General features: G+C 45.2%; 51 protein-coding genes and 2 pseudogenes (1 of these 53 only partly in view). 37 read left to right on the forward strand and 16 right to left on the reverse strand.

Translation table 11 applies throughout. The annotated features are described in order from the left end of the window. On the reverse strand, positions 1-357 hold the 5' portion of the coding sequence (locus tag Phpb_RS16305; protein WP_065391255.1) for a fumarylacetoacetate hydrolase family protein. Its footprint begins 276 nt before the window's first position; 357 of the gene's 633 nt are visible here — the first part of the coding sequence; it begins with the start codon at positions 355-357; its stop codon lies off the left edge, out of view. Between the two features lie 386 nt (positions 358-743). Between Phpb_RS16305 and hpaR the strand changes: the two genes are divergently transcribed. The 8 genes from hpaR (at position 744) to Phpb_RS16345 (ending at position 10,097) form a co-directional block, all read left to right on the forward strand. Beyond that, a complete protein-coding gene (gene hpaR / locus Phpb_RS16310; protein WP_065391256.1) occupies positions 744-1,202 on the forward strand; it encodes a homoprotocatechuate degradation operon regulator HpaR in 459 nt (152 codons plus the stop codon). A 1,322-nt stretch (positions 1,203-2,524) separates the two neighbouring features. Further along, the gene (locus tag Phpb_RS16315) at positions 2,525-3,106 is read left to right on the forward strand and encodes a hypothetical protein (protein ID WP_065391257.1); all 582 of its coding nucleotides are present in this window, start codon (positions 2,525-2,527) and stop codon (positions 3,104-3,106) included. Positions 3,107-3,207: 101 nt separating this feature from the next. Then, on the forward strand, positions 3,208-3,930 hold the full coding sequence (locus Phpb_RS16320) for a fimbrial biogenesis chaperone (RefSeq protein WP_075489505.1): 723 nt from the start codon (positions 3,208-3,210) through the stop codon (positions 3,928-3,930). Continuing rightward, positions 3,930-4,502 (forward strand): fimbrial protein, encoded by a 573-nt coding sequence (locus Phpb_RS16325; RefSeq protein ID WP_065391258.1) that lies wholly within the window; start codon positions 3,930-3,932, stop codon positions 4,500-4,502. Before Phpb_RS16320 ends, Phpb_RS16325 begins: the two co-directional genes overlap by 1 nt. A gap of 95 nt (positions 4,503-4,597) precedes the next feature. Next, on the forward strand, positions 4,598-5,263 hold the full coding sequence (locus Phpb_RS16330; RefSeq protein ID WP_240492588.1) for a fimbrial biogenesis chaperone: 666 nt from the start codon (positions 4,598-4,600) through the stop codon (positions 5,261-5,263). 30 nt (positions 5,264-5,293) lie between these two features. After that, entirely contained in the window at positions 5,294-6,076 is a 783-nt protein-coding gene (locus tag Phpb_RS16335) for a fimbrial biogenesis chaperone (protein WP_065391259.1), read from the forward strand. Between the two features lie 83 nt (positions 6,077-6,159). Continuing rightward, on the forward strand, positions 6,160-8,802 hold the full coding sequence (locus Phpb_RS16340; RefSeq protein WP_065391260.1) for a fimbria/pilus outer membrane usher protein: 2,643 nt from the start codon (positions 6,160-6,162) through the stop codon (positions 8,800-8,802). A 146-nt stretch (positions 8,803-8,948) separates the two neighbouring features. Beyond that, entirely contained in the window at positions 8,949-10,097 is a 1,149-nt protein-coding gene (locus Phpb_RS16345) for a hypothetical protein (protein ID WP_065391261.1), read from the forward strand. Between the two features lie 244 nt (positions 10,098-10,341). On the opposite strand, the gene Phpb_RS16350 is transcribed toward Phpb_RS16345, so the two are convergent. From Phpb_RS16350 to Phpb_RS16390, 9 genes are all read right to left on the reverse strand, one after another. Next, the gene (locus Phpb_RS16350; RefSeq protein WP_082302613.1) at positions 10,342-11,085 is read right to left on the reverse strand and encodes a 4'-phosphopantetheinyl transferase family protein; all 744 of its coding nucleotides are present in this window, start codon (positions 11,083-11,085) and stop codon (positions 10,342-10,344) included. A gap of 45 nt (positions 11,086-11,130) precedes the next feature. After that, complete coding sequence (locus tag Phpb_RS16355; RefSeq protein WP_065391263.1) at positions 11,131-12,141, reverse strand: fimbrial protein; 1,011 nt, start codon at positions 12,139-12,141, stop codon at positions 11,131-11,133. Positions 12,142-12,402: 261 nt separating this feature from the next. Continuing rightward, on the reverse strand, positions 12,403-13,371 hold the full coding sequence (locus tag Phpb_RS16360) for a fimbrial protein (RefSeq protein ID WP_065391264.1): 969 nt from the start codon (positions 13,369-13,371) through the stop codon (positions 12,403-12,405). Positions 13,372-13,398: 27 nt separating this feature from the next. Then, complete coding sequence (locus tag Phpb_RS16365) at positions 13,399-15,906, reverse strand: fimbria/pilus outer membrane usher protein (RefSeq protein WP_240492589.1); 2,508 nt, start codon at positions 15,904-15,906, stop codon at positions 13,399-13,401. Positions 15,907-15,929: 23 nt separating this feature from the next. Then, positions 15,930-16,598, reverse strand: coding sequence for a fimbrial biogenesis chaperone (locus Phpb_RS16370; RefSeq protein ID WP_065391266.1), 669 nt, complete (start codon positions 16,596-16,598; stop codon positions 15,930-15,932). Positions 16,599-16,654: 56 nt separating this feature from the next. After that, complete coding sequence (locus Phpb_RS16375; RefSeq protein WP_065391267.1) at positions 16,655-17,179, reverse strand: fimbrial protein; 525 nt, start codon at positions 17,177-17,179, stop codon at positions 16,655-16,657. A 1,211-nt stretch (positions 17,180-18,390) separates the two neighbouring features. Next, entirely contained in the window at positions 18,391-19,374 is a 984-nt protein-coding gene (locus tag Phpb_RS16380; protein ID WP_065391268.1) for a glycosyltransferase family 9 protein, read from the reverse strand. 357 nt (positions 19,375-19,731) lie between these two features. Then, positions 19,732-20,469: a hypothetical protein gene (locus tag Phpb_RS16385; protein WP_065391269.1), complete on the reverse strand. Its 738-nt coding sequence runs from the start codon at positions 20,467-20,469 to the stop codon at positions 19,732-19,734. Positions 20,470-20,757: 288 nt separating this feature from the next. Next, positions 20,758-21,654, reverse strand: a complete 897-nt coding sequence (locus Phpb_RS16390; RefSeq protein ID WP_065391270.1) for a LysR family transcriptional regulator — start codon at positions 21,652-21,654, stop codon at positions 20,758-20,760. A 257-nt stretch (positions 21,655-21,911) separates the two neighbouring features. Between Phpb_RS16390 and Phpb_RS16395 the strand changes: the two genes are divergently transcribed. Next, a complete protein-coding gene (locus Phpb_RS16395) occupies positions 21,912-22,949 on the forward strand; it encodes a tail fiber protein (RefSeq protein ID WP_065391271.1) in 1,038 nt (345 codons plus the stop codon). After that, positions 22,950-23,375, forward strand: a complete 426-nt coding sequence (locus tag Phpb_RS16400; protein ID WP_065391272.1) for a tail fiber assembly protein — start codon at positions 22,950-22,952, stop codon at positions 23,373-23,375. 263 nt (positions 23,376-23,638) lie between these two features. On the opposite strand, the gene Phpb_RS16405 is transcribed toward Phpb_RS16400, so the two are convergent. Beyond that, complete coding sequence (locus Phpb_RS16405; protein WP_065391273.1) at positions 23,639-24,175, reverse strand: hypothetical protein; 537 nt, start codon at positions 24,173-24,175, stop codon at positions 23,639-23,641. 948 nt (positions 24,176-25,123) lie between these two features. Here Phpb_RS16405 and Phpb_RS16410 point away from each other — a divergent pair. From Phpb_RS16410 to Phpb_RS25000, 27 genes and pseudogenes are all read left to right on the forward strand, one after another. Then, complete coding sequence (locus Phpb_RS16410) at positions 25,124-26,008, forward strand: ParA family protein (RefSeq protein ID WP_065391274.1); 885 nt, start codon at positions 25,124-25,126, stop codon at positions 26,006-26,008. Then, the gene (dnaB-PI, locus tag Phpb_RS16415) at positions 26,001-27,380 is read left to right on the forward strand and encodes an SPI-7-type island replicative DNA helicase (protein ID WP_065391275.1); all 1,380 of its coding nucleotides are present in this window, start codon (positions 26,001-26,003) and stop codon (positions 27,378-27,380) included. The genes Phpb_RS16410 and dnaB-PI overlap by 8 nt, the downstream gene beginning before the upstream one ends. Next, complete coding sequence (locus Phpb_RS24565) at positions 27,377-28,357, forward strand: ParB family protein (RefSeq protein WP_082302614.1); 981 nt, start codon at positions 27,377-27,379, stop codon at positions 28,355-28,357. The genes dnaB-PI and Phpb_RS24565 overlap by 4 nt, the downstream gene beginning before the upstream one ends. Continuing rightward, positions 28,354-29,115 carry a hypothetical protein gene (locus Phpb_RS24570; protein ID WP_082302615.1) on the forward strand — a complete coding sequence of 254 codons (762 nt, stop codon included), beginning with the start codon at positions 28,354-28,356 and terminating at the stop codon, positions 29,113-29,115. The genes Phpb_RS24565 and Phpb_RS24570 overlap by 4 nt, the downstream gene beginning before the upstream one ends. Next, positions 29,108-29,359, forward strand: coding sequence for a TraR/DksA C4-type zinc finger protein (locus Phpb_RS16425; RefSeq protein ID WP_065391276.1), 252 nt, complete (start codon positions 29,108-29,110; stop codon positions 29,357-29,359). The genes Phpb_RS24570 and Phpb_RS16425 overlap by 8 nt, the downstream gene beginning before the upstream one ends. Positions 29,360-29,422: 63 nt before the next feature. After that, a complete protein-coding gene (locus tag Phpb_RS16430; protein ID WP_065391277.1) occupies positions 29,423-30,013 on the forward strand; it encodes a DUF2857 domain-containing protein in 591 nt (196 codons plus the stop codon). Further along, positions 30,010-30,273 (forward strand): ParE family toxin-like protein, encoded by a 264-nt coding sequence (locus tag Phpb_RS16435; RefSeq protein ID WP_041379952.1) that lies wholly within the window; start codon positions 30,010-30,012, stop codon positions 30,271-30,273. The genes Phpb_RS16430 and Phpb_RS16435 overlap by 4 nt, the downstream gene beginning before the upstream one ends. Beyond that, positions 30,257-31,528, forward strand: coding sequence for an STY4528 family pathogenicity island replication protein (locus Phpb_RS16440; protein ID WP_240492590.1), 1,272 nt, complete (start codon positions 30,257-30,259; stop codon positions 31,526-31,528). Before Phpb_RS16435 ends, Phpb_RS16440 begins: the two co-directional genes overlap by 17 nt. 329 nt (positions 31,529-31,857) lie before the next feature. Further along, positions 31,858-32,577, forward strand: coding sequence for a PFL_4669 family integrating conjugative element protein (locus Phpb_RS16445; RefSeq protein WP_240492591.1), 720 nt, complete (start codon positions 31,858-31,860; stop codon positions 32,575-32,577). A gap of 3 nt (positions 32,578-32,580) precedes the next feature. Further along, entirely contained in the window at positions 32,581-34,611 is a 2,031-nt protein-coding gene (locus tag Phpb_RS16450; protein ID WP_065391280.1) for a DNA topoisomerase III, read from the forward strand. A gap of 658 nt (positions 34,612-35,269) precedes the next feature. After that, positions 35,270-35,728, forward strand: a complete 459-nt coding sequence (locus Phpb_RS16455) for an STY4534 family ICE replication protein (RefSeq protein WP_065391281.1) — start codon at positions 35,270-35,272, stop codon at positions 35,726-35,728. Between the two features lie 73 nt (positions 35,729-35,801). Next, a complete protein-coding gene (ssb, locus tag Phpb_RS16460; RefSeq protein WP_065391282.1) occupies positions 35,802-36,266 on the forward strand; it encodes a single-stranded DNA-binding protein in 465 nt (154 codons plus the stop codon). A gap of 140 nt (positions 36,267-36,406) precedes the next feature. Then, a pseudogene (locus Phpb_RS23960) lies at positions 36,407-36,939 on the forward strand (transposase); the annotation flags it as partial. A gap of 187 nt (positions 36,940-37,126) precedes the next feature. After that, positions 37,127-37,504, forward strand: a complete 378-nt coding sequence (locus tag Phpb_RS16465) for a hypothetical protein (protein WP_065391283.1) — start codon at positions 37,127-37,129, stop codon at positions 37,502-37,504. Between the two features lie 112 nt (positions 37,505-37,616). Next, entirely contained in the window at positions 37,617-39,536 is a 1,920-nt protein-coding gene (locus tag Phpb_RS16470; protein WP_065391284.1) for an ATP-dependent nuclease, read from the forward strand. Further along, positions 39,533-41,185 (forward strand): UvrD-helicase domain-containing protein, encoded by a 1,653-nt coding sequence (locus Phpb_RS16475; RefSeq protein ID WP_065391285.1) that lies wholly within the window; start codon positions 39,533-39,535, stop codon positions 41,183-41,185. The genes Phpb_RS16470 and Phpb_RS16475 overlap by 4 nt, the downstream gene beginning before the upstream one ends. A 579-nt stretch (positions 41,186-41,764) precedes the next feature. Then, positions 41,765-42,814 carry a PFGI-1 class ICE element type IV pilus protein PilL2 gene (pilL2, locus tag Phpb_RS16480; RefSeq protein WP_065391305.1) on the forward strand — a complete coding sequence of 350 codons (1,050 nt, stop codon included), beginning with the start codon at positions 41,765-41,767 and terminating at the stop codon, positions 42,812-42,814. 6 nt (positions 42,815-42,820) lie between these two features. Further along, positions 42,821-43,255 carry a type IV pilus biogenesis protein PilM gene (gene pilM, locus Phpb_RS16485; RefSeq protein WP_065391286.1) on the forward strand — a complete coding sequence of 145 codons (435 nt, stop codon included), beginning with the start codon at positions 42,821-42,823 and terminating at the stop codon, positions 43,253-43,255. 84 nt (positions 43,256-43,339) lie between these two features. Beyond that, positions 43,340-44,974 (forward strand): PilN family type IVB pilus formation outer membrane protein, encoded by a 1,635-nt coding sequence (pilN, locus tag Phpb_RS16490; protein WP_165603311.1) that lies wholly within the window; start codon positions 43,340-43,342, stop codon positions 44,972-44,974. A gap of 23 nt (positions 44,975-44,997) precedes the next feature. Then, positions 44,998-46,314: a type IV pilus inner membrane component PilO gene (locus Phpb_RS16495; protein ID WP_065391288.1), complete on the forward strand. Its 1,317-nt coding sequence runs from the start codon at positions 44,998-45,000 to the stop codon at positions 46,312-46,314. After that, positions 46,301-46,786: a type IV pilus biogenesis protein PilP gene (gene pilP, locus Phpb_RS16500; RefSeq protein ID WP_065391289.1), complete on the forward strand. Its 486-nt coding sequence runs from the start codon at positions 46,301-46,303 to the stop codon at positions 46,784-46,786. The genes Phpb_RS16495 and pilP overlap by 14 nt, the downstream gene beginning before the upstream one ends. A gap of 13 nt (positions 46,787-46,799) precedes the next feature. Then, complete coding sequence (locus tag Phpb_RS16505) at positions 46,800-48,353, forward strand: GspE/PulE family protein (RefSeq protein WP_065391290.1); 1,554 nt, start codon at positions 46,800-46,802, stop codon at positions 48,351-48,353. After that, positions 48,346-49,431, forward strand: a complete 1,086-nt coding sequence (locus Phpb_RS16510; protein WP_065391291.1) for a type II secretion system F family protein — start codon at positions 48,346-48,348, stop codon at positions 49,429-49,431. The genes Phpb_RS16505 and Phpb_RS16510 overlap by 8 nt, the downstream gene beginning before the upstream one ends. A gap of 68 nt (positions 49,432-49,499) precedes the next feature. Beyond that, a complete protein-coding gene (locus tag Phpb_RS16515; RefSeq protein WP_082302617.1) occupies positions 49,500-50,102 on the forward strand; it encodes a type 4 pilus major pilin in 603 nt (200 codons plus the stop codon). After that, a complete protein-coding gene (locus tag Phpb_RS16520; RefSeq protein ID WP_065391292.1) occupies positions 50,103-50,768 on the forward strand; it encodes a prepilin peptidase in 666 nt (221 codons plus the stop codon). 56 nt (positions 50,769-50,824) lie between these two features. Further along, on the forward strand, positions 50,825-52,006 hold the full coding sequence (gene pilV / locus Phpb_RS16525) for a shufflon system plasmid conjugative transfer pilus tip adhesin PilV (RefSeq protein WP_205634792.1): 1,182 nt from the start codon (positions 50,825-50,827) through the stop codon (positions 52,004-52,006). 66 nt (positions 52,007-52,072) lie between these two features. Beyond that, positions 52,073-52,471 carry a hypothetical protein gene (locus tag Phpb_RS25000; RefSeq protein ID WP_240492592.1) on the forward strand — a complete coding sequence of 133 codons (399 nt, stop codon included), beginning with the start codon at positions 52,073-52,075 and terminating at the stop codon, positions 52,469-52,471. Between the two features lie 246 nt (positions 52,472-52,717). On the opposite strand, the gene Phpb_RS16535 is transcribed toward Phpb_RS25000, so the two are convergent. From Phpb_RS16535 to Phpb_RS27575, 5 genes and pseudogenes are all read right to left on the reverse strand, one after another. Next, entirely contained in the window at positions 52,718-52,999 is a 282-nt protein-coding gene (locus Phpb_RS16535) for a helix-turn-helix domain-containing protein (protein ID WP_065391295.1), read from the reverse strand. Next, positions 52,999-53,313, reverse strand: coding sequence for a type II toxin-antitoxin system RelE/ParE family toxin (locus Phpb_RS16540; RefSeq protein ID WP_021326511.1), 315 nt, complete (start codon positions 53,311-53,313; stop codon positions 52,999-53,001). Before Phpb_RS16540 ends, Phpb_RS16535 begins: the two co-directional genes overlap by 1 nt. Positions 53,314-53,510: 197 nt before the next feature. Next, on the reverse strand, positions 53,511-53,705 hold the full coding sequence (locus Phpb_RS25745) for a hypothetical protein (protein ID WP_052740020.1): 195 nt from the start codon (positions 53,703-53,705) through the stop codon (positions 53,511-53,513). A 203-nt stretch (positions 53,706-53,908) separates the two neighbouring features. Beyond that, positions 53,909-54,343, reverse strand: a complete 435-nt coding sequence (locus tag Phpb_RS16545; RefSeq protein WP_065391296.1) for a recombinase family protein — start codon at positions 54,341-54,343, stop codon at positions 53,909-53,911. 284 nt (positions 54,344-54,627) lie between these two features. Further along, a pseudogene (locus tag Phpb_RS27575) lies at positions 54,628-54,801 on the reverse strand (IS1096 element passenger TnpR family protein); the annotation flags it as partial. Positions 54,802-55,162: the final 361 nt, after the last annotated feature.

The following is a 55,162-nucleotide window of genomic DNA, read 5'->3' on the forward strand; positions in this document are numbered from 1 at the left end:
GCCTATGGGGCAAAAACCATCACGACACTTAGCTTTAATTGCCGGACGATAAAAAGCGGTTTCAGGCAGGCTGACTTCATTCGCTAATGCATAACCTGCGATATACTCGGCTGCGTTTTCGATAGCAACTTTGCGGGCGGTTTTACCTATTATTAATGCCAGCGTCGCGCCGCTTTGAACCTCTTCACCTACCGGATGGGGAATCGCTTCACCGGAGGTGATAACGGTATTCCGTGGTTTAATAAACCACACTGGAGTCTTAGGTAAAGTGCTATAAGGTGCTTGCTGAAATGAGTCACGCCAGAAATCTACCTGGCTCTGATGGTTGAGGGCTACGGCGAAGACAGTGCCTTTCATTAACGATTCCTCATGAACTTAAACTGGTGGTTTTAAGACGCATTTATTAATATATTAATAAACCACAAGGCGCACTGTTGCAATATGTTAATGTGTTTGTTAATTTTAATTGTGATCTCAGTAACAATATCTCTACTAAATTTATTTTTTATCGTTATTAATCAATATATTAATATTTTTTTGGATAACGGCATTACTGTTGCATTAACTTTTTATTAACTTTGTTTTTAGGGCTTATTTTTGTTTACTTATTAATATTTTTATGATTTTTTCTTTGTGGTTGATTATGGGACGTGCTAGTCTTTTTATTGTGATTATAGAGCGAGATAATACTTTCAACAGAGAGTAAATCAGTGATTAACTAAAAATAAGAGCCTTCATTACCCATGCATGAATCTCTGACAATTGCATTACTTCAAGCGCGAGAAACCGCGATGGGTTTTTTCCGCCCAATCCTTAAGAGTCATAATTTGACTGAACAGCAGTGGCGTATTATCCGCGTACTGTCTGATAATCGGTCGATTGATTTTTATGATTTATCTTGCCAGACCTGTATTCTTCGCCCAAGTTTGACTGGGATATTGACTCGCATGGAGCGTGATGGCTTGATCTTTCGTCTTAAACCGATGAATGACCAACGAAAACTTTATGTTTCTTTAACCCCGGATGGTCAGAAACTTTATGAAAAGGCGAAAGAGCAGGTAGAACAGGGATATCAGGCTATTGAAAAAGCCTTTTCGCCGGAAAAACTGGTTCAGCTTTCAGCCTTGTTGGAAGAATTAATTGCTGTGGGCAATAACTCACAGATAAATACGGAAAAGGATATTAAGAGCCTATCCCAATAGGCGTAATTGTTGCAGGCAGTTTGAACACGGACAGCGCGGAAAAACCGGAACGTACACGTAGTACGTGAGGATTTTGAGCACTGCCCAGGTTCAAAATGGCAAATAAAATAGTCCTATTGGGATAGGCAGTAAGTAAATAGAGTTTTTATTGAAAAAGATGTGTGAGAGTTTCCCTCAATCGTAATGTGATTTCATTATTCTTGAGGGATAAGGCAATAATTTCCGCTGGTTAAAACCCAAAGGGCGGTTTTACTTATTAATAGAGAACTGTTGTTTCCTTTTTAACTAAACTCTAAATAGCGTAATAAGATAAAATTATGCATTTTGTTTTAGTTCAATGCCGAATAAGGAGATATCCTCCGCAATACAGTCGGATATACCGCTGTATCAATAGTTGGATAGCAATATGTTGTTACATTCTTTTTTCCTGAGTTTTTCGGCATTTCCTAGATTATCGGAATTCTTTAAATCTATAGGCTATATAATTATTTGATTTTTTTTAAATTTAATGAAGTAATAAAGGATGACTTGAAGCACTATTTGGCGGATTAATTTGGATTTTTTAAGAAAATTAATTCTATTTTAGATGAATTCGAGGCTTAAATTATATAGGTATCTAGATACGATTTACGCAGGACACCTCTTCAACACTCAATATATTCAATACAGAACGGTTTTAATACCGCGTAGATTGAACATGATGGTTCAAAACGAACCTGATACCAGATCTTAACCAATTCCCTCAACACTGAAATTAATAAGAAAAATTAATGTAATGCTTTTTCGATTCTGGAGATTCGCATCTTTACGCAATGGTGGGAAAGGGTAAGAGTGAGGAAAAGGATTACTCAAAGTTGCGGCGTAGCTTTCAATGACATCAGTTTCTGATATGGAACAAAAAACCGAACATTTAGAGTTATTTTGTTCGGTTATCGTCAACCGCCGGGGCAGTATACGGAAAATTTCATCACTTAAAAGAGATTTTTTGTATTTTTTTGTAAAAAGTTATGCATTCTTTTGATTACAAAAAGAAATTATTTCTTTTTGTACGAATATTCTCGATGTCGAAATGTTGTTTTTTTGAGCGATTTAATATTCATTTTCTTATGCCAAAGGCAGAAATCCTGAAACAAAATGGCATAAGTCAGAAGTGATTTTATTATGTGAATATTTACATTCATATATTTCATCAAGTTAATAACTGAACAAAATAACTCTAAATGACCAGTAAACGCACCGCCTTGGCGGTCCGATTGTTTAACCTGTCATGGTGTTGTTTTAGGCAAAATGTATTCAGTAGATGTAGATAAGGAATAGATGAAATGAAAAAGCAAATTTTGAAGACTTGTGTGGCAGCGGCATTGTGCTTGGGGGGAATGTCGCAGGCGTTGGCAGTTGATGTTGCCGCTAATGGTCATAATCAGCTGGTGGTGAACTCTACCGTGGCTGCTGCCGCTTGTCAGTTTGAAGCAATACCCGTTGTCGATCTTAATGCTTCAGCAGCAGCCTTTTCTCAAGCAGCGGTGCCGGGCGCACTGGCAGGTGGATTACGAGATGTCACGATTAGAACGAGCGGCTGCCCCCAATTCAACGATGTTGCTAACGGAGCTCAGTTGACTATTACAGGCACACGAGTAGGACCAGGTGACAATTTCTTTAGCCTTACTAGCAATGCTCATGGTAATCCCGCAGTCGTAGACCATGCGGTTAGTTTGACGCTGAATGGTCAACGAGTGCAATCAGGTACAGCAATTGACCTACACGATGTCAATACCCGAGCCGCAGTAACCGATGATAATGTCATCACGCTTAAGGCAGGGCTGGTGAAGCTTGCTGCTGGCGGTACCGCGGTACTACCAGCACAGTCCACAGCAAACTTGGTCGTGGCTATAGCGTATCCATAATCAGCGCCGTTAGGCGTCAGGAACATCGTAACAGTGGAATTGGACAGGGAGGTCCAATTCTTGCTTACACATCACCAACACAGACACATTCAGGTGACTCAGTGAAAAGATTGATGACAGCGATGATAATGACCGGCCTCCTGTTAGGCGGAGCAGTCACCGCCGCGCAGGCTGGGGGGGTGGGTCTTGATACTACCCGCATTATCTACTCGGCTGACCGCCATGTGGCAACCGCCTCAGTGAGCAATAGCAGTAAGGAGGCCGTCTATCTGATGCAGATGACGGTCAGTACCACCCCAGGGGGAAGTACGACCGCGCCGTTTCTGGTGACGCCGCCCCTGTTTCGCCTGGAGCCCGGCACTCAGAATCAGGTCCGTATCATCAAAACCGGCCAGGCGTTGCCCACTGACCGGGAATCTCTGTTTTGGTTTACTGCGAAGGCTATCCCGTTAAGCCACGAAACCGACAATCCTTCCCGTCAGCAAGTCACCGGGGGTATACAGATTGCTATGGCTAGTACAATTAAGCTGATGTATCGCCCGTCAGGGCTGCCGATTGGGCCGGAAAAGGGCTTCGGCGCTTTGCGCTTCAAACCGACAGACACGGAGATAACGGTCACTAACCCGTCACCGTATCACATCACCTTCACCTCCCTGAAAGTGGGCGGACAGGAACTGATGACGAAGCAACAGAAAGAGAACATGGTTTCCCCGTTCTCGGCCCTGTCTTTCCCGCTCAAAGGGGGACATTACCCGGCCAAAGTAAGCTGGACGGTGATTAATGACCTCGGAGGATCATCATCCTATCAAGGGGAGATACCGTAATGTTAAAACCGTGGACTTTTATCAGGCGGACAACCCTGGCCGGTTTGCTCTGTACCGCCCCCCTGCCCGGGGGCGCGAGCCCCAACTCGGCAGAACTGACGCTGGCATTAACACTGGAGCAGCCAACCTGTGAACTTAACGTGCAGACATCCCGTGTCGAGTTTTCATCCATTCCTCTTAACGAAGTGCAACGCAGTGTGGAACATATCAAAGCGGCGGACAACAAGCCTGTTACGCTGGCATTGTCAGGCTGCGCGGGATCAGCCCGATCAGGCCGTACCCCGGCGATTAAAATAGCCGGCCCCACACCGGAAAACCACCCGACGTTATTTCGGGATAAATCTTCCTCTGTGGCGGAAAACGTGGGATTTGGCCTGCGCTATCAATCACCGGGAGGCGGGCTGGGAAGCTACCTGAAAAATGGCGATTATGTGGATTTGGCGTCACCGGGTAGCGCCGCTAAAGACGGTCAAATCACCTTCCAGATGGATATGCGACATGAACCCGGCGCGGCTGTCCCTACCCCCGGTGAACTGACTGCGCACATACAATTTCAATTTGACTATCACTGAGTGTCGCTCAGGTATCAGGAGGCGTTGTGGAAACAGGTCGGGTACGCACAACGCGGTACAGGTTGGCGCCACTACTATTCTGGCTGGGGTTAGGCGTGATCAGCGCAGAACCCTGTCAGGCCGCCGGTATCAGCCTGAATAAAACCCGGGTGATTTTTACCCAGGGCGCGCGGGCGCAGACGCTGACAGTAGTCAATACCACGTCTCAGGCGTGGCTGGTTCAGGTGAGAATCACGGGCGATCAGGCGAAAACCGCCCCGGCGTTTGTGGTGACGCCGCCGCTATTCCGGCTGGAGGCCAACAGTCAGAATAGCCTGCGTATTTTGCCGACGTTTAATCTGTCTCCCTTTCCGGTGGATCGGGAATCGCTCGGGTATGTCCAGATGAACGCTATCCCCGCCGCCCATCAGATGGCGGAGGAGCACACTCGGGATCAGGCGTCGATGAGCGTGGGCATGCGAATTAAGTTTTTCTGGCGACCGCAGGGTTTGCCGATGTTGCCGGAAGAGGCGTATGGACAGCTCCGCTTTCAGTCGCAACCCGATGGCGTTAAGGCGTGCAATCCCACGCCGTATTTCCTGTCACTGGACAGCCTCACGCTGGACGGACAGGCGCTCGATCTGAATCGCTATCCCTCCATGATAGCGCCACGGGATTGTGTGACCTATGCCGGACAGCAGGACAAAAAATCGGTGAGCTGGTCGATGATTAATGATTACGGCGGGGCTTCAAACCGGTTTACCGCCAACGTGGCGCGTTAAATTCGCCCTTGTTTTATCCAGAGGTAGAAAGTGAAGAGAGTCAGTAACGGGCATAAACGGGCGCATTGGGCGGTCATGATGTCCCCCTTTTGTTTCGCTCTATTGCTAGGAAGCCTGTTTAAGGCGCAGGCGGCTGAGAATCAGGGGTTATCGTTCTCCCCGATGCAGTTGTCTTATGTGGCTAAAGACAGTCCGGGCGGTGTGACCCTCAGTATGACCAATCACACGGCGCAGGGCTATCTGGTACAGGGATTTGTTAGCCCGATGGACCCCGATACCGGCCGCTTTGACACCAAAACCGGGCACGTTCCCCCTTTTGTCGTCCTGCCGCCGTTAAAGCGGGTTGAAGCCGGCGGAAAATTTTCGTTCCGTATTCGCCAGCTTGGCGGGCAGTTACCGCCGGATCGGGAATCGGCGTTTGTGGTCTCGCTGCGGGCTATCCCCGGCGTCGCCGTGCCGGAGACCGGAGCCTCTAAACACCAAACCGGCAAAAACTCGCAAGTACAGGTCGCCTTACAGATGAATATTCGGCTGTTTTATCGTCCTCATGGGGTACCGGCTCGGGATAACGCCACGGTGGCTGAACAGGTGAAATTTTCGATTCAGGGAACACAGTTGCGGGTGGAAAATCCCACCCCCTATTTTCTGGCCTTTTCCGCCTTAAAAGTAGGAACACAACAGGCGGATGACCACACACGCCAGGCGCTGGTGCCGCCGAAAGGCATACAGACCTATTCATTTACCGCCGGGGTACAGGGACCGTTGGTCTGGCGTTTTCCCGGTGACAGTCAGGATCGCCACGTCCCGTTATAACCCCGCCGCATCGGCGGACGGTGTACCGGCAGAGTGACTTCAATATCAACAAGCACAGGCTTAATTAGAAGCAGAGATGAGCTATGGCAATAAACACTTTATTTCCGTCTGCACTGCGGGCGGGTAACCAACGCGCGTCCGGTCAACCGGGCGGTTTCCGGCCCCGTCCGGTCTACCTATGTCTGCTGTGTTCACTGACGGCAACGGCCCTGCCCGCCTCGGCGCGGGAATACTTTAATCCCGCATTCCTGATGGGCGCTGACGGTGAACGCAGCCATGTCGATCTCTCGGCGTATGAAAACGCGGGCTATGTCGCCCCCGGGCGCTATCTGGTCGATGTCTACCTGAACCAGAATAAGGTGGACAACCGCGAGATTGAATTCAGGCTGGTTAACGGCCGTCTCCAGCCGGTATTCACCGTCGCACAACTGGAAGAATATGGGGTCAATACCCGCGGATTACCGGCTTTTAAGGGTAAAGCGGACGACAGCCTCATCACGGATCTGGCGAAACAGATCCCGCACGCCAGCGCGACACTGGATTTCGCCCGGTTGCGTCTGGATCTCAGTGTCCCGCAGGTCGCCATGCAGCCTCATTACTCTGGAACGGTTGACCCATCACTCTGGGATTCTGGAATCCCGGCTTTTTTAATGAACTACACTGTCAACGGTTCGGAAGGACGTTATGACCGTCAGGGAAACGGGGAAGGATCACGTTCCCGTAATCTGTTTGCTTCTTTTCGTAACGGGTTGAATCTGGGGCCGTGGCGTCTGCGCAGCACGCAAACTTACAGTTACAATCGTCAGCGCAACGAGGGCGCCTCCGGTTTTTCCACGCCGGCACAGACCCAATGGCAGGTGAGTAATACCTATCTACAACGTGATATTCCCTCACTGCGCAGTGAGTTCACGGCGGGTGAAACCTATACCGGGGGCGACATTTTTGACAGCATCCCGTTTCGGGGCATGAAACTGGCTTCGGAGGAGGCGATGTTACCCGACAGTCAGCGCGGTTTCGCCCCGGAGATAAGTGGTGTGGCGAACTCCAATGCGCAGGTGACGGTATCCCAGAATGGCAATATCGTGTATCAAACCACGGTGGCGCCGGGGCCGTTTCGGTTCACCGACCTCTATACCACCGGGAGTGCCGGCGACCTGACGGTGACCGTCAAAGAGGAAAATGGCCGCACCCGCGTCTCGACAATAGCCTCTTCATCTGTCCCGGTGATGCAGCGTCCCGGGGGCGTTAAATATGAATTGACGGCCGGTCAATATCACGGCGGCAGCCTTACCAATGGCAACCGTTCCCCGGTATTTACGATGGGTACGCTGGTCTATGGTTTGCCCCACAGTATCACCCTGTACGGCGGGGGATTGGTCGCCGGCAACTACCAGTCGAGTGTATTAGGTTCGGGGATTTCGTTGGGCGCGTTCGGCGCACTGTCTGCGGATGTGACGCTGGCGCAGGCACAGTTGCAGAAGATCAAAGGGCAGGAAGAGAGCAAACAATTCGGCCAGTCTTATCGCGTAAAATATTCCAAGAACCTGATCAGTACCGGCACCGGCATTGATCTGGCCGCCTACCGCTATTCCACTGAGCATTACTACAGTTTCAGTGATGTTAACAGCATGGGCTACAGCCTGAATGAATATCAGGCGCCGTGGGCGCTTGACCGGCGTCAGAACACCTGGCAAGTGAACCTGCGTCAGACACTGGGACGCTGGGGCAGTCTTTACGCCTCCGGGACGCGCAACGATTACTGGAATGGCCGTACCGACAACAACCTGAGTCTGGGTTACAACGCGATGCTGATGGGGATCAGCTATAACCTGAGCTATAACATTTCTCGGATAAAGGGCGAGGGCCACTGGCCGGAAAACCGTCAGGTCTCATTCAATATGCAGGTCCCGTTCAGTCTCTTTGGGTCATCGTCGGCGTTACGGGGCGTTTACGCCCGCTATACCGCCTCGCGCGACTCGCAGGGCAACCTCTCTCAGCAGACCGGCATCAGCGGCATGTTATGGGATAACCGCCTGAGTTATAACCTCCAGCAAGGCTGGGGGAACAGCGGCCAGCAAAACAGTCGCGCGTTGTCGCTGGGCTATCAGGGCAGTCAGGGAAGCGCCAATCTTGGCTACAATGACAACGCAGACAGCCAGCATTTGACCTATGGCACTTCCGGCGCCCTGCTGATCCATCCTTACGGAATAACACTGTCACGCTCGCTGGGGGATACTGCGGTATTGGTTCGCGCCCCCGGTGCGAAAGGGGTGACGGTCAGCAACGGCAACGTACAGACCGACTGGCGTGGTTACGCTGTGCTGCCGGGCGGATCGGTCTACCACAAAAACACCATCAATCTGGACCCGTCCACCCTGCCGGAAGGCGTGGATATTGACCAGACCAGCCGCAACGTTTACCCGACCAAAGGGGCGGTAACGCTGGCCAACTATCAGGTTCGGCTGGGCAGCCAGTTGCTGTTGACCCTGACACATAATGGCAAACCCGTGCCCTTTGGCGCCGCCGCAACGCTGGCAGGAAACGCAACTCAGGCCGGCAGCGGCATTGTGGGCGATAACGGCCGGGTTTATCTGAGCGGCATGCCATCCGTCGGTCATGTGAAAGTTAAATGGGGAAACGGGGCAGATCAACAATGCACCACCCGTTATCAGGTGTCGTCCGATACCTTCGGGAAACTGGTGCAGGCCGATGCCGTGTGTCTATAAGCGTGACCCTCATATGGGCAGCCTGATCGGCGCGCCCGGTGAGATATCACCGATATCGCTTTAACATCCGGGGCGCTACCCAAAGCGAGGTTAGCCCCGGCAGTGAAAGAGCGATGTGAACAGATAAGTAATTTGGAGAGAGAAGGATGTTAAACACTGAACGTTTGTGGGGCGGTCATGCAGCAAACCCCGCGCCAACTATCATGGGGCTGGGGGCGTCGCTGCTCTTTTTATTGACCGCGTTACCCCTCCAGGCGGCGGAGACTTATCAGGACTGCAAAACTGAACTGAATAAGGTTAGCAATGTTACCGTCACCGGCTATGCCATGATGCCGAACAACAAAGATAAGCGTGATTATTCACAGGATGAAATAGTGGGATATACCACCAGCGGCCCTCTTGACTGGTCGACAACCTGTAGCGTCCCCGCCGATACGCAGCGGATGGCCTACACCGTGGATTCGGGAACCGGCTCATCGATCTCTTTGTCTCCATCGAATAGTGTCCGGGTAGGAAAGGCTGGCGACTTTATGGTTGATATCGGGCAATCTTCACTCTCTTGCCAGACGCACGGTTCACCCGGAACCTATCAATCAACCAGTCTGGTCAAAGGGAATAACGACGCCAGCATTCCCTGCGTCCCGGATGCCAACGGTCTGGTTGATATCAGTGTCCGCTCGGTGACCGGGGCGATTTACCCGGACAGTGACGGCAATTTCAATGCGAAACCGGGCGGCAGTTATTTGTCCGTGGGCGCGATCGGCTGGACTCCGGCGGCAATATCCGGTTCTAACGGCATGCTGAAACCGCTGTGGACCACCGTCATCCTCTCATCCGTTAAAAAACCGTCCACCTGTGCCGTTGTCCTTACCCCGTCATCGGTGGATTGGGGAACAGTGAAAAGAGCGGGTAAACAGGCGGGAGATCCACTAGAGTCAGCGAGGCAGATAGGGATAAGCAGCACTTGTTCCGGCGATGAAGATGTCTTTCAAAATTCACGCCTGCTCTATCGGATCGATGGACCCTTTGTGCCGGGGAAACCGAATGCCCTGGCCTCGTCAATAGAAGATGTCGCTTTCGCGTTTACTGATGCGGCCAACAACCCCTTATCACTCAGTACCGGGCACAAAGGTGAAGGGGAGAACGCAAGATACGTTAAACAAGCGGGCGATAGCTACACGGCATCGACACAAGTGTCTGTGGTACCGATTCTGTTGAAGACTGATGGCGCCGGCGGGCTAGCTCGAGCGGTTGCGGTTATTTCAGTCTGGTCGGATGTCCAACCCTCCGCTTAAGTTGTTGCAATTGTTGCAGCGCCAGTCGGCGCTGCATAAACCCGCCTTATCCAGCAAGTTTTTATAATAATTCGAACTATCTTCTTTTATTATTTCGATGTTGTCGCAAAGTTTAGCTATTTGTAAATCAATTTGGTGAGCTATTGGTAGATAATAGAATGATTAATCAATTAATCTACGGCTGTTCTCGATTTCATTGGTTAAATTGCAGATCAAGGTCAGCATCAGAAATTATTGTTTTAACTTATTGAATAATTAACGTTAATATTTCCTGTGGGTAGATAATAAATTGCCCACGAAATATTGTATCTGTTGGGTAATGATGAGTGAGAGTTTCCCGCAACGCTAATGTTATTTCATTATTTTCAAGTGATATGGCAATAATCTCCGCCGCCTCAAAGCCAAAGAACCGTTTTACTTGTGGATATAGCGCTTTATATAAGCTCTCTTTTATAGAAAAGGCAAGGGTAAATGCTTGTTCAAGTGGTAAATGACAATGTTCCAGAAGTTGAATTTCCCTGTCATTGACAATCATTCTTGTGATTTCATCCATATTTTGACGATCGACGATAGCTTCTACATCGACACCAATTAATCGGTTATGAATTTGCGGTGCAGCCAGCACAATTGCACAATAAGTTGAATGAGAAACAGAACCGCAAATACCTTCCGGCCAGATTGGAGCGCGATCATTACCGGAGATCAAATTAAATTCCGGTTGCCCTAATTGCGATAAAAGTTGTCTGGCGCAGTAACGTGCCGCCAGATATTCAGCCCGCCGCTTCTTGACAGCTTTAGCTAATGTGTCAGGGAAGGGGAGATTTAATTGATTGAACAATTCATCGTGATAATGTGAAAGTTCAAAACGAGCTTGCCAGAAATGCACTTGGGGATGTTTAATAACTGTTCCATACTCGATTTGAGTGATAAATTCGTTGTCATATTCTGGCAGTGGCGCTTGGGTTGTGTGTATAACTGTCTGTTCCATGTTGATTATCCTGATAATAAAATATCCTACAGTCTATACTTAATATCACTCATATTGAACGGTAAAATGTGCTATTGCGTTAGCTTTTCCACCGGTTATTCTATCATCGGTTTGGTAATAGCGGGCAGTGAAAGGTAAATTATAACGAGCATTCCTGTCAGAATGACCGACGACAAATGGTTTTCCAATAGGAACGGGTGTTCCCATATATAAGATTTGCACACCAACCCCTTTTGCTGTATTCGCTGCATTAGCTCTGTTTAATTGAATAATACTCTCTGGGGCGCCATTGATTGTTCTTGCTGAAAATGTAATGGTAGGTTCGATTTTTTCTGTACATTCAATGCTGATATTAAAATCAGCATGGCCGGCAGTTGTTCCTTTTCCTTTAAACGAAGAACTATAAACATCATGAAATCTAACGGTTTGATCGCCAGATAGCGCCATGCAGCCTTGAGCAGTAACATGATATCTTGTTTTGTTTCTTATTGTTATTAGACGGATGCCGTTCGATGTTTGTAATAGGGAAATTATTCCAGCATGTAATGATCTTCCCGATTTAATTGCGCCTTCTTTATAGAGATAAACATCAATATCACCGATATCTTTCCAGGTGATTTTTTTCTTTTCTGGAGGATAATAGATATAACTTCTGCCATCCATTGTGGGATATTTCATATTATTTAAGTTACCGGTAGAAGCAACAAAATATAAATAGAGATTATCTATACCTGTTGTTAATTTTCCGGTCCCATGCTTTGTACTACCGGCCATGCTAGGATAAACACTTTCACCAAAAACCAAATATCCGTTGTCATCACATGAAAAAATAGGATCATTTATATTTAGCCCCATACTGCTAGCTAACTGTTCAGCACTAAATCTGGCGACATGAATACTTTTAGTGTTTGATGTATTTAAGTTTAATTTAAGTGAATTTAAATCAAAATATACAGTGCCGCTACTCGTTGTGGATTCTGAGATGCAAGCAGCATGTACTTTATTGATATTAAACAGTAAAACAGCAGAAATTAATAACCGTAAATAAGATTTCATATCTATGCCTGTTGAGATTTATTCTTAATTACTGACATCGAAATTTACTAATAACGCAATTTATTAATAATACAACGAAGCGAGAGTAGCGCCATTATCTTCCCGATATAATTTATTAGTGAAATTAATATGGCAGCTTTGTTTAGTGTCTAAATCAGGCCTTAATTCTGCTGTATTATTAACATCACTGAGGAAAATGTCTCTTGTTTCTCATGTTATCGTGATGTTAATAATTTAAGTTAAATTATGTGGTTTGTAAAGCTATTTGTATTCAATTGTGAAATGAATTGTTGCATTAGCTTTTCCGCCGGTTACTTTATCATCTATTTGGTAATAGTGGGCAGTAAGCGGTAAATAATAAAGATCTTTTTGACCTGTCCATTCAGTTATATTAAGAGGTGTATCCATATCAACAGGATTATTGTTATGTAACAATTGAACGCCAATACCTTCGGCTGTTTTTCCTTCGCTGTATTGATGTAGTTTAACAATACTATTTAGGCTTGGGCTTACTACTTCTCCTGTGAACTTAATCGTGGGGATATTTTTATCTTTACATTGAATGAGAATATCAAAGTTATTACGACCAGCAGTAGAGCCTCTCCCTTTAAATGAAGAAGTATTAATCCTGCCAAATTTTATTTCTTTATAGGGTGTGGATGTCATACAGCTTTGACTGCCAATTATATTTTCCTTATTATATTTTATATTTATTAATTTTTTACCATCACTTGTTGATAAAGAAGATATAAACCCTCTTTTTAGTATGGAGCCTGATTTGATATCACTCTCTTGAATAAGATTAATTGTTATTTTACCAATATCTTTTAAAGTTATTTTTCTATTGATGCCATCATGAGAGCTACCCTTCATATCTCCATCATAAGATATAGAAAAATATAAATTATCTACACTGGTTTTTATCCAACCACTCTCTTTGGCGAATCCTATTCTCCCTGATGTTGTTTCGAAAGATATATCTTCATTATTATCACAGTTAGCAATGGGTGAATCGGCTTTAATTCCTATTTTGTTAGCCAGCTCCATAGGACCGTATTCAGCGATGATAATAGGTCTTCGAATATTAAAGTCTGCATTGATAATTTCATTTATCTCAACATTTAAATCAATTGCTTTAAAATTCTTGCTTAATTTACATGAGGCAATTGATTTTGTAACATTGAATAATGTTAATAATAATATTGCTAATATAATTAGTTTGTTTCTCATACTTTCCCTGAATAAATACTACTTTAATTACTGACAATGCAATGAAGTCAGAATAATACCATTAATTTTTTGATATAATTTACTATCAAATTGAATATGACAGTTTTGTTTATCGCCTAAATCGGCTGTTAATTTTGCTGTGTCACTCACACCACTGAGGAAAACTTCTCCCTTTTCATTCACCATACCATTAACGCCATTTGGACCCGTAATGATTGTGCCGAATGGAAGTTTCTTACCGTGATGTTGTAAAGTTAAAAATACTCGATGACCAACACGAATAGAATAATCCGCCAATACTAAAGCCCCCTTGGTTGGAATGACCTTAGTGGTTGGATTATCAATATCTACGTCATCACCGAATGTATTGGTATCAAGAGATAACATATTTTCCCGATATTGCGATATATAAGGCACAACGGTATATCCTCGCCAATCTGTACTGATAGAGGTATTATTCAGTACCTTGGCATTGGTTGCTCCGGGGGCACGAATTAAAGCACTGGCGCCGCTTTCGCTAATATTTTGCGCCAGGGTAACGCCATAGGGATGGGCAATAATCGCTCCCTCTAATCCATAATTAACCCGCTGATTTTTTCTATGATCAGTAGTGTAACCTACATTAATTGAACCATATGAACCTCGGTAATATAAACTGGCGGCATTACCTGATTCTTTTTCTTTCTCAGATTTTTCATAACTGTAATTTTGAGAAATAGTATAGTTCAGATTCTGTTGTTCCAGTAAAGAGCCGGATAATGTCATTGAATGCTGGCTGCTACCATTGGTGTTATAAGAGGTATCATAATCTACCGATGCACTATGATTATTTGATGGCAGCCATTTATCCAGAGGAATACTGATATTGAATGATAACACTTGATCGTTATTAATGTTTGAACGATTACGGTGGTAATTATAGCTCAATGACAAAGAGATATCACGAATATTAGTATTATAGGACATAGAATATGACTGATTCTTACTGGTTTTATCTTGCCAGTAATCTTGTTGCCAGGCCGATAATGAAAGACTTCCATATTGCCCTAAGCTTTGGCCCATTGTTATTTGCATCCGGTTTTTAGGCGCGCTATTTCTGTTATTATCCGTAAATTGGTGGTTATTATTGGTATAGTTATTATAGGCATAGTTATTAGCATCGCTAAAGCTGTAATAACCATTGGTATTATAGCGATAACCCGCCAATGTCACCGTTGTATTAGTTTCAGTAAAACCTTTACTGTAGCGTATTTGATAAGATTGCCCGCTTTTCTTTTCTCCATTTGGGAAATGAGTTTCTGCATTGGTGACATCGATTGATACCGCGCCAATTTTTCCTAAATTATGTCCTAAACCTAATGCATGACTTTGATAGTCAGAAGAAACAATAACTCCACCATAAATGGTGGTGCTATCCCATAACCCATAAATAGCTTCTGTCTGAATAAATCTTTTTTTACTCGCCTGTTTGCCACCGCTGAATTTACCAATATTAGCAAAATATTTTATTTGGCCGGAACGGATCATCAATGGTGAGGCAGCAAAGGGCTGAGTAAATTTTCTGACATTGCCATTCTCTTCATAAATGGATATTTCCAGATCACCATTCAGGTTACTGGGGTAAATGTCAGTAATTTCAAAAGCGCCGGGTGGAACAAAAGTTTGATAAATAATATTATCTTTCTGGTGCACTTCTACTCTTGCGTGAGTCATCGCAATACCGCGGACAACAGGTGCAAACCCTTGTTGGCTATCTGGCAACATTTGGCTATCAGACATCAATTTAATGCCATTAAAAGTGAAACTATCGAATACCATGCTATCGGTGGATGTTTCGCCTAATACCAGTCGAGATCTCAATGGACGAATATCCCGTTCAGCATAGGCTTTAAGCGATTTCCATTCAGATGTTGTACCGGTATGGTTGTAGTAACTATTATGGCGAATTCGCCACGGACCTAAATTAAAGCCACTACGTAAATTCAGATATTGATTCTGTTCACTTTGATTTTTATTCCAGGATTGCATTCCTGTTAAATGATAATTGGTGAAAAACATAGGCAGACCATCGTCCCATTGATCAGGAGAGATATCTCCCCTGATTTGCGATCGCATGGCAGCTTGCGGAAAATTCAACATCAGCGTCAGAGCGCTTAAATCCAGTTCTGCTGACGCCTGTTTAATATATTTCTCAGGTTGAGAAATAATCTCTTGTTCAGCAAGGGATGCTAATTCAGGGAAGCTTTCGATTTTTACCCCAATTTCTTTCAGTAAACTGATAGATAATTCAGGGCAAAGTTTTTCGCCACAGTCAATAAAGGATAGGCTTTTAATACCAAGATCCTGTTTGTTGACGATGACGTTAACTTTATAGACGCCTGGAATGTGAGAATCTGTTTTTGCCAAACTCTCCAGATTAATATTTTCTCTGTCTTCGTCTGATAATTGTAATGCATTGATATCGAAATACAGCTCTGCATATGCCGGCAACGATAAACAACAAATCATTAAAGCAAAACTAATTACTCTTTTCACAGTACACTCATCAGACAATATAATTAGAAATTAAACCGGCGCTCTTCTGTTGTGCCACCGTAATCATTGATAGCAGTCAGAGTCACGCTTTTTATGCCATTTTGGGCTGAAAATACCTTATGACTAAAAGGGGGAATAAATCCGGGTCTGGGTATTAATGTTCCGTCAATTTTCATCTCATTAAGATTAACGTAATAAGCCGTGGGGTTAGTTAATTGGGCACCATTGGCATGACGTGATGCTTCCAAACGATTAATGGCATCATTCGCATCGTTATCAGATAGCCCGGATGGACGATAAATCAATTTAATAATGTTTTTTATCGTGATGATCATCTTGCTATTATCATTTTTTTCAACTGCCGGAATCGCATTGACATTGAGTAGAAATATCGATTCCCGATCCGCTGGCAGATGATTGCCGATATATGAAACACGAATTTGGTGTTCGCTCTCTTTCGACATTTTAAACAATGGCGGGGTAATAACGAACGGTACTTTATTTTGACTGGTATCGGTATTATCTACCCACGACTGTACAAGATAAGGTCTTTCTGTGTCCGAATTGGTGATAGAAATTGTGGCTTCTTTTTGTGAGCCATTATAGATTAGGCGAGTTCCACCTAAAGTAATCCCTGCTTGTACTTGTCCCATAAAAAGGACAAGCAAAAAGGGAGTAATAAAGCGAAGCATTTTTACTCCTTTAGTTGTAAAAATATATAATTATATTAAAGATGTTTACTCTATGATTATGGGTATACGATTGTGAATTTGATATCTTTATTTATCTTATTTGGTGTAATACTAGTATTTGTCGAAACTAGTTTTGCTATGAATTGCATATCGGTATCAGTATTTCTTGTTGCTGTTACAAGTCCTGTAGCATATTCTTTTGGTCTTATTTCAGTTGTACCATCTGCTCTGAATATTTTAATACCTACACCAGAAACTCCTGAACCGAAAACATTATTATTATTGGTATCACGATCCCCATCAAAAAAGATACCTAGGGAGCCTGCTACCTGACAGTTTTGTAAGGATATAGAAAAATTTTTACTTACAGCAACTGTATCTACAGCATTTCCAAATGCGCTTTTTGACAACGAGCCGAAATTTACTTCAACTTCTTTACCTGCTGTTCCTGCGGCTACTGTACATCCTTCATTAATAATAGTACCTCGGAATTTAATTGTTCCATCATAAGATAACGCACTGAAACTACTGAAAATTCCTAATGCTGCTACTAAAGAAACCAAAATAAAATTCTTTTTCATTTAAAAATACCTTACCTTAATAAATATGTGTTTTAGTCCTGTCTATACAATAGAAATATACATCCAACCATTATTATAGTTTAATGGTTGATGATATCATTAAAGTCATTTTTATCATGGTAATATAATGCAATTGCATTTTTAACCATTTTTTATATATATCTTTAATTTATCCTAACTTAGTCACTGTTTCTCACCATGTTATAGTCTGCCTCATCTATATTCATATTATTGATAATAATGTCTGATATTAATTTCTTTCCAGAAAAGAGTTGTTTTATTCTCTAAAATATCATTTATCGTTATAAATCTATTATTCGTGTTGTTAATAATGATTCTTATTTTTATTAAGATATCTAAAATCCTACGACACGAGAAGTCCCGCATTAATAGCAAAATTCTTCTAATGTATTGCTAATAACGTAGTGAAAAGTGCTTATAGGCAAGGTGCATAGTACATATGGATAAATTCATCTTCACTATTTTTGTTGAAATGGGAATTCAATCGATATTAATAAAAGTAATCTATTGCTACTCAACGCAACACACTAATATCTTACTCAAAGAAAGTGAATATTCTGATTGGGCAAACCGTAATATGTAATGCTGCCGCACTAATGATATTAATACGATCGTATAAACTGCCATCTTAACCACAGTTAAGACAGCGAGAATTTCTTCTTATTTTTCTTAGAATTCCAAGTTGATTTCCAATCCAGAGTTTAGAGTTTCTTCTTTGTTTTTGTTTTAGGTCTATTTCTCACTCGACGGAAAACAGTATTAACTAAAATATGATCTTTTTCAACAACTTAAACAAAAAAATAGTATTTTTTTTGCAATTAATTAAAATTTCTTTCTATTTCATTGTGTTATAAGATTAAATTAATCGATTGATTAAGTTAATTCAATCAAGAAATAGTAATGATGTTTATTTAATGTCTTATTTTTCATCATGATATAAATTAGACAAATTGATTCATTTTTGTCTTATTATTAGTTCGGATATTCCATTGCTATTAATGTGACTGTATATTTCATCGTCAAAATCATTAATCACAGTTTTAGTCATGGAAGAAATTAACCGGGATTAAATCGCGGCGTTAACAGATGTCAATCTATGTGGTGTATACATTTAGCGTTTCTGTCTGATGGATTGGCATCGAAACAGTTAACAAGTTACTGTGCATTCGCATGAGTAAATGCAAATAACTTTACCTACAACTTGATTCGGATAATAAGTGTGTTTTTTCTGAGGAGAGCAATTTAAAAACTGCCTGATAGATATCTTTCAGAGGAATATTGTTGACATTTTGGGGATCATAAAGTGTCACACATTGGTTTTCAGAAGCAAGGGGAGCCCAATTCTCCGGCTTAGTGACACCATAGAGAGCCACCAGTTTTTTGTCTAATGCGGCGGCTAAATGGCATATTCCACCATCACCAACAATGATCAGATCTGTGCTGTTGAGAAGTGACAAAAAAGAGTGTAGTGATTGACATTCGACTATCTGAGTTTGGTCTCCTATCATTGCAAGTAACTTCTCAGCATGTGATCTGTCATGTCGAAGAGTGGAGATAATAAATCTCACATCTGGAAAATGATTTCTAATTTTCTGGGCAATTAATGCTATCCGTTCATGAGTAATACAGCTACTTTGCCGATTATTTGAGACAGAAAATAGGATAGTGGGAGAGCCATGCTGTTTGATTGGTGACAAATATTGAGATGAAATTTTAGGGAGTAACTCAGAGGACAATTTGTTTATTTCAGAATCAAATGTTTTTAATATTTTGAGTGATTGATGGTATCCCTTAATATATTGCGGGTAGGTTGAGTAATTGATTAGCTTTCCATGCCATTGATGTGATTGTGTTACAGCATAACGTTTTTTGGCCCCTAAAAGCCATAAAAATAGGTTATTCAGTTTCATGGGAGTGGGTTTTGCTGAAATAGCGATATCAAAATGTAATTTACGCCATTTCAACGCGGTTCCCAGAGTAGTGATATATTTATTTCCTTTTGGAATAATGTGTGTAATTATTTCTGGACAGAGATAATCGGCTAATTCATTGTTGTTAGGTTCGATAAATAGCTGAATCTCAGCTATGGGAAATTTATATTGTAAATATTTGATTAATGGCTGAGTACAAATTAAATCACCAAGACCATTACGGCGTAAAATTGCAATTTTCATTTGTTGTTAACTAACATATGGACAAATAGTGCTAATAATATTGTAATTTTCGATACCTTGAAGTGATTATGGTAACTTTTGTATCCGCGAATTGCATACCGTAATTAATACGGAAATTCTTGGAATCGCTTACATTGAACTCGTCATAATTGGGGAACAGCGTAATTTGCTCTCCTTATGGATATCCACTTGTTGATGGGTGATTCGATATCGATTATCTCTGTTTTCTGTTTTCTGTTTTCTGTTTTCTGTAGGCTATTGAGGTGTCCAGAATTACCGAATCATCACAGCCTTCTGATATAGATTTCAGAAATAACAAACCGGTTGTGCATGAAGCGCCAACCGGAAAATAGGCTTTTATTTTACTAGTTTCGGGATATCACCGCTGAAATCAATCCACGGGTTGGTGCCCAGCATCTCTGTATCATCAACACTTGGTTCGTCATAGCGCATAACGAAATGCTTCGGCCCGTGGGCAAATGCCACGAGTAGTCCATCCTTAGCATCCAGGAAGCCAGCATGCATTCCGAGTCCGGGATAGCTAAGACGCCAGGCGGGATCGCCAGTTTCCACGCGTCCTATCGATAGCTTTGCAATCTCTCCGTCCGGCAGACGGAAGAACCAGGTCCACGGGCCGCCAGCCACAACCGTCATGACTTCATCAATACCCATCCCGTCTTCAGAGCTGTTCACGTGCAGTTTGCCGAATTTTTCGAGAACGGTTTTTCTGGCTTCAACCGAAATTGCTTTCATATCGTAGACCTTGGGATAAGGTGCGACACCTATTTCCGATATCGACAGAAAACCGCCGCGGTGAGCTTCCGGCTGGCGGCCAGCCAGACGGATTTGCTCCAGAAGTTCTCCGCGGTGTAAAGAAAATAGCGAAATCAGTTTCTCGCTCTCTTCTCCAGTGAGCGCGCGCGTTTTTGACACTTCAAGAATCGGTTTGGCTTCTTTAGGGATCGGAGCTGTACTGACTCGGACGCCGACGGAAAATAAAATCTTGTTGATATTCTCAATGCCAACGGTTGGTTGACGTCCATCAAGATAAGACAGGACAAGATTTTCTGATGCTGAAATAACGGAATTGTTCATATCTACACCCCAATTTTGATGTAACCGGTAAATTCATCTGCCAAACCGAGTATAGGGAGATGGATAGTTTATTAAAATGCCTATTATGTGAAAATATTGTGCACTGATAGTAAACAATTTTAATCCCTCGCTGATAGGGCCATTACTTTTCATGACCAGTTTGCTTGGCGTTTATTTCAATCGGAAATTTGCTACTTAAGAGATTGTCGGTATTCAGGAAAAGTAAAAATGAAGATAGGGCGAGTGCTGTGATTTTGTAATCAAGCGTCCGTTAAAATCACAAGATATTCAGCAAGTTTCATCCAGTGCATTGACAAGGAAGTCGATAAAAGCCCTTGTCTTGATAGAGCGTTCTTTATGAAAGGGTTGTATGGCATACAGTGCCTGTGTGTCCGCTTCCCATTCAGGAAGCAGTCTGACGAGTTCGCCTGACTGTAGCTCATCAATGACCAATAATTCAGGCAGTAAAACTACGCCGTGTCCAGAAAGGGCTGCCTGTTTGAGCGCAAGTCCGTTATTCACCACATAGGTTCCGGGCTTAAGGTCAACGACTTTCACATCATTTTGATTGTGAAACATCCAGCGTCGTGGAGAAGAAGATAAACTGTAGATAAGGCAGTTATGAGAAGCGAGATTTTCAGGGATGAGTATTTTTTCAGAAGCCTCAATATATGCCGGTGAGGCGCATAAGACTCGGGGCACTTTTATCAGCTTTCTGGAACGAAGGCTGGAGTCGCTCAGTTCACCTCCCCCACGTATCGCAACATCTATTCCATGCTCAATAAGATCGGTATATTTATCGCTCATGACAACTTCGACAGAAATACCGGGGTGAGCATGTATAAACTGGCATATCAGTGGATTTAATACCTTGAGTCCTATAGACATTGGAATACTCACTTTTATCGAGCCTGTCAGAGTGTGAGAAGTTTTCATAACTGATAAGTCAGCATTCTCAAGTTCATCCAAGATGTTGCATACCTGATGATAGTAATTCCTGCCACTTGCGGTTATATGCATGCTTCGGGTCGTTCGGTTAATCAGGGGGCTTTTAAGATGCTCTTCAAGCTCATTGATGTTCTTACTGATAGCAGCCTTGGATAAGCCTAGATCTTGGGCGGCGGCTTTGAAGCTGCCTAATTCCACAACACGCCGAAAAACGTTGATTGCTCTTAACTTGTCCATAAGCGCCACTGTTGAATGAGTTTAACTGACAGGTGTATTAATAAACAGAGATAAACGATTGTGTTTGATCATATGTTATTTTATGTCATTCTGTTATCGAAATATGCAACTCACCAAATGTTAACCAACGAAATTTAGTCAAGTCGTACTCTCCAGTGTTGATAAACCAATTTTATTGATGTTTACAGGCGGAGAAGTATCTCCCCGCCTTCATGTTACTTAGCAATGAGTATTGTTGATTAAATGAGGGAATAAATATGAGCACTCAAGATAAAAAAACTGAGATAAAAGCCTTAGAAGATAATTTAGTAGTAGTACCAACACCTGAATATGTTAAAGATTCAATCAAAAGCGCGATTGAAGAGCACGCACAGAGCAGGAGCCACCCTTACGCAACATTGGAAGATAGAGGGTTTGTTACTCTAAGTAATGATGTTTGTAGTGATAGTGAAACTCATGCGGCAACATCTAAAGCAGTGAAAGCAGCATATGATCTGGCAAATATAGCTAATCAAAACGCCATTAGAAATAATGCTAATTTCTTGGAGAAAAAGCAGAACGGGGCGGATGTTCCTGATAAAGCGGAGTTTGTGAAGAATCTCGGATTACGGGAAACTGTGGAACTGGCGAAAAATTCGGTGCCTAATAGCAGGAAAATTAATGGAAGGGCACTGACTAATGATGTCTCTTTGAATGCTGCTGATATCGGAGCAATGAATGCTACCAGTTTGGGAACCATTGGAAACGGTAGTCGGTTTAGTGATTATGTATTGAGTGGATTCTATAACGTAACTGTTTCAAATCCGTCTTCCGTCCCAGATTTTCCGCTGCTTTCCGCAGGATATTTATACGGAGATGGAATTTTGGAAGCATTGAATGGAGGTAACGTTATTTTCCAGCGTTACACATCTCATCATGGACAAGAAGCCGTTCGGCAATCTTGGGATAAGGGAAACACATGGGGTGGGTGGGTTAGCCAATTGGTTAGAAGTTCAACACTTTTGGAACCGTCGGGATGGATTCAAGATCATAACACTGGGGTCATTACGGCATGGACGACAGGTGAAATCGCGACAGCAGAACTTTCAATGCAGGTTCCGTTACCAATAACTTTTCCAACAGGTATTTTAAATGTTCAGGTGTCAACCAAAGTACCTAAATACGACGTCTACTCTGACGGTTTTTGGCAAGTTATTGATTGGGATAAAGCATCAGTCACTGTGGAGCTGCAATTAGTTGCATCTGGTGCATATAATCGTCAATATCAACCTATGATTTATGTTGTGGGGTATTAAATGAGGTATATTTATAGCCCAAAATCAAATTCATTTTATCCGGTTGAACTAAAACAGCGATATATGGCTTCTGACTCATGGCCTGAAGATGGTATTGAGGTAAGTGAGAAAATTTATTTAGAATTCGCGTCGAATAGTCCACCGGTAGGAAAGCGCCGTATTGCCGGCTCTGATGGGTTACCCGCATGGGGTGATATTCCTCCTCCATCTCAAAAAGAACTGCAACGTTCGGCAGAACGAAAAAAGCAGCATCTGATGTTACAGGCCGCAAATACTATCGCACCGTTACAGGACGCCGTTGATTTAGAGATTGCTACGGATAAAGAACAAACCACACTAACTGAATGGCGTAAATACAGAGTTCTGCTCAGTCGAGTTGATTGCTCAATTGCCCCTGATATCGTATGGCCGGAACAACCAAAGTGATGACAGGGGATGTAATCGCAAACGTCGTTGTTATTGATCTCATACTAACTCTAGGCATGGATATGTGACTGCTCCCTGCCGAAAAAAACGTATTGCAGGGGAAGCGAAAATAGCACTCTGTCGGGGAATTAAACGGGGTTAATGATTATGATTCATGATGAAAGGAACAAACCCCGTTATTTTCAACGAAGTTTGTCAGCGGTCTGAATGGTTGTGATTTCTCACAGCCATTGTTTTTGCATCACGTTGTCAACTCAGTGCGGTCAGCTTGCCGCGCTGCCTGCAAGTTTCTTCAGCTCTGCAAGGATTGCGTTATACAGCTTCCCGACGGTAGCAATATCAACCAGCGCCGCGTCGACAGGGGAAGCGATCTTCCTGTCTTCCGGCTCTCTTTTTCCCCCTCCATAATGGATTGTCGCCACAGTTTTACTGTCCGGTGAAAGGCGGTTGCACTTGCGAAACGTATAGTGATCGCCTCGCGCAGCTTCATTATTGAACAGGTACCGTTCAGCGGTGGGAGGCGCTTTTGTTACCAGGAGCACTGTACCCGCGGCGCTCAATGTGACGATCAATCCACATGAGTTCCACAGTCGGTTGTGCCAGCGGGGCTCATAAGCGGGCTGGCTAGGATCTCTAAGCCAACTCATGATTACCGGGTTTGGAGGGATCATCGAACCTCCATCTTTGCCTTCCCCTTCAATGTCCATGAAGGCGTAGGCCGCCCCCCCAGTCGTAGTGCCGTAGCGGCACCCGAGATTATTATTATATATGTATTGAGCTTCTACGCGTGTTAGTGACATGACTGTTTCCTGATTGTATGAAATGGACTTTAGCTGTGTTAGTGGTTTTAATGTTAACTATTATTAATACTATGTGTCGTCGACATCTCTCTTTAAGATTGCTCCCGCTCCCTGTTTGCTGTTGGTATTAGGCTGATGAATGCCCATAGAGAAAGATTTGGTCACTCCGAAAAAGGGAATGGCCGCACTCTATTTCAGGTCTCTTATAACATTACAAAAGGTATAGGATTAAAAATAAAATACGTCAATGTTTATAATGTATTTATTTGATGTAAGCATACCGGCTACGCCGTATTGGCGATAATTGAGCGGTGAGAGACACGTCCTGTAGCAGATGTTTGCCCATTGCTGGTTTTGCTGAAAACATCCTAAGTTCCTCAATCATTGTTTTTTGTTGAGATCAGCAAGACAAGCAAAAGTTCGAAAAAATCCCTCGAATAGACCGAGAGATTTGTATAGGAAAGATAGGTCGCAAGATGGGGAATTTTTTTAACTGATGTAATTTCCCATCACTGATCCTTTGCTGATCAATTGGGAAATCTAAGCAACCGATATACAACATCGTGTTAATTAATTCATTGATTTTGGTTTGGATGGCTTGACAGTTGCAATAGAACTTGTAAGTATTGCGCTCGAACGAAAAATGACATCCGATTTTTCAGATATCCTGAATCTAGAATCCCTTTAATTAACATCGAAATATTGCATGATTGAATAATGCCACGCGATGCATTTTTAGGTCCCAGTATCGAACGCTCATTGAGCTTTTTATCTCTCAATCAACGCGTTTTGAATTGGTGCCCGGAGGCGGAATCGAACCACCGACACGAGGATTTTCAATCCTCTTGCTGAGATGTTAGTGTTTTGTAATCAATGCGAGAATTTTGTAATTAAGATACTGGGTTAGTACTTTTCATATTTCGAATTACTTAAATTCGAGTGTGCAAAATGAAGATACTTCCCGTAATTTCTCCTAAAGGTGGCGAGGGTAAATCCACACATGCTGCCAACTTAGCCGGTTTTCTTGCTGATGCCGGATTCAAAACTCTCCTTCTTGACGCTGATTATTCTCAACCCACTTCAAGCAGTATTTTTGCACTTGAGTACGAAGCCCCTGCTGGTTTGTATGAGCTTCTTATGCAGACTGTTGACCTGGGTCAGAAAGACCAGATTATTTCCCGTTCGATGATAAATAATTTGGATGTCATTATTTCCAATGATCCTGATGAACTCCTGCCTACGGCCATGCTTCATGCTCCCGACGGACGTTTGCGTCTGAGAAATATATTGCAGCACCCTCTGTTCAGCCAGTATGACGCTATCATCATTGATTCAAAGGGCGCTACCGGTGTGATGGCGGAGCTGGTTGTGCTGACGGCCACTGAATTTGTGTTAGGTGTGATTAAGCCTATTCTGCCAGATGTCCGTGAGTTTCTACGGGGATCGTTGCGTATGTTGACGCGACTACAACCGTTTGAAAATTATGGTATTCGATTACCTTTAATTCAGATATTGGCGAATGGTATTGAAGGCACTAATCTTGACCGCGATACGTTGAATGAACTGGCCCATATTATCGAGCATAAACGTTACGATACGTCCTCTCTCGGTGGGCGAAGAGTATACCAACTGCTGAAAACCCGTATCGATCTGTTGGATATTTATAAGCTGGGTCACGTACGTGCCCAACCCGTTCACCGTCTTGAATACAAAACCTCCCGTAAAAGCCCCGCTGCCGCGCAAACAATGTACTGTCTGGCCTGTGAGTTGTTCCCTGAGTGGCATGAACAGTTTGATGCACTGATGGCGAATAAGGGGGCGAAGAATGCGTAACCCTTTTTCTTTACCGGATGGCATTGAACAACCGTATTCTTGCGATGCTGAACAAGCCGTTCTTGGTGGGCTGATGTTGGATAATGATCGATGGGATGAAATCGTACTACTGATACATGCTGATGATTTTTTCCTGCCCGCTCACCGACGGATTTATGGCGCTGTTGCAACCATGTTTGCGGCCAATTTGCCTGTTGATGTACTAACGTTGTCTGAAATTTTAGAGCAAAAGGAGCAGCTAAAACAGATTGGGGGATTTGCCTATTTAGCTGAACTTGGCAAAAACACACCGAGTACGGCAAACATTGTTGCTTATGCGGAAATTATTCAGGCGAAAAGTCGCTTGCGTCAGTTGATAATGCTGGGAAATGAGATGAGCGCTCAGGCTGGCCATCCTCGTGCTGATTTTACTGACATTACCGAAATGGCTGAGCAGCGTTTATATACGCTGTCTGAGCAGAAAGCTGTGCGCCAAGATATTAGCTTGAAAGAAGGGCTGGGTTTGCTGATTGAAAAATTAGAGCAGGCCAATGGCGGTAATGGGATAACGGGTACGCCGACAGGTTTTAGTGAACTGGATACAAAAACCTGTGGTCTTCAGCCGGGCGACCTTATCCTGCTGGCCGGTCGGCCTTCTATGGGGAAAACCGCACTGGCACTGGCTTTCTGTCTGAGCGCACTGGAGAGTGCCCCTGATGCTGTTGCTCAGATTTTTAGTCTGGAAATGCCGATGGATCAATTATTGATGCGTATGGTGTCCATGTTAGAGCGTGTTCCGCTTGAACGCCTGCGCAGTGGATTAATGGATGATGAAGATTGGGCACGGGTCAGCAGAGCAATGGAGACGCTAATTCAATGGGAAAATCGGCTGATAATTGATGACAGCAGTTATCAGACTCCGGCTTTATTACGCGCCCGTGCTCGCAGAAATGTGCGCAAATACGGTCGACCGTCATTGATTATGGTGGATTATCTGCAACTTATCCGAAGCCCGGAGCAGGAAAACCGAACCCAGGAAATTGCAGAAATTTCCCGTAGCTTGAAAGCACTGGGTAAAGAATTGGGTTGCCCAGTACTTGCGCTTTCACAACTTAATCGTCAACTAGAGCAGCGTACAGATAAACGTCCTAATAACGGTGACTTACGGGAATCGGGGGCGCTAGAGCAAGATGCTGATCTGATCTTGTTTGTTTACCGGGATGAAGTGTATGACGCCAATACATCGGATATTGGGGTAGCTGAAATCATTATTGGTAAACATCGCCAAGGATCGATTGGAACAGTCAAGATCCAGTTTGATGGCGCCTGTACCCGGTTTAGTGATCTTACAGAGAGGTATTATGATCTTGGTGCTGGAAGGGGAAATATATGAGTAAGCATAAAACCTCTCTCAGTGATGCAATACTTCAACGTGGCAAAACACCACAATCACTAACCAGTACTGTTGTTTTGCCTATGGCAGAAATGCCAATGGTATTAACGTTGGATGAATTACAGCCAAACCCGGATAATCCTCGCCTCAGCCGTAATCCCCGTTTTGACGATATTAAAGCTTCTGTTCGTGCCAGAGGACTGGATTCTGTACCGAAAGTGACGCGAGATCCGGAAGACAGTGGAAATGTTTACATTTTCAGTGATGGAGGCAATACCCGTTACCAAATCCTATGTGAATTATGGAAAGAAACGGGTGAGGAACGTTTTTTCCGAATCCCTTGTTTGTTTAAACCCTGGCCAGGTCGATTGCAGTGTGTCATTGGGCATCTGGCAGAAAATGATGTTCGGGGGGATTTAACGTTTATAGAGAAAGCGCTTGGTGTTTTTAACGCAAGTTCTATGCATGAGAAATGTTTGGGAAGACCGGTCTCACAACGAGAATTGACAGATTTATTAAAACAAGAAGGGTTTCCAATATCACAAACCAGCATTAGTCAGATGCATAACACGGTGCAATATTTATATCCTCATATGCCTAATTTGTTGATATCGGGTATGGGGCGTCCGCAAGCAGTAAACATATTGTCTTTACGAGTTGATGCTCAAAAAACCTGGAATAGTTTTTCTTCGGAGGCATCGTGTGGGAAGGACTTCGATTCAGTTTTTGGTGAGGTATGTCAGCGCTTTGATAATCCTGAACTCTATTCTTTTGACATGTTACGGGATGAACTGATTGGGGAATTAATAAAAGCTTTGCCACATCCTGCCCTTAATTATGATCGCTGGTTATTGGAGCTCGATCCTAAAGAGCGAAACCGTCGTCAGTTATTTGGTGAGCCCCTCCTATTGCTGAACATTTGCGCGATGCGGATAGACAAGCCGCTGAAGTGCCTGAAAAGTCGGTACCTCTTGTGACTAAAAGCGCTGCCTGCGTTTCGGCAGTGGAACCTGGGTCACATGGGGATGTTATCGAATGTCAGGAAGATAAAAAGACTGAGGAATATGAAGCTTGTCCGCCCAAACCGCCCAAAGTTGAAGTTCAGCTTGATGTGTATGAAACTCGGCCAACTTTATCCAGTGAGTTATCGACAATACAGGATAAGGAAGATATTGCGCCTTTAGTATCAGCACCTTTATCGCAGATAGTTCCCTCTACTTTTAGTGAATTGAATCACTGTCTTCCAACACCACCACAGACTTCATTATTAACAGAGCCTACGCCGTCTGATGGATTGAGTTTTGCACAAACTGGTCTGGAGCCAGTGAGTGATATCTGGTCTATCTCACCGGTACGAGATGATATTGAGCATTTACAAGATATGGCGTTTCGTTTGGCATTCGAGTTAGCCGAAGAAATGGGAGGAGCGGATGAGCTTGAGGAAGCTAAAGATACGGCCTGTGAAGTGGGTTATCGATTAGCTTATTCCCATACGGCATCACGTTTTGTACAGGTGCTGTTGTCGTTGACGGGGGAGAGTGACCATAACGGTGAATTGGCAGATACAGGTATAAGCATGTTGGGAACCTGGTTTGTCGGGTCTGACAAGGATACTCCAGTATTGCCTGATGTCGCGGTAGTGAAATTTATGCGTCTTATTCGGGTGTTGCGCCGGTTACGTGAACTGCAACGTGAGTTGTCGGTAGTCTCAGCAGAAGGGAATTGCAATGTCTGATGATATTGATGACACGAGGGCTCAGGTTGTTACCGCGATGTGGCTGGAAGAGCAGATCGCTGTTGTACGGCGTGAGATGCATACCGGTAGGGTGTCACTGAAATATTGTGAAGGGTGTGGTGATCGGATTGATGAGCAACGTCGGCAGATTTTGCCGGGGGTCCAGTTGTGTGTTGGATGTCAGGAAATTGCTGAGCATTGGGAACAGGTCAGACGTATTACCGGAGGTCATCGTGGTGGGTAAGTTCAGATCTTATGTGTTTCAATTTTGTTCAGACGTATCGTATTGCATTGAGAGAGGTGCCTTATGAGCCAGATATCCCAGGTAACCAACGCCTTGTTAACTCAACTGGTCATGGAGTTGAAATCGGGTTATCTCCGTCGCTGTGAAGCACTGGGTTTGATGGACGAAGAAATGCGGATGTTACACAGTTTGACTGTGGAAGACTTGCATTATTTGATGAATAGCCCGGTGTCAGTCCTTACGCTGCGTATCCATCATGAAAATTTTGCGTTAATGCTGCAACAAGCCCGACGTGAACAAAAACGTCTGCAACGTCTTGATCGGGCATTGATGTTAGGGGGCTCAATTGAATTGATGCAACACTACTTTGGGTTGACTTCTGTTGAGGTGAGTTCCCGTCGTCGTATGTTAGGGATTGAAGCTCGCCAGGGTCGATGCCTGATGCTGACAGATAAAGACAGTGCTGAGGTCTGGCGACTGTGGAAAGCGCATGTCACTGATCTGGATAGTGCGGATGGGCTGGGTGTGATGATGCAGGCCGCTGAACAACTGGCAGTGTCACTGACGGCAGTCTGGAATGCTGTACGTGGCTGGATTGAAGACGAAAAGAACACAGTAAAACCTGAAGTTGGTCAGGGACGGCAAGACAGGTGAAAAAGACAGAGATCACTCAGGGGTTGCTGGCCCCCTGTTCTGTACCACTCGTCTATAGAAAGAAAGCGGTAGAACAATTGAAACGTTATCGACAGGGTAGCAAAAATTACACTCGGATCAGAGCGAAAGGCAAAGGTAAAGTTTCTCATCGTTGCTTAAAAATTGATATTGGCATGTTTTGGCGGTTGTTAAGTCGTAACGGAGGACGAGATTGGGAAATGATGACACATGAGCGGTACAACAATGAAATCTGGAAATAACACACGGAAGGCGCCTTTGTCCTCTGATAGCCTCATTGCTTTTACGTTGGAGCAGATGAATGCACGACTGGCAGCGCAAGCTGAGGGTGATGAAAAAAAACAGTTGCGCAGTGGGCTGTTGTATCTGGGGAACGTGCATGATGCTATTCCCCGTCAGTTAATTCTGGATACCCGATTATCTCCGCTCGATAAGATGGCCTGGATAATGATACGGCTGTATGCACAACAAAATGCGGGAGCGGTCTTCCCTACCTATGATGAACTGCAATTGCAACTGGCCTCTCCATACAGCGGTAAAGCCTCCCGGGAAACCGTCAGCCGGGTATTGTTGATGTTGCGAATAACCGGCTGGCTAAGTTTGTGCAAACGCGTCAGGGATGAAAAAGGGCGTGTGAAAGGAAACATCTACGCCCAGCATGATGAGCCTCTGACATTTCATGATGCTGAAGCGCTTGATCCCAACTGGCTGGACACGGTGGGGGAGGCGTGTCGCCACAAAAACCGGGTGATTAGTCAGACTGCCTGGTCAGTATTGATGGAAGTTAAAGATGATCCGATGATGCGGCATCGCCGTTCCCGAATTGCTTTACTGGAAAATCGGTTAGGTCAGGTACAAACGCCGCAGCAAATGGCGGCGCTACAGGCTGCATGTTTACCGGGTTCGGAAACCGAACTTAATCAAAAAGGTCGGAACAGACCGGGTTCGGGATCCGAATTCAGTACAGGAACAGGAGATGATAACCCGAATTCGGCAACCGAACTCAGTCTAAAATCAACGAGTTACGACAGAGTTCGGCAACCGAACGGTTACGTACGTTATTTCACACACAGTGTGAATAAAAATACGTACGTAGCCCCATCGGATGGTGACAACCCGATTGTTGAGCATTTGTTGCCTGTAGCGTTACGAAATCAGCTCTCTGATGACGACATCAGAATGCTGACGGAACAACTCCAGGCACTTCCGTCTGATCAGAGGCATTTGGTGTTAGATAGCCTGCGAGTTCCATTGAAAAATGGCTCGTTAAAAAATCCGGTGGGTTACCTACTGACACTGATGAAACGTGCCAGACAGGGGGAGTTGAGAAGCCCCGGCACAGCAAATCAGGGGGAAAACCCCGGCATGAAAAAGCCTGTGCCTGCCAGCCGTCAGAAAGACAGACCTGTTTTGCCAGAGGTGCAAAGAAAGGCCAATCCTGCCGTGATGAAAAAAGTGATTGCTGAAATCCGGCAGAATTTTATGAAGAATAAATAAGCGGATACGATATCCACCATATCACTATGAATATGTCGCAACAGTCATGCAGTGAAGGAATAAGCGATTTTTCAAATTATGGTTATGTCAATAAATATGAATGAATTTCAATGGGATACTTTTTTGTGTTGTTGAACACTGTGCTGAGCAGACTTTCCCATGTTATCGGATTGCCTGACAGAACGACGGGCACAAAAATGGCTACTTAGGTCGTGATTAGAGTCTAATCATTATGGTTATGGGATGTTAATCAGGTTTTTGGGGTGAGCAAAAAAGAGTTTTGAATTGTGGTCACAGCCTGATAACGCAACTATCTCAGCGATATCCTTATGTCACAGAGAGAATGTACCATGATTGAAACTAAAGAGACACATGCTGTTCGCTCAGGCGCACTGCATTCCTCATTTACCATTGAGTTGCATACTCATTACGCTATTAGCCTGTGGAATGGCCGCCGGGATGAAAGCAGCAAAAAGAATAAACCGGTGATTATTAGCATGCCGCGATTTTTCTCACTAGCCGGTCGGATCAGCCAGGATTCCCTGATAGATAATCCGTATGCCGATATGGCGATGTTGGCACTGGAAACTAAGCTCGCTTCTGCTCATGACCAGATGCAGGCGGCGTTAGCGGAACTGGCGGCTACACTCTCGGGGATACCTGCTCAGATCCATTTATCTGAGATTGCCTCTGTCGCCCCGCTCAATATTAGTGTCTACAGTCGCACGCCTTTAGGTTACCGCTGTGTCTGGTTATTAGTAGGCTATGATCAACTGGTGATGAAAGCCTTGCAGGCGCACCACTATGCGCTGATTTCCCGTCAACAATGTGACGGGTTTTTAAAAAAGGGGGGACATTGGGTACGCCAAATCTACGGTGCTGTCCAGCCGTACCGTAGTTTTGCTGTTACTCGTGACGATATCCTTTCCCAAACCCCTGTCGGCAGGGAAGCTATTACCCGTTTGGGGCTACCGGATGAGGCTGTTATGCGGGGCGAAAAACGTTCTGTTTTTTCTCCTGCATTAAAAAGTACGGTAAAGCAGAAATAAGCGATGAAACTGTTTCTGTGTGAAAAACCGTCTCAGGGGCGGGATATTGCAGCGATATTAGGTGCAACAAAGCGCGGGAAGGGGTATTTAACGGGTCCGGGGGTGACAGTAACCTGGGCAATCGGACATTTACTGGAAACGGCCAGCCCAGAAGTTTACGGGGAGCAATATGGCGCTCCCTGGCGGGCGTCAGTGTTGCCGATATTGCCGGCCTCCTGGCAAATGGTGGTCAAAAAGGAGACGGCTGACCAGTTTACTGTTATCTGTCGTCTGCTGAAACAGGCAGACGAAGTGGTGATTGCCACTGATGCTGACAGGGAAGGTGAGGTTATTGCCCGGGAATTACTGGATTATTGCCAGTTTCAGGGAAAAATATCCCGTTTGTGGTTGTCTGCTCTGGATGAGGTGAGTATTCGGGCGGCGCTTGCTAATATTTTGCCCGGTGAACAAACGGCATCGTTGTATTTGGCGGGACTGGGACGAGCCAGAGCTGATTGGCTCATCGGCATGAATTTTACCCGACTCTATACCGTGAAAGCCCGTGAATGCGGATATAGTGACATTTTGTCTATTGGACGTGTTCAGACGCCCACTTTGGCACTGGTTGTCTTTCGAGATCAGGAGATTATCGCCTTTACGGCTAAACCTTATTGGCAGGTGGTGGCTGACCTTCAGTTTGACGGACGAATTTTCCGGGCGGATTGGGTACCCGCTGCGACCTATTGTGATGAAGAAAAACGCTGTATTCATCAGAATGTGGCACAGACAGTGGTTAAGTTATGCCAACAAACTGGTACGGCTACGGTCCTGGAAATCAACACTAAACGGGAAAAGCATGCGGCTCCGCTGGCATTCGATCTTGGCAATTTGCAACAGACGTGCTCAAAAAAATGGGATATGGGAGCTCAACAAGTACTGAACATTGCTCAAAACTTGTATGAGACGTATAAGGCTATCACTTATCCCCGCACAGATTGTGGCTATTTGCCTACGGTTATGCAGGCGGAAATCCCTCAAGTATTGGATGCTGTGGTTAAAAGTGATCCGGCTATGCGGATTGTGGTAGATAGTCTGGACCGGACGTTGATTTCGCGTATCTGGAATGACAAAAAAATTACGGCGCACCACGGTATCATTCCGACAAAACAGCCCTGTGATATGAAGAAGATGACGGATGATGAGCGTAAAGTGTATCAGCTTATCCGTCAACATTATTTGGCACAGTTCCTTCCTCTGCATGAAATGGATATAACTGAAGTGACTTTTGATATCGGTGGGCAATTGTTTCGTACCCGGGGCAATGTAGTGATTGTTCCTGGCTGGAAGATATTGTTTTCAGCGGGTAGAGATGAATCGGCATCCATCGGGAAAGACGATTCTTTGGGAGAAAGTTTGCCGTCGATGGTCAAAGGCAGTCAATGTCAGGTTAATGAGGCTACTTTACGCATGTTGCAAACTCAGCCACCCGCTCACTTCACGGAGGGCACATTGATTGCGGCGATGAAAAATGCCGCTGCTTTTGTCAGCGACCCGCAACTTAAGAAGGTATTGAAGGACAATGCCGGGCTGGGAACGGAGGCTACTCGGGCAGGGGTACTGGATACGTTGTTTAAACGGGGTTATCTGACGAAAAAGGGCAAGTATATCCACGCTACGCAGATTGCCAGCGAGTTGATAGCCGCGTTGCCTACCGCGTTGACCAACCCGGGATTGACTGCCTTGTGGGAACAGGCGTTGGATGATATTGCTCAGAGACAGGCGGAGTTGCCGGATTTTATGGCTCGTCAGATACAATGGACCCAATATTTAGTGGAGCAGGTTCAGGCGCAGAAAGTCGTGATCACGCCGCCGCCTTCATTGCCTTGTCCGGTGTGTGGAGGCGTGACGCGTCAACGCCAGGGAAAAAACGGTGTTTTCTGGGGGTGTATAAAATACCCGGAATGCAGTGGGGTAGTCAGCACCGTCGATGGAAAAAGAAAAACCAGATCTACCCGGCATAAGAACGTACCGAAAAAACCGGCAATGACAGGGTGAGCTGATTTTTTGTTGTGTACCTAAGCTGAGATCTGGAACGGTAAACTGGCTTTGATACATTGCACCCCACGATTGCGGTTTGACAGGCAAGTCGTGCATAGATTTTCTCTGTTGTCAGTCCGGTAAACGGCATCCTTTGAAGGGTTGGTAAATAGCCGCGTCGGGATAGTTGAATGTCCTTAGAGTTTGTTGAGACTACTTAACTTCCATTTTGTACCACATGCCAGTGCAGATTCCTCGCCGTCCTTTGGGCGGCGCTATTTTTTATCGCTTCCCAAAAATCATTTTCCTCGTTGACAGTCTGGCTCCCTGATTCAAAAATGCGCGGGATAACTTGTTGTCTTCGGACAATCGCCAATATTCCCGCAGTCTGAGAGGAATGCCTTTGGGTGACTGCTCTCAATGTCAGAAAGGTCTGAGACTGACGCTTTCGTGTGACCTGTCACAAAGCCATTGTAGCCTGAGAGGTGGCGCCTGCGGGCGGTAAACCCGTTTATCCTTTGGAAACGGGTATCACTGATAACAGTGATGAAGGTGTATTTTTAACTTATCAGATAGCCTGTGTTTGACACTGGCTTCCCGACGGGAAACATCACTTCCCGCCGTGGGGTGATGTGTTCTCCGTCGTTTCTTTTTTTCACTTCATGGAGAGAACATCATGTCTGCAACTACCACTGAAAATAAATATTTCAACCTGAATATCAATGGATTGGGGTATCTCAGCAATGTCCGCAAGGTGAATGGTCAGAATAGCAGTTTTTTCAGCGCGGTCATCAATGCATTGAGTGGACCAACAGAAAATCCGTCTTACGTTCGCTTTGATGTCACTGTTGCCGGTAAGGAAAACAGTGACTTAATCAGCCGCTGTCAGAAAGCGGTTGATGAGGACAAAAAAGTCTTACTGGGTTTCACATTAAGTCAGCCGTCTACCGGGATTTTTACGTTGAACAAGGGTGAGCATGCCGGTGAACAGCGTGTCAGTTTAAGAGCGCGGTTGATTAAAATTGACTGGATCAAAATCGGGCAGGAGATGGTTTATAAAGCTGAAAAACCTGAATCCGTGCCGCCTGTACAGAATAAGTCTTCGCAAAAGCATTATGCAGAGAATTCATTTTGACTGCCCCTGAAGTCTCTCCGGAGTGCATTTTTTCGGGGAATTTTTTTCATCTACATTTTGAAAGGGAAGTTACATGGCTTCACGCGGCGTGAATAAAGTGATACTTATTGGACGATTGGGACAAGAACCAGAAGTGCGTTATCGGCCAGAGGGTGATACAGTGGCGGTATTGTCACTGGCAACATCGGAAACCTGGCGGGATAAACAAACCGGAGAGCAGAAAGAGCGTACCGAATGGCATCGGGTAGTCATTTTCGGCAAACTGGCTGAAATTGCTGGTGAATATCTGAGAAAAGGCAGCCAGGTGTATATTGAAGGTCAGTTGCGTACCCGTAAATGGTTTGACAAGACGAGTGGGCAAGATCGGTATAGCACGGAGGTGGTGATTAGTCAGCAAGGTACAATGCAGATGCTGGGTGGTCGCGGTCAAAGCGAACCTTCTCGTTCAAGTGACCGGGGACAATCGCAACCCTCTTCTCCAATGCCGTCCCGAGGAAGTGAACCACCAATCGATTTTGATGATTTGATCCCTTTTTAGGATTTACCTAAGAGTGAAAGTGTAAAGAAATTAAACCAATGCCCTTATTTATAAGGGGCTCAGATTATTGACAAAGTGCTGGTTTTTTATCCGGCACTTTGTTTTAATTAAGTTCCGTTCACCAAACGGAGCTTGCCGCTATGTTAAGAACTTCCCTTCCCCAGACTTTCCCGCCAGAAACGCTCTCGCTTGATGAGCTGGTGCCCAAAAATCATCTGGTCCGTAAAATCGATGCCGCCATTGATTTCGAATTTATTCGCGAATGAGTCGCGCCTTTGTATTGCCACAATAATGGCCAACCAGTCATCGATCTGGTCAGGCTGATTAAAATGATGTTACTCGGCTACTACTTCGGGCTCCTCAGTGAACACCGTTTGGTACAGGGAATTCAGGTGAATGTGGCTTACCGCTGGTTTCTGCGCCTCGGATTGATGAGAAGGTTCCTGATGCTTCAACCCTGAGTCAGAATCGCCGCCGTCGTTTCAATCATACTGCCGTCTTCCAGCAGATTTTTAACCACATTGTTGAACAGGCGATGACCAAAGGATTGGTCGGCGGGTGGGCACTCTATACTGACAGCACCCACCTGAAATCCAGAGCCAATCTGCATAAATCCAGGAACGAACAACGTGCTGTGCCCTCTGGCACCTATTTTGACGCACTGGATAACGCCTGCGGGCGGATCACACAGGTGACGGCAAAGTCGCTTCCCATAAGTAAACGCTAGGTGTGGGAAGCCTACAAACGGGTAAAAGCCAATAGCGGTGCGACAGGTGCCAATGGTCAGATGTTGGAGGAGTTTGAAGATATCTCTAATGTTGTTGACTTCTAGATGACTGGCCCACGGACACTAGGCTGACATGGGAGGGGTGGTTAACGCCGTAGAACACAATTGTAAACTTAAAACCACTAGACAAGCGTTACAAAAACAAACTCGCATTAAAACAACTTTTGCTGAAGTTAAAGTTCTGGTGTCTGGAAAAACCTCCAAGGCTACTCCTAAATTTAAGTATCCCCTTAGTCTTAAGGTCGCAGCAGAACGTTTGAAAAAGTTGGGGCATAAGGTTGCTTGTCTTGAAGCTGAAAATAAGAAATTTTTGGAGCAATTTCACGTTTGGTTGTATAACGCGAATATCAATAATATCTCAATTGAACCTCCCCTTACAAAAAAAGGAAAATGGATTTTGGTGGACCGCGTAGGTTCCATATTTACCATTATTTGTATCAATATGCGTTAAGTTGTACAGTATCTTAAATCCTCTTATGTACTAGGAAGCTAGTATAAGCCAAGTCAGCCATATCTCTTAAGTTAGGCTTTGTCTGGCGAGTTAAATAATAAAGGGGCAAACAGTGAAGCTCGATAAACTACGACTCTCTAATTTTCAAAGCTATGGTTTAACACCCACCGAACTATCTCTTGATGAACTAACTTTCCTTATAGGTCCAAATGGCTCAGGAAAAACAGTTACGCTCCAAGCGCTTTGTAGAATGTTTGCTTTTGATCCCTCTTTGAGGAGAGTCAAAAAGTCTGATTTTCACGTACCTCAGAGCGAAACTGAACTACCAGAAGAAAGAAGTCTTTGGATTGAAGCTGATTTTCTTTTTCCAGAATTATTTTCTGACGAAGATAACACTACGGTTCCGCCTCACTTTGGGCACATGCGATTGACTGATGGTGAAGTTGTACCCAAAGTTAGGTTCAGGCTTGAAGCATCAATGGGTATTGACGGTGATATCGAAGAATCACTTTTGTATGTTCTTGAGCTGGATGAAAACCAGCATCCCAAAAGCACAGCAAAAGTTTCTCGCTTGGAGCGAAGCCAGATCTATGTGCACTACCTTCCCGCCAGACGAGACCCAGCAGAACACATTGCATTTGGCACTAATGCGCTGCTAGGCCGAATGTTAAGAGCTGTTAATTGGGAGTCTGAACGTGAGCTAGTAAAGGAGCATACTGAACAAATCAGCACAAGTCTTTCAATGAATACATCAGTAAATGCCCTCAGTAGTAGTATACAGAGCACATGGTCTAACTTTCACAAGGGGCAGTTTTTCACTCAGCCACAGATTACCTTTGTGGCTAGCGAGATTGAGTCTTTATTGCGACATCTTTCCATCTCTTTTACTCCTGGACATGATGTAGCTAATGTCGATTTTTCACGACTAAGCGATGGACAAAAATCGATGTTGTATCTCTCTTTGGTTCTTTCCTCTCAAGCAATAGGGAGAGCGGTGTTGCGTGGTGATGACTCTTTTGACCCAGACAAACTCAAACCACCTGTATTTACTTTGATTGCAGTGGAAGAGCCAGAAAACAGCTTGTCCCCCCATTACCTTGGAAGAATAGTCAGCTCCCTCCAAAATATAGTTACGGAGGGAGATGCTCAGGCTCTTATCGCCACCCATGCACCTTCAATGCTTAGACGTATTGAACCAAAGCAAATTCGTTACTTACGTTTAAATCAGGAAAGACAGACAGCAATTGCGACAATTGAGCTGCCTGATGAACACAGCTCATGCGATGCTCATAAATTTGTAACGCAAGCAGTGAAAGCATTTCCTGAAGTTTATTTTTCGCGTTTAGTGGTTTTAGGGGAAGGAGATAGTGAGGAGATAGTGATTCCAAGGCTTTTAGAGGTAAAAGGCGTACCTGTAGATGCATTTGGAATTACAGTTGCACCGTTAGGGGGAAGGCACGTAAATCATTTTTGGAAACTACTCGAAGGATTAAACATTCCCCACATTACACTTTTAGACCTTGATGTAGGCAGGCATCAGGGAGGATGGGGGCGTATAAAAACAACTAATAAGCAACTAGTTCTACACAAACCTTCTCTTCAATTAGAAGGAGATTTTGTAACCATACCTGAGTGGGATAATTCGGATTGTAAAGTTAGAGATGACCCCAATTACTTGTCTGAACTGGAAAAGAGTAACGTTTTCTTCTCTTATCCAATGGATTTGGATTTTGCAATGTTAAAAGCTTATCCAACCGCATTTGACATTAATGATAACGACCAAGTGGAACCAAATGAAAGTCAAATCAGAGCTGTTTTAGGTAAATCTCGAACAGATGCATCTGAATACACAGAGGAAGAGCGAAAGCTATTCATCACGTATCACAAGCTATTCAAAGTAGGTAGTAAACCAGCTGAACATATTGCTGCTCTATCCAAATTATCAAATGAGCAAATATTGGAAAGTATTCCAGCTTCTCTGGATAGATTAGTAGAGGCAGTGAAAAAAGAAATCCAGGGGCTTCCAGAATGATTAAACCTGATAATTGGAAGCCTGCCGATGGGCTTACTCTAGAACCCAATGCATACATAGCAGCTAAAGAATGCGAACGCAGTTTAGCTTTAACCGCAGGTCCCGGTGCAGGTAAAACAGAGATGCTTGCTCAACGTGCTGACTTTTTACTGCGTACTGGTACATGTCGTTATCCGAAACGAATTCTAGCCATTTCATTTAAAGTAGACGCAAGTGATAACTTAAAACAACGAGTCAAACGTAGGTGTAGTTCCGATCTATCCTCACGCTTTGATAGCTATACATTTCATGCTTTTGCTAAACGAATTATCGACCGATTTCGTCCTATTTTAACGGGAGATGATGCATTGGAAGTTGGGTTTACAATAGGGCCGAAGATTCCTCACAGGCAAGTAGATTTTGTAGAGCTTGTTCCTTTGGCCACACAAATCTTAAATGTATCTCCCTTGGCAAGAAATGCTGTGCGCAAAACCTATACAGATGTGTTTTTAGACGAGTTTCAAGATTGTACTAATCAACAATATGAACTTATTAAAGCAGCTTTTCAGGGGGCAGGTACCCGGCTTACAGCAGTTGGAGATACAAAGCAAAAAATCATGGGTTGGGCTGGTGCCTTAGATGGAATTTTTGACACCTTCAAAGAAGACTTCAATGCCCTTCCACTCAACATGTATCGAAATTTTCGTTCAAAGCCGGCGCTTCTTCGCCTGCAAAATGAAATCATTAGACATCTTGACCTTGGCTCTGTAATGCCAGATCACCAGATTTCTGGGGAGGAGGGAATTATTCAAATTCACCCTTTTCAAAATTGCCAAGAAGAAGCGGATTATCTCGCAAATGAAATTGAAAGCTGGATAAATGATGAAGACATACCGCCCTCAGAGATTGCTATTCTCATTAAAAATCAGCCTGAGCTGTATGCAAATAGAATGATGGTTGCTCTTCAGGAAAAAGGAATACCATTCAGAAATGAACAGCAGTTACAGGATATCTCTGTAGAACCTGCAGCACGCTTAATTGTGGACTTCCTACTAAGCACTTTCGGTATCCAAGAACCAGCTGCATGGCGTCGCTTAATGGAGAAATTAGTGCCATTTAATGAGGATGAAGATGAAAGAGGGGAGTTATTGCAAGATTGGCAGCGCTTCATACAAACAGAGAAGAGAGCAGCCAGTGAAAACCCTATTAAATCTAGTAATCCGAAAAGATGGGACTGCTTAAAGCGTTTCATAAACAAAGTCGGTTTTCAATTTCTTGCCTCTCTCTCACATGATTATGAAACTGAATCGTACTTACGCCAAGTTTTAAAGGATACATGTTCTAAAATAGATGAGCTTATGCGAACGGGACTTCCTTTAAATGATGCACTAAAACGCTTTGAAGATGACCAAGCTGTTCGAATCCTTACTATTCATAAAAGTAAAGGGTTAGAGTTTGACTCCGTGATTATGCTAGGTATTGAGGATGAAAGTTTCTGGGGCGATCCCGATGAAAACCTATGTGCTTATTTTGTTGGAGTATCAAGGGCTAAAAGAAGATTATACCTAACGTACTCTAAATTTCGCTCAAGACCTGCTGGGTATACTCGAAAGTGGAAGAATCAAAGGAATAGGAAAAAACTATATCTGGAGTGTGTGAGACAATATTGACAGGGAATTAGCATTTAATAGTATTTCTGTCTGAATATTATTTTTCCTAATCCAAACCCCGCGAGCTAGGCAAATGCTCTAGCTTGTTTCTACCTATTTCTGTGTCGTTAGAAGACCGTTCTGAAGACCTTTGTTTTATTCCAATATAGAGCTGTGTGTATTATAGTCCAGCTATGGGGCTGCTTTGGGCTTTTTGTAAAGTTTTAAGCCGCTCATGCTGTAAATTTTACAAAATTCTTAACGAAAAAGGTTTGTTTAGTAGTTTATCCTTTATTCGGTAATGGGTTTGGTCGAGCGCTTAGTCAGTACGGTCACTATAACCGTTTTGAGCGGTTCGCTAAGTTGCTCAGTATCTTGTAGGTGAAAGGTCTGCTGCAGTAGTTGATTAGTTTGACTGCGTAGCGATGGTGTATGTGTGGATGGTGACTAAAGATAAACTAAGATAGGAATTATTTGATTCGGCGCACTGACTTCGATTGGTGCGTTTTTTTTGATTTTGCAAAAAGAGTTCTGTATTGAGCTCAGTCCCGGATCCCCGCACAGTAAGTCGCATTTAGGATCACCTGCATGGGAACGCTCATGAAAAACCCTGTTTTTTTCTCACTCAGTTGGTTGTCCGTCATGATGCTGGCTGGGTGTACCGGACAAGCTCAGGAGACTACCGCATCCGGTGTAAGTTTTCACCGTTCTCATCAGGCACGTCCCGCCGTATCCGATATCTATTCTCCGACACCGGAAGTTACACGCTATGATCGCTATACCTTGGTGAGTATAGGCAGCCAGGCTGCGCAACGTGAACCCCTCAATCAAATCATCAATATCACCATGCCAGTACCATTGGTACAACGCATTGGTGATGGATTGCGTTATTTGCTATTTGGAACCGGTTATTCGCTGTGTGATACCGCCGCAACCCATTTCGTTAAATTAATAAGCAGGCCATTACCGGCTATTCAACGCAAAATTGGGCCGATACGGCTCAGTGAAGCGTTGCAGATTGTTGCCGGGTCTGCATGGCGTATCCGGGTAGATGAGGTGAATCGTGAAGTGTGTTTTGTTTTACGTGATGAATATCGTCAATTTTCCGAGGCAACGGTTGGCCGGATGACACCGCCCAAAATGCAGGTACCGTTGCAGAGATCTTCTTCACCGGCGTTATCGGCACCTACATTGTCCAACAGCACATTAGCCGCTCCGTTACCAGCGAAGCCCCTGATAGCTGAAAGACCGAAAACAGATACCCCTAAAATTCCTGTGACAGGAGGAAAACCTATTGCCATTTCTTCTGTATTACCCACTCAGCCTGTTAAATCCTTACTCCGCGGTAGTACGCCAGTGACAACGATACCGATAGGCAACATCTGGCGTGCGGAAACAGGAACCACTTTGCGTGGAACTTTGGAACGGTGGGCCAACGCGACTGATTGTCCGACAGGGGGACATTGGGTAGTCGTGTGGTCGTCACTGACGGATTACCGCATTGATGCACCGCTGACGTTCAGAGGCAACTTTGAGTCCTTGTTGGTACAAGTGTTTGATCTTTACCGACAGGCTGAGAAGCCGTTGTTTGCTGAAGTCAGCCGCTTTCAGTGCCTGATTTCAGTCAGTGATAAACCCCTAACCCGGTAAGCCTCGATGGGGTACGTCATTAGTGCGTTTGCGTTGGTTTTTCTGTTGATTGCAGGTGGTATACAGCTGCGACAGGCAGAACAACTGCACGTCGATGGTGACAACGCAAGGGCTCGAATACTGGCAGACCAAATGTTGCTGTTAGCCAGTGCCATTAATCACTGGCGTGGCGGCTCATCTAAAAATGGCACGGTGGATCTGCGTAAGCTCATTCTGCCTTTTCAGCCTGATGCCCGTATCCGGCATGTTATCAGCCAAGATCGGCTCTGGGTGTGGATGCCGGAAATACCCGGTCTTGTAACCGCTCTGCGCGAACGCACTAAGGGGTCAATGTTGATTGGTGAAGTCCGGCAGGGACGGTTGTATGGCTTATCTGGTCAAGAGACAGGACTCACTCTCCCTGACGGGATTAGCGATGGTGATGTGGTGTATTTCAACTGAAAAAGCGAACAGGATTTGATGAAAAATAAACTGTATTCACTCAGGCTTTGTACTTGCCTTGTTCCACTGGCGGCGGTAACAGGCATGGCGCTGATGTCCGGTTGCACCTTGCGGGCAGTGGATAATATGGCGCGTGAGGCTAGTATGCAAAGTCGGGTAGCGCAACAGTATTTGCATCAACAGCATAGCCTGAAACAACCGGTGGTAGCCTGGGTAGATAAACCCTGGGTGAATCTGAAACCGGTAGTTCAGCCTGTCGCGTCGGTAAAGTTACCGTCCTGCCAGATAACGATTAACAGTAAAGTCGGGCTGACATTACCGGAACTGGGACAACGCATTACCCAACTTTGTGGTATTCGGGTCACGGTAGCCCCCGATGTTTTATCACGAGTACCAACCACGGCGGGTGGGTTGACGCGCCAGACGAATAGGGCATTACCGACAGCTGATGATAAGGGGCGTATGCCATTGGATTGGCTGGATGATCGAGATATACACTCAATTAATGCTGATGAGCGTCGAGAGCCAGAAGTCCTCACGGGTCTCAATTGGCAAGGGGAGCTAACGGGGCTTTTAGACAATATTGCCAGCCGGTTAGGGATTGCATGGAAGATGGATAACAGGGCCGTCGTGTTTTATCGATTCGAAACCCGGACATTTCAGTTGAATGTTCTCAACACCCGTACCAGTAGTAATGCCAGTGTTGCCTCAGGTTCAACCAGTAGTATGGGGACATCAGGGGGCAGTGGTAATGTCAACAATTCTGTCTCTGGGGAGGCCAGCTCTTCACAGAAAACGACGGTTGATCTGAACAGTGATTTATACGAAGACATCCGTAAGACAGTCGAGAATATGTTGACGCCCGAGCGTGGTCGGTTCTGGTTGTCAAGCTCCAGTGGAACGCTGATGGTAACAGACACGCCGGCGGTACTGGATTCGGTATCCCGTTATGTGGAAGAACAAAATACTGTTCTCAACCGTCAGGTTTTGTTGAATGTTCAGGTGCTGAGTGTCAGTACTACCCGTAAAGAGCAAATGGGGTTGGACTGGGGATTAGTTTATAACTCATTGCATAATTTGGGGGCTACGCTGTCTGGCAGTTTTAGCGGTATGGGCAGTGGGGCAACGTCTGCGGGGGTCAGTATTTTGGAAAGCGCCACAGGGAAAGCGGCAAAACTCTCCGGTTCCAGCCTGCTGATAAAGGCGTTGAGCGAGCAAGGTAATGTCAGTGTGGTGACCTCTCAAGGAAGTGCGACCACTAATTTGACCCCCATTCCGATACAGATGGCTGATCAGACGGTGTATGTGGCTCAAAGCAGTACAACGACGGCTACGGATGTGGGAGCCACCACAGCTCTGACGCCCGGGATGATCACTACCGGGTTTAATATGACTTTGTTGCCGTTGATACAGCGTAATGGGGATGTTCAGTTACAAGTGGCTTTTAACCTGTCTGATCCGCCGACTATCCGTTCATTCACATCTAAAGAAGGCAATTCTTATATCGAGATGCCGTATACCCGGTTACGTTCACTGAGTCAGAAAGTGAATCTACGTGCCGGGCAGGCCCTGGTACTCACCGGATTTGAACAGGCTGATACTCGGGTGACTAAGACGGGAACCTTTACACCAGGTAATTTCCTGCTTGGGGGAGGACAGTCCGGAGAGAATCAGCGCAGCACGTTGGTTATTTTGATCACCCCCGTATTACTGGATTGAGGAATGAAAGGCTGCATGAATCAATGAAAAGCATCGATTTAGAAATACCCGGTGAGATACCCGAAGTCACGGTTGTAAAGGCCGAACGCCATTGTTGGATCGGTGGCCTACGTTGGTCACCGTACATGAAGGTGAAACGGGGACCCCGCAGAAGGCAACGTGTTCGTCCGGTAGCCAGTCGATCTCAATACACCGATGTACATCTGGTTGTGGGCAATCGTTCGGGGAGACGTCAGCAGACTGCTCGTATGATGGGGACGGGAATAATCAGGAAATTGTATTGCCGTCACACACCGTATTCTTTAGCCATCGCTTTTTTATCGCATTCCGGCCCAAACGGGTACGGGATCTATGATTTGGGCGAAGGGCAATGGTTATTTTTGGCAACACAGAATGGTTTGCCGTCCGTGATGGCCGATATTGTCGGAACCCGCGAGAGTGTCAATGCAGCACTGTCCCGTTTTTTAACGTTTAACCCGGCTCCAGATAAAAGCTGGCGGGTGGTATCTGACCCTGATAATCCGGCCCACTGGCGCTCAATAATTTCTGCTTTGTCGGCTCATCAGTATCGGATGTGTCGCCTGCAACGGCGGTGGCGGACACCATTATTGTTGATGGCCGTATTTATCATGTTGTTAATAGTCGTAGGAGTGTTGTTGCAGTCAGGAAAATCTCCCGATGAGAGATTACCGATGACTGAAACCGTTCAAGTCAGGGCGTCACGATTGTTTGAAGAAACGCCAAAACCTGTTGACTTACCTCATCCGTGGGCCGATAAGCCGTTGTTACCCGCATTTTTGGCACGTTGTGTCATGACCAGTCGGACGATCCCGGTGTTATTGGCGGGTTGGCGCTTGACGGCAGGTTCATGCCGAAAAGATGGCGTCCGCCTTCACTACGAGATTATGCCTGGCGGTACAGCAGCGCATTTTGTTCAGCGTGTACAGAGTGTATTTAAGCAGTCACCGGTTTTTGACCTGGTTCAGGGCGCAAAAGAAGGCCGGGTATTCCTGCCGTGGAAACCTTTGCCGGTTCGCAATGAAGCGGTGCCTGCTGTTTCAGTACAGTTGATGAAGATGGTGTCGAATTTCCAGCAATGGCAGATCCCTCTGACGTTAAATGAACTTACTCCAGCATCGGCATTACCGGGAGACGGGCAATCTATACCTTCCCAGGATTGGCGAGAATACCTCTTCAGCTTCAGTAGTCGGGTGATGCCAGCATGGCTATTTGCTGAACTGGATGATACAGGGCTGCGACTGAACAGCCTCACGTTTACCCTGACCTCACAGGGACAGTTAACCTATCAGACCGAGGGATACATTTATGCCCGGAAATAATACGGCCTTGTGTATCAGCGTGTTAAGTGGGCTAATTTTTATCAGTTCACCCGTATGGTCAACAGAGGATAGCGCTCTTTCGGCAATGGGGATTACAGAGGCATCTGCGGGTGTGACTGTGGGACAGTTAGAGCATTTACACGCGAAAAATCTGTTGCTGGAAGCGGAATTGCAGCGGGCTAAATTACAACGCCAACTGACAGAAAGTCAGCCTTTGGGGTTGACGGGCAGTAATGATATTGGTCTGCCGGTGACCGTATCGCCTGTGATAACGGCGGGACAACCTGTGACCCGTCCGGTGGTTCAGGCGATTTATGGTCGGGGGAAGGCATTGCGGGCTAGCGTAAGCCTGCCGGTCCGCGGTGTGATGGAATTAGCTGTCGGTGACGCAGTGCCTGGCACTCAGTTCAAAGTTAAGGTGATCACGCTTTCTGCGGTTACGCTAAGTGATGGTTCGGTACTCACGTTCTGAGGGAAGACAGGGAATGAAAGAAAGTATCCAGGTTAATGATGCTGTGTTGCTATTATGTGAAGAACAACAGGCTACGGTATTAATTGACAACCATCGTCGGGGCGATCCCCAGGTTCAGACGCGGGTCATGCAATTACTTGAAGCCACGCCAGAAGCAGAAATTCGCTTTGTCAATTTGTCAGAATTGCAGGCGAACCGCCAGAAACAACATCAGCGGACGAATGAACAGGGCGTGTGTCTGTCGGACCTAACTGATGTGAGTGAACGTCAGAAGCAGGTACTGACCTGTTTTGAACTGGCAAAAAAGCTGAATGCGTCAGATATTCACCTGACCATCAGTCCGGGATTGACCCGAATTGAAATGCGTATTCACGGTGAGCTGGAAGTCGTCAATGAACTGTCGGAAGAGGAGGGAATGGCACTGGCATCCACGATCATCCTGTCGATGTGTGATGTCACTGAAACGCAATTTTTTCCCGGCCGTCAGCAGGACGGGAGGATTAAAGCGGATTTTCTGCGGCGGGTACATTTGTATGGCGCCCGGTACAGCCATACGCCAACCGCAGATGGTTTGTATGTTGTGATGCGTGTGATTGCTGATGATGGTGACAAAGTGCTGACACTGACACAATTAGGTTTTTTGCCGCAGCAAATCAAACGGGTTTCCCGTATTTTGCGACTGCCGGAGGGCCTGATTGTGTTATCGGGGCCAACCGGTTCTGGGAAGTCCACGACATTACGCACTTTTTGTCGCCAGTATCTTGACAGGACAAGAGGTAAAAAGCGGTTATTGACCGTTGAAGACCCTCCGGAGGGGAGGATTGCCGGCGCGATTCAAACGCCCATCGTGTGTGACAAAAGTGATGAAGAGGCGGTCAGGCTTGCCTGGCACCGGGCGCTCACCTCTGCGCTGCGTCTTGATCCAGATGCCGTTATGCCAGGCGAAATGCGAGACCTGACTTCCATGCTAACGGCAATTTATGCTGCGCAAACGGGACATAGTGTCATGACGACGCTGCATACCAATAGCGCAGTCGGTATTCCTGAACGCATGATAACGATGGGGGTGAATGCGGGGCTGATCGCCGACGCACAGCTTTTGATTGCGTTGATTAGTCAGCGTTTGGTGCAGACATTATGCCCACACTGTCGGGTACCTTGGGCACAGAAACAGGCGGTACTGGATGAGGAACAACGGGCTTATCTGATGCGTTATTGCCATGCTCCCGGTACCTGTTGCGTAGAGAATTTATATTTTCGCCACCCTGAAGGATGTGAACATTGTTGCCAGACGATTACCTTGAGCGGACGGATTGTTAGCCGGGGAGTGACCGGTCGTAGCGTGGTGGCAGAAGTCATTAGGCCCGATGCGCGATTTTTTACCTTGTTGATGACTGAGGGCAAAGAGGCCGCGAGACAACACTGGGTAGCGAACTTAGGCGGAATTACTCGTCGCCAGCATATACTGAATAAGCTGAATGCCGGGCTGATTGATCCATTGGAAGCCGACTTAGTTTGTCCGCTGGATGAAGATGATTATTTGCTGATGGAGCCGTGTGATGAGTGAAATGTCATGGGTTAGCCGTCTGCGCTATGTGTTAGTTCGCCACACGTTCTTACCGAGTTATCGCATCATTTTCTATGAGGCGTTGCGTTTTTTACTGGAAAACAAGATACCGTTATTGAAAGCGTTGCGGCAGATACGTGATGTGTATACGCATTTCGATACCCATTGGCATCCGTTTGCTGAACTCATTGACGATTGCATCTCGGCGCTCACTGATAACAGTCAAACGAATACCTTGGAACATGTGCTGGCTGTTTGGGGACCGGTAGAAGAGGCGGCGTTAATTAGTGCGGGTATGCGCAGCGGTCATTTGCCTGAAGCATTGAGTCAGGCCATTACACTGATAGGTTGCCGTCAGCGTATTCTGATAGTGTCGCTCAGAATGATGATTTATCCCTTGCTGTTGGTGTTACTGATGGCGGGATTATTGGTGATCACCGCAACAGAATTGGTACCAACACTAAAAAATATTGCGGATCCGGAAAACTGGCAGGGGGTGCTGGCATGGCTGAACGGGATGGCGACATTCTTTGAGCATGCTTTTCTGTGGTGTGGTGTCTTACTGCTCTCTTTTATTGTGGGCGTGGCGTATTCGCTCCCGCGGTGGGTCAACCGTCTGCGTCGCATCGCGGATCATCTTATCCCCTGGTCGGTCTATAGCGATATTCAGGGCGCCATTTTTTTACTGAACATGGCTTCCCTTTTGCGTGCCCAGGTTCAGACGCTGGATGCGTTAATTATCCTGCAACGCTTTGCATCTCCCTGGTTACAGATTCGTCTGGAGTCTATTGCTGATTGTGTCCGCGAAGGGGATCACTTTGGCCGGGCATTGCATCACTGTGGTTATGACTTTCCGTCAAAGGAAGCGGTGAATTTTCTGTCATTGCTGACGGAAGGTGATGGTACTCCTGAGATGATTGGACGCTATGGTGAGCGGTGGCTGGACCAAACCATCGTGCGGGTGAACAGGCGGGCCAATTTAGTCATGTTGTGTTCACTGTTGCTGGTTGTCGGGACATTTATGTTGATCCTGCTGGCCGTTATGGAAATACAGAACATGGCTAACATCATGCCGTAATCCCTTTAAATTAAACCTCCTTTTAACGATTTTCTCCGTAAAGAACCCTTTATATAAGGAATAAATCAATGCAGTACATGATGATACAGAAACAAGACCGAATGGTCCGTTCCCCTGAACGGGGTTGGGCTATTTTGGAAAATGGTGCGGTGGCTTTGGTTGTGATTGCCGTGATTACTGTAGTTTTGGGGGGCATTTATATGTTGTATGACCGCAAGGATGCGGTTGTGGAAACAACGAATCTGCAAACTATCATCTCCAGTACTCAGGGGTTAATGAAAGGCAGCGGCGGGTATGAATTTAGTAATGCAGATAAGATGACCGGTGTCCTGATTCAGTTGGGTGGCGTGCCGAAGAGTATGACGGTTCGCGGAGATACAACTGTCGGTAATGCCACGCTGTGGAATATCTGGGGTGGTCAGGTTAAGGTCGGACCGAGCAGCACGGGGGGATTTAATAATGGGTTCACGGTAACTTACGAGAGAGTCCCGCAGTCTGCCTGTGTTTCATTAGCGACTGGGATGAGCCGGGGAGGAAGTGCATCAGAGATTACTATTAATAATACTCATCACGCTGATGGCAAGGTGACACTGGAAAGTGCCAGTACAGCATGCACAAGGAACAACGGTCGTACCGGGACCAATAAACTGATCTTTACGATTAATGGTTAAATGAAGACACTGATTGCGGTTAGCTTTCCTACAGAATATACCCCTCTGGTTATGATGACGTTATTTGTCATCGGATGCGTGCTGCTTCGTCCGGTGAGTAAATTTTTGCAGGAATACGGTCTGTTGATGTGTTCAGTGCATCCGGTACCACGAATGGCTATCTGTTTGTACGTGGTGTCGGGCACGTTGATGTTGTTATCACCAGCGCCGCTGATGGAGCGGATAGCCGCACTGTTGCTGTTGAGTTTTTTGTTGCAATTATCGGTTATAGACGTTTTGAGTGGCTGGCTTCCTCGTCAGTTTACACTGGCTTGCCTGGTGTCCGGTGTCTTGGTCAGTATTTCGTTGCCGTCAGTGTCAATAACTCTTTTGGCTACGGTGCTTATGCTTGCCGGGATGAGTGTGTTACGCAAGTTGATGAACCGGCACTCTCAATGTGAAGCGCTGGGAATGGGGGATGTCTGGCTGATGGGAGCGTTGTGTGCCTGGCTGACAGGGTTACCGGCACTGATAGGTTGCTTGATTGGTCTGTCCGGTTTCGTGCTGTGGTATTTGGCACAATTACCTCATAAAGGTATGAAAGGCGGGCCGCTGGGACCTTGGCTCAGTTTAGGGAGTGTGGTCATGTTGTTGGAACGATTATATCAGCCAATATGGGTAATCTAATTGTGACAGAAAGAAAGGGTTGTTGTGGCAGCAGCAGAGGGCCGGATAGGGGATACATGATGCTGGGCACAGCTGCCGGACTCATGATATTGCTGGTACTGGCGGCGTTGGGAACCCGCATTTACAACGATTATCTGACAGAGAAGTCCTGGCAGGTCATGGCGGCGAAAAGCAGTCGTTTCAGTGCAGCGTCGAGAGCTTATATTGGTCGTTATTATGATAGGTTACGGAATTTAGCAACGACAACCCAACCTGTGATGATCACCCCGGATATGTTGAGAAAAACGGGGCTGTTGCCATCTGGATTCAAAGACACCAATAGTTCAGGACAGCGCTATCAGACCGCTGTGGTACGAAATACCCAGGATCCGGCATTATTGCAGGCAATGGTGGTGACACAAGAAGGGAGTCAATTGCCTTATAAAGCTCTGCGCCTGATATCGATGGATATCTCTACCGGATTGGGGGGATATATTCGGGATGGCAAGACGGTTACTGGCGCAATGAGTTCATGGACGGTGCCTCTAAAGGATTTTGGGATAAACAGTGGTGAAGGTCATCTGGCCGTGTTATTGAGCGCAGATGAGTTATCTACTGCCCGTGAGGAGAGTGACCGATTGTACCGTTTTGCTGTCCCCGGTCGTCCGGAACTGAACAAAATGCATACTGACATTAACATGGGAGGCAATAACCTGAACAATACGGCTACCGTGAATGCACAGGTTGGACATTTTAGTGGCGATATCCGGGCGAATGCCGGCCAGTTTCAGGGGGATATTCGTAGCCACGATGGCTGGATTGTGACGACAAAGAATAAAGGCTGGTTAAATGAAACCTATGGTGGTGGTTGGATGATGTCAGACAGCAACTGGCTTCGCAGCGTCAATAATAAAAGCATTTATACGGAGGGACAAATCAAAGGCGGCGCCCTTCGGGCTGATGGTCGTCTGTCGACAGGGGAGTTTTTACAACTTGATAAAGTGACTATGGCGGGTACGGCCTGTTTACCCAACGGATTGGTTAGCCGCGACAGCAAAGGCGCCATACTGTCCTGCCAGTCCGGCCTGTGGACAAAAGCAGAAGCCACCTTGCAGCAGAACCAATGTTATCAGGATGGAAACTGGGGTGGACGTGATTTCGCTGAACACCGATGTAAGCCTGGATATTATGCGGCGGGACTTAAATTTGTGGGTCACCAACGAAGCGAATCAGCTTATGTCATTACCTGCTGTAAATAAAAACGTAACATGTGCGTATATCTGATTTTTATTTTGGTGGTGTTGTGTTGTCCTTGTTTTGCACTGGTGAGCAGATTAACGCCCTGGCGGGGGTTTATTTGTTCGGGTTTCCGGCACAGGAAAAAACGGTATTACGTTATTCATCTTTCTCCGACTGATAGGATAGGGCGTCTGACACGGAGCCGAACCCGGTGTTTTCATGCGGCATTTGTTCGCGAACTTGAGGGGGCACTTTGGCGGGCAGACAGGGATATTCTGTTTCGTTCTCATTTGATGCGGCCTGCTCAGATACAGCTGGCCTGTTCGGTTCTGGCACGTTACCCGACATGGCGTTACCGGATGGTTAACGTGGTGATCCCTCGCTGGGAACGAACAGGAATTACATTACAAAACTTACTGTATGAGTGGCGTTATGCTCCGACGGTTGCCTGTGGTGTTATGGTGCTGGTAAAGCAGGAAAAATAACATTTTATATTAGAGAGCATGAAATTGTGTGGGGCACTACATTGGTGTTTATGCTGCTATGGCTAATGTAGAACCATCAACCGTACTCCGGCTAGCTCATTAATTCTGATGCGGAAAGCATTTAAACGACTGCCCCACAGATTTTTATGCTCTCCAATATATTGAATTTCCTGTAGAACTTTATAAAAGTTATAATTTTTTCTTAATTAATGCTAACGTATGCATACATTAGCATTAATTGGCTATTCAGTAGAGGACGATAATAGGCTTTTTAATACCACAGGCGTGAGCGTAACGGGTCAGCGTATCGATGCTGGCTTTCGTGATGTTATTTTCCATGCGGGAAATAACCGGAGGTGTAACCCCCATCCGTTCAGCGACCTGAGCTTTTGTCAGATTGTCATGTTTGCGCCATTCTGCAAGCAGCTCTCTGAGCTTCTCCTTGCGTTCTTCCTCATGCCATGCAGCACGATATTTGTCATCCTGCATCCACTCGTTATGCAGTTCTTTATGACTTACCAGTTTCATTAATTAAGTACCTCCGCTAACCGCTTTTTGGCGAGTTCGATTTCTTTTGCTGGCGTTTTCTGTGACTTTTTGATGAAAACCCGGAGCATGATGATTGTATTGCCTTTATGATATACCCAGATACCTCTGGCTATGTCCGTTCCCATCGTGCGGATCTCAAAAAGTCCATCGCCCAGGGGCTTAGTGTCCGGTTCCCGCAATAATCGCGCGTCAGATTCAAGCTTACCGATAAGTCGGTCAAATTTAACCCGAATCCTCACGGGCAATGCCGTGGCTTCTTCCCTAGCTTCCGGGTGATAAACTACGTTAAACATATGGCCTCTCTTTTATAATTATATTAGTGTATAGGCTAATAAATGGCAATGAAAATTAACCTGTAAGCTAATTTAAATCAGAGGGGTAACAAATTATGAGGACTGTATTTCCAGTTAAATATTATAAGGGTGAGGGGTTTGTTGAGCGCAAGATTGAACTCGACGATCAGGACATCGAGGAAATTATTCAGGACTGACTAATCGAATCTCTGATTCTTTTTTTGTTTCACGATAGGTAGTGCTCTTTCGAACTTATCCATAATGCTTAACACCCATTTGCTACGCTTGCCAGTTACGGCCCCATCAACAGCGAGTTTTAACGCCATCACTGAAACAGCCATACCGTTAATGCGTCGGTGTAAATTATTTCCTGCGTCCTGCCTTTGGAGCACTGATTGTCACCTGGTCTAGAAGCGGAAGCCTTTCTTCTTCTGGTATCAGCATTAATGCCAGGATACTGGCTCTAAGCACATTAGTTTGTGTATACCGATCAAGGACTTTACCATCAGACATAAGAGTATTGATCATATCCGATTCTTCTTCAGTGCAGTTGAGTAAAATTTTACGTGTTAACTTGTTTGATATCCGCAGGCGGTCAACCAGTGCGTTCTCCGCGCTGTTTTTTAGCCGAGATCCCTTCGGCCTGTCTTTCCCGAATTAATGCCCGCTCAAACTGGCTGAATGCAGACATCATATGCAGTTGCAGCTCCTGCATGGGAGTTTCCTCGCCAGCACTAAACGTGAGCTGTTCTTTTAGAAAGATCAGTGTAATACCTTGCTGACGTAAATGCAGGGTCAGGGCAGACATATCCATCATATTGCGGCATAGCCGGTCAATGGAGTGAGCAATAATGGTGTCGCCTGTTCTGACCTGTTTAAGCATTTCCTGAAGTTGTGGCCGGTTGATGTCTTTAACGCTGGTCTGTTCGAGATAAATTTTGTCAATTTCAATCCCGGATGCAGACAGCACTTCTTTCTGGCGTTCAACATGCTGATCAACAGAACTCACCCGGATGTAGGCATAGTGCATATCAGCCCTAAAACATAACAAAGAATTATAGAATAATCTATAAAGCCCACTTTTCCGATGTTTATAGAGCGTAATTGACTTATTTTAAATACGAACTGAAAAGGTATACCTTTATAGAGTCCAGTCTAAGCCTTGGGAATAGTTAGGCGTGTAAAAATCATAGTTCTTTAATAACCCGTTAAGTCGGTGGCGGTTAAACTTGACGCGATTGAACTCGTCGATGAATGCTTGGATGTCGCCAAACGTTGTATCGTCATTACTTTCGACAATAGCCTCTAAGAGCTTCAATGTTGCTTCGGCTTCATCATATTGGGTGCCGGCATACCTTGTCCACTGAGACAGAGAGGCGTACTTTTATTTGAGTCAGATTCAATTGCTTCGATACGGATATCCAGTAACCAATGCCGATAGAAATCGTACTCATAAGTGAATTTATCACGGTTTTCGAAATGAAAAGACGCAAGTGAAACAGCTTAGGGATCATCATAAAAACTGAGACCACCTTCATAGTAGATACCATATGTCATTAGGAGCCTTTCATTTTCTACTGTAATTTGCTTTCGGCTGGGATAATGACCATACCTTTCATATCTACGGTAAAAACTATGGCTCTTCATTCGAAAACGTCGCCAGAGCATAGGGCTGACATCTCGAATGGCGGCTTGGGCATAACTTTCCTTTCATCATGATGATAAATCGAACGATCATATTAATTGGTTACAGGAATACCCCATACTAATGAGATGGTCGCCCTCACCCTGTTAGCGATATATTGACAGCGTGTGATTTATTTTTTTAAGAGGCCATCATCATGAACAC

This window comes from Photorhabdus namnaonensis, from assembly GCF_001684335.1.
Taxonomy (GTDB): Bacteria; Pseudomonadota; Gammaproteobacteria; order Enterobacterales; family Enterobacteriaceae; genus Photorhabdus; species Photorhabdus namnaonensis.

Bases quoted from the DNA above. Each gene is read 5' to 3' on its own strand.
- pilM (WP_065391286.1), top strand. From the start codon at position 42,821: ATGGGGTACGTCATTAGTGCGTTTGCGTTGGTTTTTCTGTTGATTGCA.
- Phpb_RS16380 (WP_065391268.1), bottom strand. From the start codon at position 19,374: ATGAAAATTGCAATTTTACGCCGTAATGGTCTTGGTGATTTAATTTGT.
- Phpb_RS16425 (WP_065391276.1), top strand. From the start codon at position 29,108: ATGTCTGATGATATTGATGACACGAGGGCTCAGGTTGTTACCGCGATG.
- Phpb_RS24565 (WP_082302614.1), top strand. From the start codon at position 27,377: ATGAGTAAGCATAAAACCTCTCTCAGTGATGCAATACTTCAACGTGGC.
- Phpb_RS16315 (WP_065391257.1), top strand. From the start codon at position 2,525: ATGAAAAAGCAAATTTTGAAGACTTGTGTGGCAGCGGCATTGTGCTTG.
- Phpb_RS16375 (WP_065391267.1), bottom strand. From the start codon at position 17,179: ATGAAAAAGAATTTTATTTTGGTTTCTTTAGTAGCAGCATTAGGAATT.
- Phpb_RS16510 (WP_065391291.1), top strand. From the start codon at position 48,346: ATGAGTGAAATGTCATGGGTTAGCCGTCTGCGCTATGTGTTAGTTCGC.
- pilL2 (WP_065391305.1), top strand. From the start codon at position 41,765: ATGAAAAACCCTGTTTTTTTCTCACTCAGTTGGTTGTCCGTCATGATG.
- Phpb_RS16370 (WP_065391266.1), bottom strand. From the start codon at position 16,598: ATGCTTCGCTTTATTACTCCCTTTTTGCTTGTCCTTTTTATGGGACAA.
- Phpb_RS16475 (WP_065391285.1), top strand. From the start codon at position 39,533: ATGATTAAACCTGATAATTGGAAGCCTGCCGATGGGCTTACTCTAGAA.
- Phpb_RS16545 (WP_065391296.1), bottom strand. From the start codon at position 54,343: ATGCACTATGCCTACATCCGGGTGAGTTCTGTTGATCAGCATGTTGAA.
- hpaR (WP_065391256.1), top strand. From the start codon at position 744: ATGCATGAATCTCTGACAATTGCATTACTTCAAGCGCGAGAAACCGCG.
- Phpb_RS16360 (WP_065391264.1), bottom strand. From the start codon at position 13,371: ATGAGAAACAAACTAATTATATTAGCAATATTATTATTAACATTATTC.
- Phpb_RS16465 (WP_065391283.1), top strand. From the start codon at position 37,127: ATGGGAGGGGTGGTTAACGCCGTAGAACACAATTGTAAACTTAAAACC.
- pilN (WP_165603311.1), top strand. From the start codon at position 43,340: ATGGCGCTGATGTCCGGTTGCACCTTGCGGGCAGTGGATAATATGGCG.
- Phpb_RS16535 (WP_065391295.1), bottom strand. From the start codon at position 52,999: ATGAAACTGGTAAGTCATAAAGAACTGCATAACGAGTGGATGCAGGAT.
- Phpb_RS16405 (WP_065391273.1), bottom strand. From the start codon at position 24,175: ATGTCACTAACACGCGTAGAAGCTCAATACATATATAATAATAATCTC.
- Phpb_RS16450 (WP_065391280.1), top strand. From the start codon at position 32,581: ATGAAACTGTTTCTGTGTGAAAAACCGTCTCAGGGGCGGGATATTGCA.
- Phpb_RS16340 (WP_065391260.1), top strand. From the start codon at position 6,160: ATGGCAATAAACACTTTATTTCCGTCTGCACTGCGGGCGGGTAACCAA.
- pilV (WP_205634792.1), top strand. From the start codon at position 50,825: ATGATGCTGGGCACAGCTGCCGGACTCATGATATTGCTGGTACTGGCG.
- dnaB-PI (WP_065391275.1), top strand. From the start codon at position 26,001: ATGCGTAACCCTTTTTCTTTACCGGATGGCATTGAACAACCGTATTCT.
- Phpb_RS16515 (WP_082302617.1), top strand. From the start codon at position 49,500: ATGCAGTACATGATGATACAGAAACAAGACCGAATGGTCCGTTCCCCT.
- Phpb_RS16540 (WP_021326511.1), bottom strand. From the start codon at position 53,313: ATGTTTAACGTAGTTTATCACCCGGAAGCTAGGGAAGAAGCCACGGCA.
- Phpb_RS16495 (WP_065391288.1), top strand. From the start codon at position 44,998: ATGAAAAGCATCGATTTAGAAATACCCGGTGAGATACCCGAAGTCACG.
- Phpb_RS16505 (WP_065391290.1), top strand. From the start codon at position 46,800: ATGAAAGAAAGTATCCAGGTTAATGATGCTGTGTTGCTATTATGTGAA.
- Phpb_RS16455 (WP_065391281.1), top strand. From the start codon at position 35,270: ATGTCTGCAACTACCACTGAAAATAAATATTTCAACCTGAATATCAAT.
- Phpb_RS16410 (WP_065391274.1), top strand. From the start codon at position 25,124: ATGAAGATACTTCCCGTAATTTCTCCTAAAGGTGGCGAGGGTAAATCC.
- Phpb_RS16385 (WP_065391269.1), bottom strand. From the start codon at position 20,469: ATGAACAATTCCGTTATTTCAGCATCAGAAAATCTTGTCCTGTCTTAT.
- Phpb_RS16440 (WP_240492590.1), top strand. From the start codon at position 30,257: ATGAAATCTGGAAATAACACACGGAAGGCGCCTTTGTCCTCTGATAGC.
- Phpb_RS16430 (WP_065391277.1), top strand. From the start codon at position 29,423: ATGAGCCAGATATCCCAGGTAACCAACGCCTTGTTAACTCAACTGGTC.
- ssb (WP_065391282.1), top strand. From the start codon at position 35,802: ATGGCTTCACGCGGCGTGAATAAAGTGATACTTATTGGACGATTGGGA.
- Phpb_RS16325 (WP_065391258.1), top strand. From the start codon at position 3,930: ATGTTAAAACCGTGGACTTTTATCAGGCGGACAACCCTGGCCGGTTTG.
- Phpb_RS16345 (WP_065391261.1), top strand. From the start codon at position 8,949: ATGTTAAACACTGAACGTTTGTGGGGCGGTCATGCAGCAAACCCCGCG.
- Phpb_RS16350 (WP_082302613.1), bottom strand. From the start codon at position 11,085: ATGGAACAGACAGTTATACACACAACCCAAGCGCCACTGCCAGAATAT.
- pilP (WP_065391289.1), top strand. From the start codon at position 46,301: ATGCCCGGAAATAATACGGCCTTGTGTATCAGCGTGTTAAGTGGGCTA.
- Phpb_RS16445 (WP_240492591.1), top strand. From the start codon at position 31,858: ATGTCACAGAGAGAATGTACCATGATTGAAACTAAAGAGACACATGCT.
- Phpb_RS16390 (WP_065391270.1), bottom strand. From the start codon at position 21,654: ATGGACAAGTTAAGAGCAATCAACGTTTTTCGGCGTGTTGTGGAATTA.
- Phpb_RS16400 (WP_065391272.1), top strand. From the start codon at position 22,950: ATGAGGTATATTTATAGCCCAAAATCAAATTCATTTTATCCGGTTGAA.
- Phpb_RS16395 (WP_065391271.1), top strand. From the start codon at position 21,912: ATGAGCACTCAAGATAAAAAAACTGAGATAAAAGCCTTAGAAGATAAT.
- Phpb_RS16355 (WP_065391263.1), bottom strand. From the start codon at position 12,141: ATGAAATCTTATTTACGGTTATTAATTTCTGCTGTTTTACTGTTTAAT.
- Phpb_RS16520 (WP_065391292.1), top strand. From the start codon at position 50,103: ATGAAGACACTGATTGCGGTTAGCTTTCCTACAGAATATACCCCTCTG.